Source organism: Haloarchaeobius amylolyticus, from assembly GCF_042678045.1.
In the GTDB taxonomy this organism is placed as follows: domain Archaea; phylum Halobacteriota; class Halobacteria; order Halobacteriales; family Natrialbaceae; genus Natrinema; species Natrinema amylolyticus_A.
The window spans coordinates 395,418-450,231 of the sequence record NZ_JBHUDI010000011.1; the positions used below are offsets into that span (position 1 = coordinate 395,418).

At 64.4% G+C, this 54,814-nt stretch carries 60 protein-coding genes, 2 tRNA genes and 1 pseudogene (2 of these 63 only partly in view); 28 read left to right on the top strand and 35 right to left on the bottom strand.

Features of this window, described 5'->3' with window-relative positions:
- Positions 1–281: the beginning of a rubrerythrin family protein gene (locus tag ACFR99_RS18035; RefSeq protein WP_390290400.1), read on the bottom strand. The gene continues 355 nt to the left of window position 1, outside the view; the window shows 281 of its 636 coding nt (coding positions 1–281); its start codon is at positions 279–281; its stop codon lies beyond the left edge, outside the window.
- Between the two features lie 226 nt (positions 282–507).
- A complete protein-coding gene (locus tag ACFR99_RS18040) occupies positions 508–1,362 on the bottom strand; it encodes a sulfurtransferase (protein ID WP_390290403.1) in 855 nt (284 codons plus the stop codon).
- 269 nt (positions 1,363–1,631) lie between these two features.
- Here ACFR99_RS18040 and ACFR99_RS18045 point away from each other — a divergent pair, with 269 nt between their 5' ends.
- A complete protein-coding gene (locus tag ACFR99_RS18045; RefSeq protein ID WP_390290406.1) occupies positions 1,632–2,435 on the top strand; it encodes a sulfurtransferase in 804 nt (267 codons plus the stop codon).
- Positions 2,436–2,479: 44 nt separating this feature from the next.
- Here ACFR99_RS18045 and ACFR99_RS18050 read toward each other — a convergent pair whose 3' ends face one another.
- From ACFR99_RS18050 to ACFR99_RS18065, 4 genes are all read right to left on the bottom strand, one after another.
- Positions 2,480–2,818, bottom strand: a complete 339-nt coding sequence (locus ACFR99_RS18050) for a HalOD1 output domain-containing protein (protein ID WP_390290409.1) — start codon at positions 2,816–2,818, stop codon at positions 2,480–2,482.
- A 64-nt stretch (positions 2,819–2,882) separates the two neighbouring features.
- Positions 2,883–3,548, bottom strand: a complete 666-nt coding sequence (locus ACFR99_RS18055) for a helix-turn-helix domain-containing protein (RefSeq protein ID WP_390290412.1) — start codon at positions 3,546–3,548, stop codon at positions 2,883–2,885.
- A gap of 58 nt (positions 3,549–3,606) precedes the next feature.
- Positions 3,607–5,046: a dihydrolipoyl dehydrogenase gene (locus ACFR99_RS18060; protein WP_390290415.1), complete on the bottom strand. Its 1,440-nt coding sequence runs from the start codon at positions 5,044–5,046 to the stop codon at positions 3,607–3,609.
- Positions 5,047–5,127: 81 nt separating this feature from the next.
- A complete protein-coding gene (locus ACFR99_RS18065; protein WP_390290418.1) occupies positions 5,128–5,349 on the bottom strand; it encodes a type II toxin-antitoxin system HicB family antitoxin in 222 nt (73 codons plus the stop codon).
- Between the two features lie 122 nt (positions 5,350–5,471).
- Between ACFR99_RS18065 and ACFR99_RS18070 the strand changes: the two genes are divergently transcribed.
- Both ACFR99_RS18070 and ACFR99_RS18075 read left to right on the top strand, forming a co-directional pair.
- A complete protein-coding gene (locus tag ACFR99_RS18070) occupies positions 5,472–6,863 on the top strand; it encodes a signal recognition particle protein Srp54 (protein ID WP_390290420.1) in 1,392 nt (463 codons plus the stop codon).
- A 112-nt stretch (positions 6,864–6,975) separates the two neighbouring features.
- Positions 6,976–7,968: a hypothetical protein gene (locus tag ACFR99_RS18075; RefSeq protein ID WP_390290423.1), complete on the top strand. Its 993-nt coding sequence runs from the start codon at positions 6,976–6,978 to the stop codon at positions 7,966–7,968.
- A gap of 201 nt (positions 7,969–8,169) precedes the next feature.
- On the opposite strand, the gene ACFR99_RS18080 is transcribed toward ACFR99_RS18075, so the two are convergent.
- Both ACFR99_RS18080 and ACFR99_RS18085 read right to left on the bottom strand, forming a co-directional pair.
- Complete coding sequence (locus tag ACFR99_RS18080; RefSeq protein ID WP_390290426.1) at positions 8,170–8,583, bottom strand: RNA-binding domain-containing protein; 414 nt, start codon at positions 8,581–8,583, stop codon at positions 8,170–8,172.
- Positions 8,580–9,161: an AAA family ATPase gene (locus ACFR99_RS18085; protein WP_390290428.1), complete on the bottom strand. Its 582-nt coding sequence runs from the start codon at positions 9,159–9,161 to the stop codon at positions 8,580–8,582. Before ACFR99_RS18085 ends, ACFR99_RS18080 begins: the two co-directional genes overlap by 4 nt.
- Positions 9,162–9,513: 352 nt before the next feature.
- Between ACFR99_RS18085 and ACFR99_RS18090 the strand changes: the two genes are divergently transcribed.
- From ACFR99_RS18090 to ACFR99_RS18100, 3 genes are all read left to right on the top strand, one after another.
- Positions 9,514–9,870: a hypothetical protein gene (locus tag ACFR99_RS18090; RefSeq protein ID WP_390290431.1), complete on the top strand. Its 357-nt coding sequence runs from the start codon at positions 9,514–9,516 to the stop codon at positions 9,868–9,870.
- 129 nt (positions 9,871–9,999) lie between these two features.
- A tRNA-Arg gene (locus ACFR99_RS18095) sits at positions 10,000–10,074 on the top strand.
- Positions 10,075–10,231: 157 nt separating this feature from the next.
- On the top strand, positions 10,232–10,897 hold the full coding sequence (locus ACFR99_RS18100) for a YIP1 family protein (RefSeq protein ID WP_390290433.1): 666 nt from the start codon (positions 10,232–10,234) through the stop codon (positions 10,895–10,897).
- On the opposite strand, the gene ACFR99_RS18105 is transcribed toward ACFR99_RS18100, so the two are convergent.
- Positions 10,894–12,006 carry a glutamate-cysteine ligase family protein gene (locus tag ACFR99_RS18105; protein WP_390290436.1) on the bottom strand — a complete coding sequence of 371 codons (1,113 nt, stop codon included), beginning with the start codon at positions 12,004–12,006 and terminating at the stop codon, positions 10,894–10,896. The genes ACFR99_RS18100 and ACFR99_RS18105 overlap by 4 nt on opposite strands.
- 309 nt (positions 12,007–12,315) lie before the next feature.
- Between ACFR99_RS18105 and ACFR99_RS18110 the strand changes: the two genes are divergently transcribed.
- From ACFR99_RS18110 to ACFR99_RS18120, 3 genes are read left to right on the top strand one after another with little or no spacing between them, the layout of a single operon-like run.
- Positions 12,316–13,023 carry an NAD(P)/FAD-dependent oxidoreductase gene (locus ACFR99_RS18110; RefSeq protein ID WP_390290439.1) on the top strand — a complete coding sequence of 236 codons (708 nt, stop codon included), beginning with the start codon at positions 12,316–12,318 and terminating at the stop codon, positions 13,021–13,023.
- A gap of 55 nt (positions 13,024–13,078) precedes the next feature.
- Positions 13,079–13,699, top strand: a complete 621-nt coding sequence (locus tag ACFR99_RS18115) for a VOC family protein (protein ID WP_390290442.1) — start codon at positions 13,079–13,081, stop codon at positions 13,697–13,699.
- On the top strand, positions 13,696–14,352 hold the full coding sequence (locus tag ACFR99_RS18120) for an alpha/beta hydrolase (protein WP_390290445.1): 657 nt from the start codon (positions 13,696–13,698) through the stop codon (positions 14,350–14,352). Before ACFR99_RS18115 ends, ACFR99_RS18120 begins: the two co-directional genes overlap by 4 nt.
- 110 nt (positions 14,353–14,462) lie before the next feature.
- Here ACFR99_RS18120 and ACFR99_RS18125 read toward each other — a convergent pair whose 3' ends face one another.
- From ACFR99_RS18125 to ACFR99_RS18140, 4 genes are all read right to left on the bottom strand, one after another.
- Positions 14,463–14,879 (bottom strand): universal stress protein, encoded by a 417-nt coding sequence (locus tag ACFR99_RS18125; protein WP_390290448.1) that lies wholly within the window; start codon positions 14,877–14,879, stop codon positions 14,463–14,465.
- A gap of 121 nt (positions 14,880–15,000) precedes the next feature.
- Positions 15,001–16,095 (bottom strand): aminopeptidase, encoded by a 1,095-nt coding sequence (locus ACFR99_RS18130; protein ID WP_390290451.1) that lies wholly within the window; start codon positions 16,093–16,095, stop codon positions 15,001–15,003.
- 140 nt (positions 16,096–16,235) lie between these two features.
- Positions 16,236–16,382, bottom strand: a complete 147-nt coding sequence (locus ACFR99_RS18135; protein WP_171052285.1) for a DUF7859 family protein — start codon at positions 16,380–16,382, stop codon at positions 16,236–16,238.
- A 355-nt stretch (positions 16,383–16,737) separates the two neighbouring features.
- Positions 16,738–17,253 carry a metallophosphoesterase gene (locus tag ACFR99_RS18140; protein WP_390290454.1) on the bottom strand — a complete coding sequence of 172 codons (516 nt, stop codon included), beginning with the start codon at positions 17,251–17,253 and terminating at the stop codon, positions 16,738–16,740.
- A gap of 155 nt (positions 17,254–17,408) precedes the next feature.
- Between ACFR99_RS18140 and ACFR99_RS18145 the strand changes: the two genes are divergently transcribed.
- Positions 17,409–18,353 carry a cation diffusion facilitator family transporter gene (locus ACFR99_RS18145; protein ID WP_390290457.1) on the top strand — a complete coding sequence of 315 codons (945 nt, stop codon included), beginning with the start codon at positions 17,409–17,411 and terminating at the stop codon, positions 18,351–18,353.
- A gap of 12 nt (positions 18,354–18,365) precedes the next feature.
- Here ACFR99_RS18145 and ACFR99_RS18150 read toward each other — a convergent pair whose 3' ends face one another.
- Complete coding sequence (locus tag ACFR99_RS18150; protein ID WP_390290459.1) at positions 18,366–18,776, bottom strand: hypothetical protein; 411 nt, start codon at positions 18,774–18,776, stop codon at positions 18,366–18,368.
- A gap of 125 nt (positions 18,777–18,901) precedes the next feature.
- Here ACFR99_RS18150 and ACFR99_RS18155 point away from each other — a divergent pair, with 125 nt between their 5' ends.
- Positions 18,902–21,070: an ATP-dependent DNA helicase gene (locus tag ACFR99_RS18155; protein WP_390290461.1), complete on the top strand. Its 2,169-nt coding sequence runs from the start codon at positions 18,902–18,904 to the stop codon at positions 21,068–21,070.
- 8 nt (positions 21,071–21,078) lie between these two features.
- Here the strand turns inward: ACFR99_RS18155 and ACFR99_RS18160 are convergent, their stop codons facing one another.
- The 5 genes from ACFR99_RS18160 to ACFR99_RS18180 form a co-directional block, all read right to left on the bottom strand.
- Positions 21,079–21,396 (bottom strand): rhodanese-like domain-containing protein, encoded by a 318-nt coding sequence (locus ACFR99_RS18160; RefSeq protein ID WP_390290464.1) that lies wholly within the window; start codon positions 21,394–21,396, stop codon positions 21,079–21,081.
- On the bottom strand, positions 21,393–21,689 hold the full coding sequence (locus tag ACFR99_RS18165; protein ID WP_390290466.1) for a sulfurtransferase TusA family protein: 297 nt from the start codon (positions 21,687–21,689) through the stop codon (positions 21,393–21,395). The genes ACFR99_RS18160 and ACFR99_RS18165 overlap by 4 nt, the downstream gene beginning before the upstream one ends.
- Before the next feature lie 37 nt (positions 21,690–21,726).
- On the bottom strand, positions 21,727–22,899 hold the full coding sequence (locus tag ACFR99_RS18170; protein ID WP_390290468.1) for a YeeE/YedE family protein: 1,173 nt from the start codon (positions 22,897–22,899) through the stop codon (positions 21,727–21,729).
- 219 nt (positions 22,900–23,118) lie between these two features.
- Positions 23,119–23,619 (bottom strand): 2'-5' RNA ligase family protein, encoded by a 501-nt coding sequence (locus tag ACFR99_RS18175; protein ID WP_390290470.1) that lies wholly within the window; start codon positions 23,617–23,619, stop codon positions 23,119–23,121.
- A 44-nt stretch (positions 23,620–23,663) separates the two neighbouring features.
- On the bottom strand, positions 23,664–23,858 hold the full coding sequence (locus tag ACFR99_RS18180; RefSeq protein ID WP_390290472.1) for a DUF7554 family protein: 195 nt from the start codon (positions 23,856–23,858) through the stop codon (positions 23,664–23,666).
- 87 nt (positions 23,859–23,945) lie between these two features.
- Here ACFR99_RS18180 and ACFR99_RS18185 point away from each other — a divergent pair, with 87 nt between their 5' ends.
- The 10 genes from ACFR99_RS18185 to argF all read left to right on the top strand — a co-directional run bounded on the left by ACFR99_RS18185 (position 23,946) and on the right by argF (position 34,661).
- Positions 23,946–25,076, top strand: a complete 1,131-nt coding sequence (locus tag ACFR99_RS18185; RefSeq protein WP_390290475.1) for a helix-turn-helix transcriptional regulator — start codon at positions 23,946–23,948, stop codon at positions 25,074–25,076.
- A gap of 385 nt (positions 25,077–25,461) precedes the next feature.
- Positions 25,462–26,664: an argininosuccinate synthase gene (locus ACFR99_RS18190; RefSeq protein WP_390291298.1), complete on the top strand. Its 1,203-nt coding sequence runs from the start codon at positions 25,462–25,464 to the stop codon at positions 26,662–26,664.
- A 2-nt stretch (positions 26,665–26,666) separates the two neighbouring features.
- Entirely contained in the window at positions 26,667–28,214 is a 1,548-nt protein-coding gene (gene argH, locus ACFR99_RS18195) for an argininosuccinate lyase (protein WP_390290478.1), read from the top strand.
- 228 nt (positions 28,215–28,442) lie between these two features.
- The gene (lysW, locus tag ACFR99_RS18200; RefSeq protein ID WP_008013846.1) at positions 28,443–28,607 is read left to right on the top strand and encodes a lysine biosynthesis protein LysW; all 165 of its coding nucleotides are present in this window, start codon (positions 28,443–28,445) and stop codon (positions 28,605–28,607) included.
- A gap of 91 nt (positions 28,608–28,698) precedes the next feature.
- Complete coding sequence (gene lysX, locus ACFR99_RS18205; RefSeq protein WP_390290482.1) at positions 28,699–29,574, top strand: lysine biosynthesis protein LysX; 876 nt, start codon at positions 28,699–28,701, stop codon at positions 29,572–29,574.
- On the top strand, positions 29,574–30,620 hold the full coding sequence (argC, locus tag ACFR99_RS18210) for an N-acetyl-gamma-glutamyl-phosphate reductase (RefSeq protein WP_390290485.1): 1,047 nt from the start codon (positions 29,574–29,576) through the stop codon (positions 30,618–30,620). Before lysX ends, argC begins: the two co-directional genes overlap by 1 nt.
- Positions 30,621–31,487, top strand: coding sequence for an acetylglutamate/acetylaminoadipate kinase (locus tag ACFR99_RS18215; protein WP_390290488.1), 867 nt, complete (start codon positions 30,621–30,623; stop codon positions 31,485–31,487). It begins immediately after the preceding gene.
- A complete protein-coding gene (locus ACFR99_RS18220) occupies positions 31,484–32,632 on the top strand; it encodes an aspartate aminotransferase family protein (RefSeq protein ID WP_390290491.1) in 1,149 nt (382 codons plus the stop codon). Before ACFR99_RS18215 ends, ACFR99_RS18220 begins: the two co-directional genes overlap by 4 nt.
- Positions 32,629–33,699, top strand: coding sequence for a [LysW]-lysine hydrolase (locus ACFR99_RS18225; protein ID WP_390290494.1), 1,071 nt, complete (start codon positions 32,629–32,631; stop codon positions 33,697–33,699). Before ACFR99_RS18220 ends, ACFR99_RS18225 begins: the two co-directional genes overlap by 4 nt.
- Positions 33,700–33,731: 32 nt before the next feature.
- Positions 33,732–34,661, top strand: a complete 930-nt coding sequence (gene argF / locus ACFR99_RS18230) for an ornithine carbamoyltransferase (RefSeq protein WP_390290497.1) — start codon at positions 33,732–33,734, stop codon at positions 34,659–34,661.
- Between the two features lie 166 nt (positions 34,662–34,827).
- Here the strand turns inward: argF and ACFR99_RS18235 are convergent, their stop codons facing one another.
- A complete protein-coding gene (locus ACFR99_RS18235) occupies positions 34,828–35,295 on the bottom strand; it encodes a histidine kinase (protein ID WP_390290499.1) in 468 nt (155 codons plus the stop codon).
- Between the two features lie 182 nt (positions 35,296–35,477).
- Between ACFR99_RS18235 and ACFR99_RS18240 the strand changes: the two genes are divergently transcribed.
- The 5 genes from ACFR99_RS18240 (at position 35,478) to ACFR99_RS18260 (ending at position 38,928) form a co-directional block, all read left to right on the top strand.
- Positions 35,478–35,726, top strand: coding sequence for a hypothetical protein (locus ACFR99_RS18240; protein ID WP_390290502.1), 249 nt, complete (start codon positions 35,478–35,480; stop codon positions 35,724–35,726).
- A gap of 67 nt (positions 35,727–35,793) precedes the next feature.
- A complete protein-coding gene (locus ACFR99_RS18245; protein WP_390290505.1) occupies positions 35,794–36,177 on the top strand; it encodes a helix-turn-helix domain-containing protein in 384 nt (127 codons plus the stop codon).
- Positions 36,178–36,234: 57 nt separating this feature from the next.
- Entirely contained in the window at positions 36,235–37,488 is a 1,254-nt protein-coding gene (gene thrC / locus ACFR99_RS18250; RefSeq protein WP_390290508.1) for a threonine synthase, read from the top strand.
- Between the two features lie 94 nt (positions 37,489–37,582).
- Positions 37,583–37,936 carry a hypothetical protein gene (locus tag ACFR99_RS18255; protein ID WP_390290511.1) on the top strand — a complete coding sequence of 118 codons (354 nt, stop codon included), beginning with the start codon at positions 37,583–37,585 and terminating at the stop codon, positions 37,934–37,936.
- A 98-nt stretch (positions 37,937–38,034) separates the two neighbouring features.
- A complete protein-coding gene (locus tag ACFR99_RS18260) occupies positions 38,035–38,928 on the top strand; it encodes a transcription initiation factor IIB (RefSeq protein ID WP_390290514.1) in 894 nt (297 codons plus the stop codon).
- 45 nt (positions 38,929–38,973) lie between these two features.
- Here the strand turns inward: ACFR99_RS18260 and ACFR99_RS18265 are convergent, their stop codons facing one another.
- Together ACFR99_RS18265 and ACFR99_RS18270 are read right to left on the bottom strand one after the other, a co-directional pair.
- Positions 38,974–41,076: a minichromosome maintenance protein MCM gene (locus tag ACFR99_RS18265; RefSeq protein ID WP_390290517.1), complete on the bottom strand. Its 2,103-nt coding sequence runs from the start codon at positions 41,074–41,076 to the stop codon at positions 38,974–38,976.
- Positions 41,077–41,674: 598 nt separating this feature from the next.
- Positions 41,675–41,747 (bottom strand) — tRNA-Pro (locus ACFR99_RS18270).
- Positions 41,748–41,902: 155 nt separating this feature from the next.
- On the opposite strand from ACFR99_RS18270, the gene ACFR99_RS18275 reads away from it, so the two are divergent.
- Positions 41,903–42,157, top strand: coding sequence for a pro-sigmaK processing inhibitor BofA family protein (locus ACFR99_RS18275; protein WP_390290520.1), 255 nt, complete (start codon positions 41,903–41,905; stop codon positions 42,155–42,157).
- 91 nt (positions 42,158–42,248) lie between these two features.
- Here the strand turns inward: ACFR99_RS18275 and ACFR99_RS18280 are convergent, their stop codons facing one another.
- Entirely contained in the window at positions 42,249–43,007 is a 759-nt protein-coding gene (locus ACFR99_RS18280) for a DUF7504 family protein (RefSeq protein ID WP_390290523.1), read from the bottom strand.
- 132 nt (positions 43,008–43,139) lie between these two features.
- The gene (locus tag ACFR99_RS18285) at positions 43,140–45,206 is read right to left on the bottom strand and encodes a DEAD/DEAH box helicase (RefSeq protein ID WP_390291301.1); all 2,067 of its coding nucleotides are present in this window, start codon (positions 45,204–45,206) and stop codon (positions 43,140–43,142) included.
- 338 nt (positions 45,207–45,544) lie between these two features.
- Between ACFR99_RS18285 and ACFR99_RS18290 the strand changes: the two are divergent.
- Positions 45,545–46,231, top strand: a pseudogene (locus ACFR99_RS18290) (methyl-accepting chemotaxis protein); the annotation flags it as partial.
- 77 nt (positions 46,232–46,308) lie between these two features.
- Here the strand turns inward: ACFR99_RS18290 and ACFR99_RS18295 are convergent.
- The 11 genes from ACFR99_RS18295 to ACFR99_RS18345 form a co-directional block, all read right to left on the bottom strand.
- Positions 46,309–47,418, bottom strand: coding sequence for an ABC transporter substrate-binding protein (locus tag ACFR99_RS18295; protein ID WP_390290525.1), 1,110 nt, complete (start codon positions 47,416–47,418; stop codon positions 46,309–46,311).
- A gap of 137 nt (positions 47,419–47,555) precedes the next feature.
- Positions 47,556–48,419: an ABC transporter ATP-binding protein gene (locus ACFR99_RS18300; protein WP_390290528.1), complete on the bottom strand. Its 864-nt coding sequence runs from the start codon at positions 48,417–48,419 to the stop codon at positions 47,556–47,558.
- Positions 48,419–49,537: a FecCD family ABC transporter permease gene (locus ACFR99_RS18305; RefSeq protein ID WP_390290531.1), complete on the bottom strand. Its 1,119-nt coding sequence runs from the start codon at positions 49,535–49,537 to the stop codon at positions 48,419–48,421. The genes ACFR99_RS18300 and ACFR99_RS18305 overlap by 1 nt, the downstream gene beginning before the upstream one ends.
- An 81-nt stretch (positions 49,538–49,618) precedes the next feature.
- On the bottom strand, positions 49,619–50,029 hold the full coding sequence (locus ACFR99_RS18310) for a cupin domain-containing protein (RefSeq protein ID WP_390290534.1): 411 nt from the start codon (positions 50,027–50,029) through the stop codon (positions 49,619–49,621).
- Positions 50,030–50,080: 51 nt separating this feature from the next.
- Positions 50,081–50,203 (bottom strand): hypothetical protein, encoded by a 123-nt coding sequence (locus tag ACFR99_RS18315; protein WP_390290536.1) that lies wholly within the window; start codon positions 50,201–50,203, stop codon positions 50,081–50,083.
- A gap of 144 nt (positions 50,204–50,347) precedes the next feature.
- Positions 50,348–50,542 (bottom strand): cold-shock protein, encoded by a 195-nt coding sequence (locus tag ACFR99_RS18320; protein ID WP_005554588.1) that lies wholly within the window; start codon positions 50,540–50,542, stop codon positions 50,348–50,350.
- A gap of 112 nt (positions 50,543–50,654) precedes the next feature.
- Positions 50,655–50,873 (bottom strand): hypothetical protein, encoded by a 219-nt coding sequence (locus tag ACFR99_RS18325; protein ID WP_390290541.1) that lies wholly within the window; start codon positions 50,871–50,873, stop codon positions 50,655–50,657.
- 90 nt (positions 50,874–50,963) lie between these two features.
- Entirely contained in the window at positions 50,964–51,665 is a 702-nt protein-coding gene (locus ACFR99_RS18330; protein ID WP_390290542.1) for a carbonic anhydrase, read from the bottom strand.
- A 191-nt stretch (positions 51,666–51,856) separates the two neighbouring features.
- The gene (locus ACFR99_RS18335; protein ID WP_390290545.1) at positions 51,857–52,651 is read right to left on the bottom strand and encodes an ABC transporter permease; all 795 of its coding nucleotides are present in this window, start codon (positions 52,649–52,651) and stop codon (positions 51,857–51,859) included.
- The gene (locus ACFR99_RS18340; RefSeq protein WP_390290548.1) at positions 52,651–53,670 is read right to left on the bottom strand and encodes an ABC transporter ATP-binding protein; all 1,020 of its coding nucleotides are present in this window, start codon (positions 53,668–53,670) and stop codon (positions 52,651–52,653) included. The genes ACFR99_RS18335 and ACFR99_RS18340 overlap by 1 nt, the downstream gene beginning before the upstream one ends.
- Positions 53,671–54,024: 354 nt before the next feature.
- Positions 54,025–54,814, bottom strand: partial view of a CBS domain-containing protein gene (locus tag ACFR99_RS18345; protein ID WP_390290550.1) — the 3' portion only. 386 nt of this gene lie beyond the right edge of the window; the window shows 790 of its 1,176 coding nt (coding positions 387–1,176); the start codon falls outside the window, past its right edge — the gene reads right to left on this strand; it ends in the stop codon at positions 54,025–54,027.

Consider the following 54,814-nt stretch of genomic DNA (forward strand, 5'->3'; position numbering starts at 1 on the left):
TCGTCGGCAGCGAGTTTCTCCTCGACGGTCTCGTAGTGGTTCTGTTCTTCCTCGGCTGTCGTCTCGAAGGCTGTCTGTGCCTCGTCGGTGGGCTCGTCGTCGGCCCACCCCTGGAACGTCTGCCAGGCGGCGTACTCGGCGTCGGCGGTCGCCTCGAGGACCGGCTCGGTGTCGATGTCGCCGCCGGTGTCGGCGTACAGCGACTTCGAGGAGCCGAGTCGCGAGAGCGCGGTCTGGTTGTCCTCGCTGACGGTCTCGACGAACGCGTCCGGATCGGTCATGGGAACGCCTTCGACCGGCCGCGAGTTATGTCTATCGTGACCGTATTCTGCTCGACGACTGTGACAGTCGGCCGTGGGGCTGTCGATGTCGCAAACGGCGGGTGGCACAAGTGCCGACGCAACCACGTGGACACTGCCCGTGGCCGGGCAGGCACGAACAAGAGCGGTTGCGTCGATTCGGTTCGGTCAGTGTCGCGGGACAGCGGCTGCCGGCTGCTGTCGTCGGTTATTCGCCCTTCTCGATCGGCGCGCTGACGAGGTTGCCCCACTCGGTCCAGGAGCCGTCGTAGTTGACGGCGTCGTATCCGAGCAGTTCGTGCAGCGCGAACCACGCGACCGACGAGCGCTCGCCGATGCGGCAGTAGGCGACGGTCGTCTCGTCGCCGCTGATGTCCTCCTCGGCGTAGAGTTCTTCGAGCTCCTCACGGGTCTTGAAGGTGCCGTCGTCGTTGGTGACGGCGGCCCACGAGATGTTCTTCGCGCCGGGGATGTGGCCGCCACGCTGGGCGGTCTCCTGGAGTCCTGGCGGGGCCAGCACTTCGCCGGAGTACTCCTCGGGCGAGCGGACGTCGACGAGGGGGACGCCGCGCTCGATCGCCTTCTCGACATCGTCGCGGTAGGCGCGAATGGTCTCGCGCGGGCCGGCGGCGTCGTACTCGGTTTCGGAGAAGTCGGGTTCTTCGTCGGTGGTCGGGTAGTCGTTCTCGAGCCAGTATTCACGGCCGCCGTCGAGCAGATAGACGTCGTCGTGGCCGTAGTACTTGAACTGCCAGTAGGCGTAGGCGGCGAACCAGTTGGAGTTGTCGCCGTAGAGGACGACCGTGTCGTCCTCGCTGATGCCGTGGCTGCCAAGCAGTTCCTCGAAGTCTGCCTTCTCGAGGATGTCTCGCTGCGTCTGATCCTGGAGCTGGGTTTCCCAGTTGAACCCGATCGCGCCGGGGGCGTGTTCTTCCTCGTAGGCTTCCGTGTCGACGTCGACTTCGACCAGTCGGTGGTCGGAGTCGTCGTCCTGGAAGTCGTCGAGGCGCTCCTCGACCCAGTCAGCCGTGACGAGTACGTCGTTGGCGTAGTCGTTTGCCATACACGGGACTACAACAGCGATACACAAAGGAACTGCCTAACCGGTCAATTCGGACACCGGTCGACCGTGGCGGAAATACTTGCCGTAGCGATCGTCGGGGCCGGTCGGGCCGTGGCTGTATTCGGCGGATTCGAGGCGCACTCGAGCATCCGCGAGCGGTGTCGATCGACCGGCCCGCAGAAAAGGGGAGAATGTTGCCTCTGTCTCGGTACCAGCGAATCGCCGTCATACCGGTGCGTACACGGATCTGCGTCACGTATGGGCGGCTAATGGACGACTCCGTTATCGTGTCCCCCGACTGGCTCGCAGCGCACCTGGACGATCCGACCGTTCGCATCGTCGACGTCAGAGACGCCTGGGAGTACGACGGGATCGGACACCTGCCCGGCGCAGTGAACATCCCGTTCGATAGCTATCGCGACGAAAGCGACGTGGACCGGGGTACCTTACCCGGTGCCGAAGCCTTCGCCGCCCTGCTCGGCGACGCGGGCATCGACCCCGACGACACGATCGTCGCCTACGACGACACCCACGGCGTCTTCGCCGCCCGCTTCGTGCTCACTGCCATCGAATACGGCCACGACGACGTGCGCCTGCTCGACGGCGACTACAGCGCCTGGAACCGCGAGTACGAGACGACCAGCGAGACGCCCGAAATCGAGCCGACCGACTACGAGCCCGACCCACTTGAACCGGAGGAAAGCCCGCTGGTCGGCTACGACGCCGTCGCGGACGCCCTCGAGCATGATGCCCTCTTCGTCGATACGCGCGAGCGCGACGAGTTCGAGGAGGCGCGCCTCCCGGGTGCCGTTCGCTTCGACTGGCGCGAAGTCGTCGACGAGGAGTCCCGGCGGCTGAAGCCCGAGGCCAACCTCGAGGAACTGCTCGCCGACCGCGGGATCACGCCCGACCGCGAGATCGTCCTCTACTGTAACACCGCGCGGCGGATCAGCCACACCTACGTCGTCTTGCAGGCGTTGGGCTACGAGGACGTTCACTTCTACGAGGGGAGTCTCACGGAGTGGCTCGACAACGACGGTGAGGTCGAAAGCGGGCCGGTCTCGGCCGAGTAACCGATCGGCTCGATCGCCGTCCGCCCGCGTCAGTCGTTCGTCTGCTACTCGGCGACGTCGCCGGCCGGCCGCTCGAGTCGCTCGAGACAGACCTGTCGGCTCTCGGTGACCGTGACCTCGTACCCGTGGTAAAAGAACGTCACCCGTTTGGGTCCGGCCGTTCCGGAGCCGTCGGCCGCGAAGAGCGCGTCGAGCGCGTCGGGATCGACGACGGTATACAGCGGCTCGAGAACCGGCGTCCCCTCGGTGGCGTCGGCGGTCGGTACCGGCTCGGCGTCCGACGCGGCAGCGATCGCCATCACGACGCCCGTGCTGATCGGTTCGCCGCTCGAGAGTTCGTACCGCCCGGCCGTGTCGGTGCTTCGCTGCTCGCTCGTTTCCATTGGCAGGACGTACTCGGGGCGGACTGGTGAGTCACTGTCTTACCTATGTAATTCACTTATATGCTCACTCGCCAGTCTGTGAGTTCCGGGCGATGGTTCCCTCGATGAGGTTCCGATACCCGCGTCTGAGCCGGGACGAGAACGCCTGCCGGGTGATTCCGAGTTGTTCGGCGAGGGCTTTCAGATCTGTCTCGCGCGTGTCGCTGTAGTACCCCTGGTCGTAGGCTAGCAACAGCGCCTCGCGCTGTTCAGCCGTGAGACCGTACTCGGCCCCAGTCGTCATTTCGGAGAGCCGGTTGAGCCGACTGAGCGTCACCTCGATGCCGTGGTCCTCACAGTACCGTTTGAACGCCGAGAAGCGATCGACACTGCCAGCGCGGAGTTCGAACAGCCAGCCCGTTCTGGTGCCGGTCGCGGAGACGACCGTGACGCCGGTCTCCGCGATCGCCCGCATGATCCCCATGTACTCCGGCTTCCACTCGGCTCGAAACAGCCCCCGATCGCCCAGATCCTCCATGAGCACCGCCGAGCGCAGCTCCGGCAGTCCCTCGAAGACCTGCAGGATCGATTCCAGCTCCCGATCCGGGTCCTGTACCCAGAAGTACGGCATGACCGTGTCGCCGCTCGGGACGACGCGGTCGAGGTCCAGCGTCACGTCGGGCCTGTCCTCGAAGACCCGACCGAGGGGGAAGTCAGTCGGCGCGAGGGTAAACTCGGCGATCGAGGTCATAGCGGCACTTGACTCTCTCGGCTGTTAAGCCTCACCCGCCCGCGTCCGTAAGGGGCTGCTACCCGTCGCTCACGTCCCGCCAGTCCGGAGCCGTCGAGTACTCCGCGTCCGAGAGTTCGTCGAACGCCGCGTACACGACTTCGTTCAGCGCGGGATGGACGTGGATCGGCTCCGCGACGTCGTCGACGGTGCCGCCGCCGTCCATCGCGACGACCACCTCGTGAAGCAGCGTCGACGCCTGCGGGCCGACGATGTGACAGCCCAGGATCTCGTCGTTCGGTCCCGCGATCGCCTTCACGAAGCCGTCGTCGGCCTCGAGGATCATCCCCAGCGGTGCGGCCCCGTACGGGACGGTGACGGCCTCGTACTCGCGACCCTCGGCCGCGAGATCGGCTTCCGTCCGGCCCACGCTGGCGACCCGCGGATCGGTAAAGACCGCGTGGGGCATCGCCTCGTAGTCGACGGCTCGCTGGCTCTCCTCGAGGACGTTTTCCGTGACGACACGGGTTTCGTAATCGGCAGCGTGCTTGAACGGCGGCGCGCCGACCGCGTCGCCCAGCGCCCAGATCCCGTCCGCGGTCGTCTTCAGGAACTCGTCGGTCTCGACAGCGCCCGTCTCGTCGGTCTCGACTCCCGTCGTCTCGAGGTCGAGCGTGTCGGTGTTCGGTCGGCGGCCGGTCGCGAGCAGGAGGTCGTCGCCCCTGAGTTCGACGGGATCAGCGTCGCGCTCGTCGTCCGTCGGTTCGGCGGTCACGGTGACGCCGCCGTCGCCCTCGGCGACTGCGGCCGCTTCGTAGCCCGTATACACGTCGCAGTGGGTTGCGAGCGAGTCGGTCACGACGGTACTGACGGCGTCGTCTTCGCGGGGGACGAGTCGATCGCTCCGGCCGACGATCGACACGTCGGTCCCGAGCGCGCCGAAGACGTAGCCCAGTTCGGCCCCGATGTAGCCGCCGCCGACGATCACCAGCTCGTCGGGCTGTTCGTCGAGGAAGAGCACGTCGTCGCTCGTACGGTAGTCGACGTTCTCGAGGCCGTCGATCGGCGGCTCCATTGGTCGGCCGCCGACGGCAATAATGACGGTTTCGCCGTGGATGCGCTCCGGTTCCCTCGTCTCGTCGCTCGGATCGATCTCGATCGTGCGATCGTCGACGAACCGACCCTCGCCGCGGTAGAGGGTGACGTGGTCGTCGGCTCGCAGGCCTGCAGCCTTCTTTTCTGCCTTCTCGTAGACCGTGTCGTGGATCGCGGCCGTGATCTCGCCGTAGTCGATATCCGTTACCTGCGCGCCGATGCCGAACGCCTCGGCAGTTCGGACGGCCTCGATCACGTCTGCCCGGTGGATGAGCGCCTTCGAGGGGACACAGCCGCGTGTGATACACGCGCCCCCGAGCGGGCCGGGTTCGACGACGGCCGACTCGAGGCCCTGATCGGCCGCTGCGGTGGCGACCTGGCTGCCCGAGCCGCCGCCGAGGACGACGATGTCGTATGTCTCCATACCGGCCCTGACCACGGACGGCTGCCTAAAACGGGCGCCTGCTATTCACATGCCGCTACTGGCTCCACCGATTGGAGCGGCTTACAGCCAGTCGTCGCCCGGATCGTCCGCGGTCGCTTCCGTGTACGACTCGACCGCCGCCGCGAGGTTGGCGATGGCTTCCTCGGGCGTCTGTCCCTGGCTCGAGACGCCGGTCACCTCGTCGTCGGCGATGTGGAGGCCGTGCTCGTTTTGGCGCATGGTCACGTCCGCGTCCGCGAGCGCCTCGTACTCGGAGGGGTCTACGTCTGCGTCGGAACTCATATGCGAACGTTGTCGCGGTCGCATGAAATACTCACCGACGCCGTCCGAACCGCCGTCGTGGCCGATCCGTCCGATCGGCTGTAGAAAAAGCCTTTAACGCCATCGCCCCGTAGACGGAGCAAATGGTACTCGACGATCTCGGGAGTTCTCTGCGGGGCACCTTGGACAAGCTCCGCGGGAAGTCGCGACTCAGCGAGGAAGACATCGAGGAGATCGTCAAGGAGATCCAGCGATCGCTGCTCTCCGCCGACGTCGACGTCTCGCTCGTGATGGAGCTGTCGGACAACATCAAAGAACGCGCACTCGAGGAAGAACCCCCCGCCGGCACCCCCGCGCGGGACTTCGTCCTCCGCATCGTCTACGAGGAGCTGGTCGATCTCATCGGCGAATCGACCGAGTTGCCCCTCGAGGAACAGACGATCCTGCTGGCGGGGCTACAGGGCTCTGGTAAAACGACCTCCGCCGCGAAGATGGCTTGGTGGTTCTCGACGAAGGGACTCCGTCCCGCCGTCATCCAGACCGACACCTTCCGGCCCGGTGCCTACCAGCAGGCCAAGGAGATGACCGAGCGCGCGGAGGTCGACTTCTACGGCAACCCCGACGCCGACGATCCGGTCGAAATTGCCCGGAAAGGCCTGGAAGAGACCAGCGAGGCCGACGTCCACATCGTGGACACGGCGGGTCGCCACGCCCTCGAGGACGATCTGATCGACGAGATCGAGGACATCGAGGACGTCGTCGAGCCAGACACCTCTTTGCTCGTCTTGGACGCCGCGATCGGGCAGGGTGCGAAGGATCAGTCCCAGCAGTTCGACGAGTCGATCGGCATCGACGGCGTCGTCATCACGAAACTCGACGGGACGGCGAAAGGTGGCGGTGCGCTGACGGCTGTCGACCAGACCGACTCCTCGATCGCCTTCCTCGGGACTGGCGAGGAGGTTCAGGACATCGAGCGCTTCGAGCCCGACGGCTTCATCTCGCGGCTGCTTGGGATGGGCGATCTCAGCCAGCTCGCCGAGCGCGTCGAGCGCGCGATGGAGCAGACCGAGATCGAGGAAGACGACTGGGACCCCGAGGACATGTTGCAGGGGCAGTTCACCCTGAACGACATGCAAAAGCAGATGGAGGCGATGAACAACATGGGTCCCCTCGATCAGGTGCTGGATATGATCCCCGGCTTCGGTGGCGGGATCAAAGACCAGTTGCCCGACGACGCGATGGACGTCACCCAGGAGCGCATGCGCACCTTCAGCGTGATCATGGACTCGATGACCGAGGCCGAAAAGGAATACCCCAAGGCCATCGGCGCGAGCCAGATCGAACGCATCGCCCGCGGCTCGGGCACCAGCGAGGAGCAGGTCCGGGAACTGCTCCAGCAGTACAAGATGATGGAGAAGACCATCAAGCAGTTCCAGGGCATGGGCTCCGACAAGGAGATGCAGCGCATGATGCAACAGATGCAACAGCAAGGCGGCGGTGGCGGTGGTGGCATGGGTGGCATGGGCCCGTTCTGATCGTTTTCCGTTCTCTGCGGCCACTACCGACGGCTGTCTCGAGACCGATATCGTAACGTACCAGTTCTGTTGCACTACGTTAATATCACTCTAGACGAACCGTCCTGTAGAAATGAACCGTCGGCAGTATCTCGCCCGCACCGGCGCAGCCGGTGTGAGCACAGGACTCATCGCGTCGCTTGCAGGCTGTCTCGATGGTCTTCCCGGGTCGTCGGAGGGAAGCGACGTCGAGGTCAGCGATCGCACGGGCCAGCGCGCGCTCGACCGCGCTGCGGGCAGACTGAACAAGGCCGCACAGTCACTGAACGACCTCGAGGGCCTCGAGAACCCCGAGGAGGTCGAGTTCGATCCGACCGAGCCGCGAGCCCACCTCGACGCGGCTCGCGAGCACCTCGAGACGGCCGAGACCGAACTGGGCGACGACCGGGCCGCCGACGTGGAGACGCTTCGCTCGTATGCGGACGCGCTCGACGGCCTCCTGTCGGTGACCGTCACCGTCACCGACGAGACGATCGCCGACGACATCGACGCCGTCAACGCGGCACTCGAGGAGGAAGGCGACCTCGAGAAGGCAAACGGGATCGTCGATGCCCGCTACACGAAAATCAGTGACGCGAGCCACCGTCACACGCAGGTGGACGCGACGATTACGGAAATCGACGATGAGCGACTCGCCGATCTCGCCGGGATCGAGCTCGCCGACCTCGAGGACGGCGCGGCCACCCTCGGTGATGTGGTAACGTCGCTGGAGACACTCGCTGGGGCCTACGACATGACGATCGACGACGACGAGGGCTACGGCGCGCTCGAGCACGGGCAGTCACACGTCGACGACGGCGAGTACGAGGCCGCACAGGACGAGTTCGAAACCGCCGAAACGACGTTTGCGACATCGCTGAGCCAACTCGAAGACGGGCGCGCGGAGGCTCCGGAGGGGCTCGCCGACTACTTCGAGACGGCAATCTGTCAGAATCGCCATCTCACCGAGGCGGCCGCGGCGTTCGCGGACGGGGCAGCAGCCGCAGCCGACGGCGATCCAGCTGCCAGAACCTACCAGTCTAAGGGTGAAACCGAACTCGAGGCGGTTCGGAACTGTACCGACTAGTCGGACGAGCCGGTCGTCGCCGAATCGATCGCGTCCGGGAGGGCGGTGACGACGTCCTCGATCGCGATCTCTGTGACGAGTGGCGCTTCATTCGTTTGCTGACACTGTGGGGTCGACGCCTCTGGTACGGTCCCCAGTCAGTCCTCGTGCATCCACGACCCGCCACGCGGGTGCGCCGGTAACCAGTTGCAGGGGACCGTATTACGCATCGACCGGCCGGCCGTCCTCGGTCGGCGGGGCGATGTGGTCGATGTACTCCTCGAGGCTCGGCTCGTCGACCCGGACCCGAACGGCGATCTCGCCGAGTTCGTCGGGCTCGCCGACCGAGAAATTGACGCGGTCCTCGAAGGCAGCCTGCTTTTTCAGCGCGAAGCTGAAGGTATCGCCGTCGCGATTCGAAAAGAACTCGCCGCGGGCGGTGTCGAGGATCTCCTGGCGGTGGAGCAGCTCAGAGAAGTGATCCATCGCGTGGGCCTCGGCTCTGACCTCGCCGAACTCCTCCTCGATGTCGGCGTTCGGGAAGATGTTTGCCACGGCATCGATCACGCGACTCGTCACCTCGGTGTCGTAGACCGGTGCCGTCACCTCGACGTCGACGCGGTAGATCTCGCTCATGGGTCGGCTTCGGCCTCCGCACGTTTCTCGTCGTCGGTCCCGCGGATGAGCGACCGAATTCGGTCGTGGAACGCCTCGAGCGAGTCGGTGTTCTCGACGACGACGTCGGCCCGCTCCATCGCGTCGTCCATCCCGAAGCCGCGCTCGCGCTCGTCGCGGGCAGCCAGATCCTCGCCGCCCTCGGCGGCGCTTGCGTCCCGTCCGCGGTCGTCGATCCGCTCGGCCCGCACCTCGAAGGGGGCTTCGATGCTGACCAGCGTGAACGCATCGCCGAACTCGTCTTCGAAGACGTCGACCTCGACATCCGAGCGGATGCCGTCGACCAGCACCGTCTCGTGGGTCTCGAGGCGGTCTTCGATCATCGGCAGCGACCGCTCGGCGATCGCTGCCGGGCCGTTTTCCTCGCGCAGCGCCTGTGCGACCGTCCCGTGGTCTTTCGCGGGATCGAGCCCGCGGTCAGCCGTCTCCTGGCGGACGACGTCGCCCATCGTCACCACCGGGATTCCGTCTTCGCGTGCGACGGTGGCGGCCTCGCCCTTGCCGCTGCCGGGCAGTCCCACCGTTCCGATGACGTGCATCGAGGGAACGTACCGGCGAGACGTGCATAAACGCTGTGTTCGCCGCTCGCATCGATCGCGGCCCTTGACTGCCGTCCACCGGGTCGCTGCAACGGTTTTATTCCCGATTTTACTGCCTTGCAACTCGGGTCGATGTGGCTCTCGAGCGGCGTCTGGTCGGATCCAGTTCCGCTCGAGTCGAGGTGACTTATGCGTCCGTTATCGATCGATTTCTCACGTGGAAACGACTCGTTCGACTGTCGCATTTCGCTCAATCGTCCGAATTCTGCATAATTCGAGCAAACCCCGATTGATCGCTGAAACGGAGATACGCCGTTATGTGGCTGTCCGGAACAGAGACAGGTGCCGTATCATGACAGACAAGCTCATCGACAGGCGTCGATTCACAGCTGGCGTCGGCACTGGACTGGCCGCTGCAGTGGCGGGTTGTATGGACAGCGGTGAATCCAGTGACGAAACGTCGGGCGACGAGTCGAGCGGAACGAGCGATGGATCCGACGAGTCCAGTGGCTTCGGTGCCGACGAACCCGAGGACAACGAGTCCGACGGCGGTGGACTCGGGAACGAATCCGACGACGGACTGGACAACGAGTCCGACGACGAGCTGGGCACCGAGTCCGATGACGGGGATGCCGACTCGAGCAACGAGTCAGACGCTGACTCTGCCACCGAAAACGAGAGCGACGACGAGTCCGAGGTCGAGTTCTGACGCCGGGCAGTGACATCGGCGATGCGCTCGTAACCTGCTTCTCTTTTCGGACGATTCGCCGGCTCGCGTCGGGTACTGGCCGCCGGAATCCCAATTGCTTATACTGTTCCATCGTGGATGCTGACTCGAGGGCACGTAGCTCAGTCCGGAAAGAGCGTCGGACTTCTAATCCGACGGTCGTGGGTTCAAATCCCATCGTGCCCGCTTGCTGTCGCGAACACTTCGTGAGCGACAGCAGAACATTGAGATGGGATTTGAATTAGACGGCGGCGAGCGTAGCGAGCCGACGGCGTCGTTCAAATCCCATCGTGCCCGGCCCTCGAGCACAAACCCTCAAGAGTCGAGCAACCAATACGACCGTATGGGTGGCCGCCTGCGGAAACTCCTCGTCGATCCGGCGGCGTTTTTCGACGCCGAAGCGCCCGCGCTTTCACAGTCGGTCGGCGTGCTCATCGCGACCGGCGCGGCGTGTCTGGGAGTGATTCCGCCGGTGCTCTCCTTGCTCGAGTCGCCGGTGATCCCCGACGAGGTCGTCTTCGATGCGTTTCCACCGATCCAGTATGTCACAGCCGACTGGGCGGTGTCCATCCCCGGGATCGTCGGCGTGCTGCTCGCGGCGGTGCTTGCGGTACCCTTGGTCGCCTGGATCGCGTTCGCGGCGCTGTTTTACCTGCTCTCGTGGCCGATCGCGACCGAATCTGGGTTTGACCGCACGACCAGTCTCGTCGCCTGGGGGTTCGTTCCCCAACTTCTCGCGAGCGGCGTCACACTCGTCGCGCTGTTCGTCGCCTTTCCGTCGACCCCGACCGAAATCTGGCGAATCGGGGTCACGATCCCGGCGCGGATCTACGCGTCGCCGCCCGGATTTGATCCGCCGTTCGCGGCGACGACCGTCGTCGGTGTGGGCTGTACGCTCTGGTCGGGGTATCTGTGGGCCCACGCCGTCGCTGCGGCTCGCGGGCTGACGCTTCGCCAGGGACTCGCCGTCGTTGCCGTGCCGACGCTCCTCGTTCTCGGCCCGGTTTAGGAAACGCGAACGCGGCGGCGCTCGAGGTCGGCCTCGAGCCGATCGGCGGCTCGGAGCCGCAGGTTCCGTGCCTGCCCCTCGGTGAGCCGCGAGTCGGGCATGCGGTCGGCGAGGGGGTTGTACGCCGACGGCGTGAACCCGAGTCCGCGCAGATAGCGTCGGACCCCCGTGCCGTCGAGTCCATCGTAGATCGCCGCGTCGGTGACCGACTCGACGCGGTCGAACGCGGGAAGGGCAAGCGGGTCGCCGGCCCCTCTCGAGTCGACGGCTGTGTCCGAATCGGTGGTCGCCGCTGAGCCGGCGACGACCGTCCCGTTGGCGTCTGCTTGCGAGACGATCGATCGGACTGCTTCTGCGAGTTGTAGCACCTGACTCGGCAGGGCTGTGTCGGGCGAGCGCCACTCGACCGTGGGCATCGCGGATCGCAGTCGAACCGGGTTCCAGACCGCGTCGTACGGGCTGAATTCGGCTTCGAAGGTGGTTCGATCGACGCCGCGCTCGAGCGCGCGTTCCCGGAACGAGTCGTAGGCGTCCGCGAGTCGCTGCTCCCACTCGGCGACGCTGTCGACGTAGGGCCAGAGCTGGCCCTGTTCGGGGCAGGTCTCGTAGCACGAACGACGGTAGAGGAACGGTCGGGCACACTCGAGGATGCGTTCGCCGCGATAGTGTGCAGCGCTGTTGACGAGCGCGAAGGCCGGGTCGATCGCGGTCAGGGTATTGAGCTGGTCGACGACGTTCGACTGTTCGAAGTGGACGTGTGTCCCGGCACAGAAACGGGCATCGTCGAACGTCGGCCCGACGATCCGCCGCTGGAGGTCGGTACTGTCCTTCTCGCGGTAGGGGATGTCGGCGGGTGAGGCGGACAGCGGTGTCGCCAGCGGGACGAGCCGCTTGTGCTGGTCGTGTGCCGCGTCGACGACGCGTCCGATCCGGCCGAGTAGCTCCTCGCGGAGCTCGGCTATCGACTCACACGGGGTTGTCTTGATCTCGAGCATCGGCTCGACGAACTCGGGATCGACCTGCTCCGAGACGTCGAGCAGTGTGTCGGGTGGGACGAGTTCGCCGTCATCGTCAACGACCCAGTACTCCACTTCGAGGCTGGTTTTCATAGATGTCTCCGTTGGTGTATCGTGAATGGCCCTCGAGCAAGCTGTCACCGGGCCATCACTGGCGAACGGCCGTCGGTGATCGACGGTCCGCGCCGAAGGCACGGCAGCTGAGCCGTCCGCCGGTCGTTCTCCTGTGGGATGTGACGGTATGCACGAGCTACGCGAAGGGGTTGAGCCTGCATGGGCAAGCTATGTATTTTGTTACCAGCACTCATGTAGCAATTCTCTAGGGCTACTAACACCGGTGTCACGTGGTTGCTCCAGGGTTGCTGCTGGGTTGATATCCCTGCGGTAACATTGTGTAACTACATGAGCGACGAAACGACTGCGGACGATGTCTCGGTGATTGTTGTCGGCGGCGGCCCTGCCGGACTGAGTGCGGCGCTGTTCACCGCGAAAAACGGCCTCGAGACGACGGTGTTCGACACCGACGAGACGTGGATGCACAAGGCCCACCTCTTCAACTACCTCGGGATCGGCTCGGTCGGCGGCAGCGAGTTCATGGCGACGGCCCGCCAGCAGGTGGACGACTTTGGCGTCGACCGCCGACAGGACGAGGAAGTGACTGCCGTCACCGAGTCCGGTGACGGCTTCCTCGTCGAGACCAGCGTTGCGTCGGAGACGCAACGAGCAGACGGCGATCGCGCGGAGCTTCGCTCCGCGGACCATTCGAGCGGGCAGCGCCCGCGAAAAGAAGCCGTCGACGCCGCTGGCGAGTACGACGCCGACTTCGTCGTGCTCGCGACCGGCGCGAACCGAGAGCTCGCCGACGACCTCGGCTGTACGTTTGCCGACGATGACACCGTCGACGTTGGCGTCGAGATGGAGACGAGCGTCGAGGGCGTCTACGCGACCGGCGCGATGGTCCGCCCCGAGGAGTGGCAGGCCGCCATCGCCGTCGGTGACGGCGCCGCCGCAGCACTCAACATCCTTTCGACTGTAAAAGGCGAACACTACCACGACTTCGACGTGCCCGACGACGCCACGCGCGTCTTCGGCGAGCACGTCGCGGAGTAATCGCGCCGACAACCGACTCGAACGGCCCAATCCCACTCACACGACCCGATCCCATATGTCCCACGACGCACCCACTCCAGTCACGCACGAACTGCCCGACAGCCCCGTCCACACGACGGGAACCGACCACATCACCATCTGGGGATCCAACGAGGAGGACACGATCGAGTTCTACCAGGACTTGCTTGGCATGCCGCTGGTACTCCGCCAGCCGAACCTCGACGATCCCTCCCAGACCCACCTGTTCTTCGATACGGGTGATGGCCGCATCCTGACCTTCTTCGTCAACGACGACCGCCCGTCCGCCCGCGGCCAGCGTGCCGGCGTCGGCGCCGTCCACCACCTCTGTTTCAGCATCGACCCCGACGAGTACGAGGACACAATGGACGCACTCGAGGACGCCGGCCACAGCTACAACGTCTTCGACCGGGGCATCTTCCACTCGATCTACACCCGCGACAACAACGGCCTCGTGATCGAACTCTCGACGGACAAGTACGAGATCCCCGACGATCGCCGGGGAGAAGTGCTAGCGAAAGCCCAGGAACTCCGCGAGGAAGATGGGGCCGAGTACGCCAAAGACGAGCACCTCCGTGGTGCGATCGAGGCTGTCGGGCTCGAGGTCGTCGAACACGACCTGCCCGACGCCAGCGCCGGCGTCGGTGGCCTCGAATGAGCGGCGACGGGCGCGTCGACGGCCCCCATCAGGGCCAGCAACTCGCTACCAGTGGGACCGATCTCGAGGACGCCGAGGCGGCACTCGTACTCACCCACGGCCGCGGTGCGACCGCTCGTGGAATGCTCCAGTTGGCTGACGAGGTCTATCAGGACGGCGTCGCCGCCCTCGCCCCACAGGCGGCCCGTCGGACCTGGTACCCGAACTCGTTTCTCGCGCCCGTCGAGCGAAACGAGCCGGGCCGCAGTTCGGGCCTGCAGGCGATCAGCGACGCGATCGACGCGGCGAACGACGCCGGTATCCCGACCGAGCGAGTCATGCTGATCGGCTTCTCGCAGGGGGCCTGTCTTGCCAGCGAATACCTCGCGCGCAACCCCCGCCGATACGGCGGATTGGCCGCGCTCAGTGGAGGACTCATCGGCGAACAGCTGGACGACGAGTATCCCGGCGATCTCGAGGGAACGCCGGTCTTTTTGGGCTGTAGCGACGTCGACCCCCACATCCCCGAAGAGCGCGTCCACGAGACGGCGGCCGTCCTCGAGTCGATGAACGCCGACGTGACGAAACGCCTCTACGAGGGGATGGGCCACGGCATCAACGAGGACGAACTGGGCGTCGTCTCGGGGATGGTTGCGGCCCTCACCGACGATTGATACGGTTTGCTGTCACGATTTACCGGTGCAACTGCAGGGCAGTCGCGGTTGCACCGGCACTGACTGACAGTAGACCGTATGATTGGGGCTGCCTCGAGACCTGCGTCAGATCACCGGAAGACGGTCACCGGGACGGGCGCACGACGGACGATCTTCTCCGCGACGCTGCCGAGCAGGACCCGCGAGAGCCCGGACCGGCCGTGGCTACCGATGATGATGTGGTCGACGTCGTTTTCTTCCGCGAAGCGGACGACCTCGCGTGCGGGCTTGCCAACGGCGGTTTCGGTCCGAAAGTCGATGTCGGGATCGCTGACGATCTCTTTGATCTCCTCGGGGAGTTCCTTGGAGACTTCCTCTTCGCGGTCTCGAAGCATTTCCTGTGCGGCCATGATTCCGGCACCCGTCGAGCCGTCGGCCGCTTCGACGACGCGTAGCAGGACGATCTCCTCGTCGGGATACGTGGTGAACGCGTGTTCGACTGCCTTCTGTGCGGGTGCGGAGCCGTCGTACGCGACGAGTATTGCCATACCTGTGATCGGCGTTTCAGAGGTATAAAGCCGCCCGATGGCGACCGATCGGCTTCGCGGCACGATTCTCTCGTGAAACCGCTTCGATGAAACTCCCTCGAGAACGGAATGTGTCGCGTTGTTACTCTTCGAAGCCGTCCTCAAACCGGAACGTCCCGTCGCGCTGGACGACTTCGCCGTCGACCTCGATGAACGAATCGTCGCTCATGTCGACGATCATGTCGACGTGGACCGCCGAATCGTTTTGCTCGTTGTCCTCGCCGACGGTGTCGTCGTAGGCCCGGCCGACGGCCATGTGGACGGTGTCGCCCATCTTCTCGTCGAAGAGCATGTTGTACGTGAACTGGTCGATGTCGCGGTTCATCCCAATGCCGAGCTCGCCCAGCCGGCGTGCACCGTCGTCGGTATTGAGGACCTCCGTCAGGACGTCCTCGTTTTTCGCCGCCGAGTGGGAGACGACCTCGCCACCCTCGAACTCGAGGTAGACGTCCGTGATCTCGCGGCCCTGATGGTACAGCGGCATGTCGAACAGGACCTCGCCCTCGACGCTGTCGGGCTGTGGTGCAGTAAAGACCTCGCCGCCGGGGAGGTTGTGTTCGCCGTGATCGTTCAGCGTCGGATTGCCGTCGACGGACATCGTCACGTCGGTCGTGTCGCCGCTGACGATGCGAACCTCGTCGGCGGGGTCCATGATCTCGACCATGTGCTCCTGGTGTTCGCGCTGGGCCTCCCAGTCTTTGTTGACGGCATCCCAGACGAAGTTCTCGTAGCCTTCGGTGCTCATCTCCGCGAGCTGGGCGTTGGCGGGCGCGGGGAACTGCGTGAGACACCAGCGTTTCGAGAGGCGTTCGTTCAGGATGGGGCGGTGGGCCTGCTGATAGGCCGCGCTGATCTCGGGGTCGACGTCGCTGGTCTGGGTGACGTTGTCGCTGGCCCGGATCGCGATGTAGACGTCGCTGTGCTCGACGAGCGCGCGTTCGTGCTCGGGCGTCTCGAACTCGCCGTCGGACGCCCGCAGGAAGGCCCGCTGGCTGCGCTTGCCCGTTCGCTGACTCGTGGTCACGGGGTTTGCCCCCTGATCGCCGATCACTTCGTGGAGTGCGACGACTAGGTCCTCGGCGACCGGGTGGGCGTCGATGATGACGTTGTCGCCCTCCTCCAGATCGACCGAGTGGTTGGCGATGATCTCGGCGTGTTCCCGAATGCGTGGATCCATGCTCCGGTATTGGGAGGGGAAGGAAAAAACGGTTCGTGATGCGGAGAGTCGCCTCGTTTCATACGGGCACCTCTCAGTCAGTGCCGGCGCACCTGCGACCTGTCCCAGGGTGTGCCGGGAACCAGTGACAGCAGCCCATCTCAGCGTTCGCCGCGCATCCCATCGCGGAACTCGAGGACGGTCCGGCGCAAGAGGAGATACGCGAAAAAGACCAGCGACAGCAAAATGGCGACGACCGCGATGATCACGGGATCGTCGGGGAGGAGACCGATGATGGAATCGAGCATACGCGGCCGCTACACTGTCACTGTGGTTAACCGTTTCGACCTCGACCGGTTGTATCCGTGTCGCCACAACAGTAACTAAAATCGGAATTTCAGCTTGCGCCGACTATAACGTGACGCGGCCCGTTCGGTCAGGTAGGCCTCGAGTCAGGTGACACGCCCGCCGTGGCGACCGCGAGCTCGAGGCCTGTCGCCTGCGCTGCGACACACCGGCCGTGCGACGCCTCCGTCTGACTCGTTCGTCGTGACGGCCGGCACCCTCTGACATCGCCCTCGAGTCGCTCCCCGCTGGCGTTGCCCACCAGTCCGAATCGCTTGCTGTCGCATCCGCGTTCGGAGTCCGTCTTGTCCCTTCGTGTTATACCGGTCGAATCTCGAACGACTCGATCGGTGTCCCGTCCGGCTGTCGGATCGTCCCTTCGAGAGCGCCATCGTCGCGTTCCTCGAGGACGGCAAACCCCGGCCGGTTCCCACGCGGATCGGCGTGGCTGCCGGGATTGAGCAGCGTGACATCTGCGGTCTCGACGACCGTCGGGCGGTGGCTGTGACCGAAGACGACGAGGTCCGCACCGCGCGAGCGGCCGAACATCGCGAGCCCGGTTTCGCCGCCGTCCTGCCGATGGGTGACGGCGATGCGAATGCCGCCCGCCTCGACGACGCGAGCCGTCGGCAGTCGCTCCCGTACTGCGGCGCTGTCTGCGTTCCCGTGGACCGCGAAGAAGCGGTCACACTCTCCCTGGAACGCCTCGAGTGCGGCCTCGCTCGTGAAATCGCCCGCGTGGACGACGACGTCGGCTTCGCGGGCCGCGGTCAGGGCCGCCCCCTCGAGTTCGTGGTCCTGTCGACTGTGCGTGTCCGAGAAGATCGCGATCATGGTCGTCTTTCGTCCGTCAGTGACAGGTTCCTTTCGGATGGGATCGCTGCCATTCGCGGTTCGGGCGACGCGATGCTGTTTCCGCCACCTGGGACTGGTGTGGCCGGCTCTAGAACGGCTTACACTTTTGGGAGTCCCCTCCGTAGTCGTCGGCGATGGCCAGTAGCACCTCCGTCGTGCTTGCCGCGCTGTTCGCAAACGGTGCGATCGCGGTACTGAAGTTCGGCGGCTTTCTGTTGACCGGCAGCCCCGCGATGTTATCGGAGACGTATCACTCGATTTCGGATACGGGCAATCAGATCTTCCTGTTGGTCGGGATCAAGTACGGCGCACAGGAAGCCACCCGGAGCCACCCCTTCGGCCACGGTAAGGCCCAATTCTTCTATAGTCTGCTCGTGAGCGTCATGCTCTTTGGCATCGCTGGGTGGGAGAGCGCCCGCCACGGCTACAGTGCGCTGCAAGAGGGTGGCGTCCACCGCGCCAGCGAGGATGTCACGCTGCTGGGCCAGACGTTCGATCCGGTTTACATCAACTACGCCGTGTTGCTCGGGGCGATCGCCTTCGAATCCTACGCGCTCTGGAAGGCCTATCAGGGGATCAGCCGGCAGATGGACGAGTACGGCTGGACGAGCCTCCGCGAGGCCTTCCGGAAGACCAGCGACGTGACGACTCTGACGGCACTTACCGAAGACACCATCGCACTCGCGGGCGCGGGCATCGCGCTGTTCGGGATCTACCTCACGCGAACTACCGGCAATCCGGCCTACGACGCCGGCTCTGCCCTCGTCATCGGACTCATGCTGATGGGCTTTGCCCTCGCGCTCGCCTGGGAGAACAAACGGCTCATCCTCGGCGAGAGCCTCCCGAAAGCCGACGAGGACGAACTACGGGCGATCGTCAGGGAGTGGGACGGCGTCACCGAACTCATCGACTTCCGAACCGTCTACTTCGGGGCAGAAGAACTGCTCGTCACTGCCGACGTGGCGTTCGAGTCCACTCTCGACGCTGAGACGGTCGACGATCGCATCACCGAACTCGAGCGCGCCCTGAAAGCCCACGACGACCAGATCCAGCGCATCTACATCGAGCCCGAAACGTAGCCGATCGGCCCGCTACTCGCCGGTTTCTTCGCCACGATCGTCGTAGACGGCGACAACCGTCGATCCCGGCGGCTGCTCGTTGAGCACTGCAGTGACCGTCGTGTCCTCGAGATCCACCGCCGAGTGGAGTCGCTGCCACTCGTCCCCGGTCTCGACGGCGACCGCGACGTCGGTCGGACTCGCACCCGGCGGCAGGGCCGTCGGATCGTAGTCGAGCACGAGCCGGAGCGCTTCGACCGCTCGAAGCTCGTCGCACGCCACGAGGTCGACCGGCTCGCCCAGCGCAGTCGACGGCGGTTCGCTGTCGCTCTGGGCGAGGCCAAACGCCTCCGGAACCACGTTCGCTACGAGATCGACGCGGGCACCCGCGTGCTCGAGAGTATATTCTGCGACGGTACTGGCATCGTATCCAGGGATTGCCATACCGGAGTCAGTGCCTCGAGATATATGGCCCTGTACCGCGCGGTTGCTGGCCGGCGGTCGATAGGCCGTGCCGGCTGCCGAATCGAGACGAACGTTTTTATCGCAGCGCGAACCACTCATGGACTGTGTCCGAGACCGGGTACCTGCGCTTTTTCCCGTACGACCGGCCGTACGAGAATCAGCGCGAGGCGATGGATCGCATCCACAACGCCCTCACACGGGGCCAGAACGTCCTCTTCGAGGGTGCCTGTGGGACCGGCAAGACCCTCTCGTCGCTCGTGCCGGCTCTCGAGGTGGCTCGTGAGCAGGACAAGACGGTCGTCATCACGACGAACGTCCACCAGCAGATGCGCCAGTTCGTCGCCGAGGCGCGCGCGATCACGCGCGAAGAGCCGATCCGTGCGGTCGTCTTCAAGGGCAAGTCCTCGATGTGTCACATCGACGTCGGCTACGAGGAGTGTCAGGCCCTGCGGGACAACACCCGCGCCGTCGTCGACGCCGAACGCGACCGCGCCCAACTCGAGCGCCGCCAGCGCGAACTGCTGGCCGAAAGCCAGGATGGCGACGGCGCGGCGGCCGACGCCCGGTCGGCGGTGATGGACGAACTCGAGAACATCGAGGAGCGCCTCGCCGATCTCGAGGAGCAGAACGTCTGTGACTACTACCGGAACAACCTGACCCAGGATACGGACGACTTCTTCGGGTGGCTCTTCGAGGACGTCCGCACGCCCGACGAGATCTACGAGTACGCCGATCGACAGCAGTTGTGCGGGTACGAACTCCTGAAGGAAGGCATCGAGGGCGTCGATCTGGTCGTCTGCAACTACCACCATTTGCTCGATTCGACGATTCGCGAGCAGTTCTTCCGGTGGCTGGGTCGCGACCCCGAGGACGTCATCGCCGTCTTCGACGAGGCTCACAACGTCGAGGACGCCGCCCGCGAGCACGCCACCCGGACCTGTTCCGAACGGACGTTCGACTCGGCGCTGGACGAACTCGCCGACACCGACGATCCACGCGCGGACGACGCCACGAACGTCCTCTCGGCCTTTCACCGTGCACTGGTCGAGACCTACGAGGACTCTTTTGGCTTCGGCGAACGCGAGCAGATCGGCGACAACTGGACCGACGTTCCCATCGCCAACGACGACCGCAAGGACGACCTCACTCTCGAGTTCCTCCAGCGATACTCCGGACGGGGGATCAGCGAGGACCTCGAGACCGCGATGAAGCTGGGACAGGAGTTAGATAAGGAGTACGAGGAAGCGTATCGGGAGGGCGAGACCGCGACGCGGACGGAATGTCAGACGCTGCAGGCCGCGGCCTTCGTCAGCGCGTGGATGAACGAGGGCTCGAAGGAGGGACTCTACCCGGTCGTCTCCGTTACGCGCGACGCCGGTACCGACGAGGTCTACGGCCGCGCGGAACTCTACACCTGTCTCCCGCGGCAGGTGACCGGCCGGCTGTTCGAGGAGGTCCACGCGACGGTCCTGATGAGCGCGACCATTCAGCCGTTCGAGGTCACCGAGAACGTGCTGGGGCTCGAGGACGCCGTGACGATGGCCTACGGGCTCGGCTTCCCCGAGGCAAACCGCCGCACGTACGCCGTCGAGACACCGCCGCTGTTCTCGTCGGATCGCGACGATCCCGCGGTTCAGGAGGCGGTGACCGAGACGATCCACGACGCCGTCCGAATGACCCCCGGCAACACGCTCGCTTTCTTCCCCAACTACGGCGAGGCGAGCCGATACGCCGATCGGATCGCGGGCCGGAGCGACCGGTCGGTGTACGTCGACGAGCCCGGCCAGTCCGTCGAAGACCTTCGCCAGCAGTTCACCGCGGACGACGGCGCCGTGTTGTGTACGTCGCTGTGGGGAACCCTCGCGGAGGGGGTGAGCTTCGACGGTGACGACGCGCACACGGTGCTGGTCGTCGGCGTCCCGTATCCACATCTGGACGACCGAGCCGAGGCCGTCCAGGAGGCCTACGACGCCGCCTTCGACGGCACCGACACCGGCTGGCGCTACGCCGTCGAGATTCCGACGGTTCGCAAGACCAGACAGGCGCTGGGGCGGGTCCTTCGCTCACCCGAGGAGGTCGGCGTCCGTGCGCTGCTCGATCGACGCTACTCGCGGCGGGCGAAACCGGAGCTCGGCAAGTACAGCGTCAACGGCATCTTCCCTCACGAGGAACGCGAGGAACTGATCGACATCGAACCGGACAAACTCAAGTTCGCGATGCGCAACTTCTACGGCGACCACGACGCGTACGACGGCGAGCCGCCAGCACCGTAATAGCCAGATTAGTCGGCAGCCACTGCCTCGAGTGGCTCCCAGTCCTGATAGCCACCGGCCATACTCACGACGCGTTCGGCGTTGCCGTATTCCGCGATGAGCCGGGCGGCCTGGATCGACGAGTTGCCCCTGTAACAGTAGACGACGACCTCGTCGGCCCAGTCGCGGTCGACGACGGTCTCCTCGAGTTCCTCGATGGTGACGTGATCGGCCTCGGGGAGGTGGCCGTCGGCGTAGTCCTCGTCCTCACGGATGTCGATCAAGTCGAACTCCTCGTCACGCTCGAGGCGTCGGCGAACCGTCTCGGTGGATTCCTCCTCGATCATGCTTGCTTTCGAAGGTAGATACGATAGGTCGCGTCGCCGCTGCGCCAGACCTGTGCCTCGGCGTCGTCGCCGACGGCGCGGGGCACGTTCTCGGTACAGGGGACGTGATCGGTCTCCTGGACGAGCAACTCGCCCGCCTCGAGGTCCTGCAGCCCCTTCTTGGCCTCGACCTGCGGGTAGGGACAGACCTCGCCGGTCATATCCTGGACGAGGTCGGCGTCCTCGAGCAGCGCTTCGGCTTCGTCGTCGGTCAGTTCGTCTGGCGTGTTCGTGACGTCGTCGATGGATGGCATTGTATGTCGTAATATCGAAGTTCAGTTAGCGAACGGTTCAGATCGCACAGCCGACTTCGCGGTAGATCCAGTGGGTCATCACGTAGACGCCGGCGACGATGCCGACGGCCGCGATGAACGAGTGGACCGACAGCTCCGCGATGCCGGAGTAGATGTTCCCGATGTTGCAGCCGGGGGCGAGCCGCGAGCCCGCGCCCATCATGAGGCCGCCGACGACGGCGTTGGGGAGCCGTCGGCGCTTCGGGACGCGCAGGGCGAAGTCACCGCTCCAGACGGCGGCGAGGAACGCGCCGACAATGACGAACGCGATCATCACCATGTCGACGGTCACGCCGACGCCCTGGCCCTGAAAGAGGATCGAGCCCCAGTACTCGAACGAGCCGGCGTCGACGCCGACTTGCGAGAGGAGGTAGCCCGTCCAGCGCGCCTCGGGGCCGGTGACGCCGACGACCGAGACCTGGGTAAACCAGAGCACCGCGGCGGCGGTGATCCCGAGTGCGGCAGTGCGGGGGTCCCACGGCTGCTTGCTCGCGGCGATCGGGTGTCGCCACGCGCGGACGAGCCCGCGGAAATACGTTTCCGTTCCGCGTGCGAACCGGCGAAGGCCCACGACCGGCGCGAGGAATGCAGTCGGTGTGAGCTGGGCCACGTCGGCGCGTTCGCCGAAGTCGGTGGCGGTCGACGCGCGGCCGGTCAGCGTCGCGTAGACCAGCAGTCCCACGGCCGCGACTAAAAGCGCCAGCAGACCAGCCGGCACGGACGTCAGCTCGAACAACGACGTACCCGTTCCGAACGTCAGCGGCCCGAAGTACGTGCGCTCGAGCGTCGGGAAGGCGACGGTAAAGCCGGCGTAGCCGACGCCCATGAACAGCAGCGTGAGCCAGAACTGCAGATAGCCCTCGCCGGCGCGGTAGAGTGTGCCGCTGGCACAGCCGCCGGCGTAGGTCATTCCGACCCCGAAGATGAAGCCGCCGACGAGTCCCGTCAGCCCCCAGTCGGGCGTCCAGAACCCCTGATAGTAGCCCAGTTGGTAGGCGATACCCCAGAAAATCATCGTCAGAAACGTCGCTGCGAGGACGCCTTTCGTGACCCGGGAGTCCTTGTACGCGAAGAAGTCCCGGAATGCGTTCACGAAGCAGAACCGCCCCTTCTGGAGGAAGGCTCCGAGGGCGATTCCGACGACCGCTGCGACGAGTAGCGTTGCGACCACATCGGAACCAGTAGCCAGATGGACTTAATCCACAGCGAGCCGGCTGACGCTACCCGGACTCTTGACGCCTCTCAGGGCCGAATTCGGGTGTTTTGTCCGTCTAGAACGCCACTCGCAGTGACGGGTCGCTGCAGTCGCCGACGGCGATAGCCGCGATATTTGCGGGTACCTCGGATGCGCTGTGTCATGCGTTTCGGCCGACAGCGCGTGTGACGATCCCTACGACGGCAAGGAGACGCGACTGACCGGTAACTTGTACGTCCCGTCCCAGAACTCGAGTTCGCTGACCGTCCACCGGACGGGTTCGATCTCGCGGTCGGCCAGCCGCCGTGCGGTCTCGATGTCGCCGCCGCGGGCCAGCGTCACGTGGGGGATGTAGTCCGCGCCCTCGAGGCCCTCGACGACCTCGAAGGCCTCGGTGAGATCGGCGTGGATCCCCTCGAGGCCGGGGCTCTCGACGGCCAGGTAGACGACCGGTGCCGAGCCAAGCGGCGGGTCCGCGAAGTAGTCGATCCCCGTAATTTCGGCTTCGACAGCGGGGGCGCCCTCGAGCGCGCGGTGGGCGCGGTGTTGCAGCTGTGCGACGTGGTCGGCCTCGCCGAGTCGCTTGAGTAGACACGAGTGGTCCTCGCGGACGGTCTCGAAGCCGACCAGTTCGGGATAGAGACGATCCGCGAGCTGGCGGACGCGACCGGGGACCGGGACGTTGACGCTGTACACTTCGGCCGATATTGGGCCGACGTAGCTATCAGTCTGGTGGTCTCTCAGAGACGGTCGAGCAACCAGAGCACGATCAGGACAGCGATCGCGAGCTGGATGACGACGAAGAAGGGGCCGAGTAGCCAGGCGAGCCCGCTGATCACTGTCTCTGCGATCTCGAGAACGAGCAAGACGGCGACCAGTCCGAGGACGAGTTTCAGCAGCGTTTCGACCTCGAGTTCGCCGCGAGTATCTGACATGGACGTTCATATTTAGACGACTGTGTGAAAAATATACTGCTACGCTGTCGGAAAGACCTATTTGGGCGGCCACAGCATATGACCGTAATGGAGGTGAAGGGGCTGCGAGCCCTTGTCTGCCTGCTCGTGGTGGTTGCGTGTTCGGGTGTGCTCGCCCCGGTGGCGCCTGCGACAGCGGATGCTGGGACACAGCCAGTGCTGCGACAGGTTCAGGCGGACGACGGTGGAACGGACACCAACGGAACCGTGCAACTCGAGGACGCCGATCGGATCCATATCGACGTCGCCATCGCCGAGAACGGCTCTGCGCAGGTGACGACGGACTACCAGTTCTATCCCGACGATAACGGATCGATGGCGGAGTGGGAGTCCCTGGACGCGAACATCACGAACAACACGGCGTGGTACATCGCCGAGGAGCGACGCGGGTGGAACGAGACGCTCACGGAGGGTGAAAACGCGACCGACCGGGAGATGAACATCTCGAACGTCTCGATCGAGACGGAGATGGATTCCCAGCCCGAAGAGATCGGGCACGCGAAAGTCACCTTCCAGTGGTCTGAATTCGCCCACGTCGAAGTGAATCAGATCGAGGCGGGTGCTGCACTGTCCGGGTTCACACTCAGCAACGAGACGACGTTGCAGTTTCGCTGGCCGGAACCGTACACGGTCTACGAGACCGAGGACGGGCCGCAGGTGACCCCTTCCCCGGACGAACGGTCCAATCGATCGGTAACGTGGGAGGGCGAGACGAACTTTCCCGACGATCAGCCACGGCTCGTGCTGATGAAAAACGGTGACTCGGCCACGACACAGCCGTCAGCCGACGGCGGTCCGGCAATGCCCTGGGTCGTCGTGGTCCTGGCGCTGGCGCTGCTGGCAACCGTCGCCGTTGCCGGCTGGCTGCGCAGTCGCAACCGAGCCCGAACCGGCGGCACGGACGGCGGAACCGACACGGCGTGGCGAACCGACGGCGCGGCCGAACCCGACTCGAGCGCGGCTCAGACCCCACCGCCGGAACTGCTGAGCAACGAAGAGCGGGTACTGCGGCTGCTCGAGCAACGCGGCGGACGGATCAAACAGCAGGAAGTCGTCTCGGAACTGGACTGGACCGAGGCCAAAACGAGTCAGGTCGTCGGCGAGCTGCGCGAGAACGACGAGATCGAGGTGTTCCGGATCGGTCGAGAGAACGTCCTGTCGCTGCCCGACGACGAGTAAGACGGGTTGCTGTCGCGATGTCCCGGCACATCCCACTGCGGGTCACGGGTGTGCCGACCATGACTGACGACAACGCGTATACATCCGTCGCCCGTCGGGAGCGCGATGTAGCAGGGTTTAAGACCGTGGATCAGCAGTGTTCAGACAATGAGTCAGTCCGTCGGCACCACGCTCGCCGTTTCCGGTACCGACGGGACCGTCGCTCGGCGACGACCGCGACGATTCCGACCGGGCCTTTGAGCCCGTCCTATACTACTCCCCTGTCCCGGTTCGTTTCAACGTTCCCAAAACTACAGTATTTTCGCTTAGCAGCCGCTCTCTCGTTATTTTGCGAAATTGAAACCAATGAGCTTAAGTCCGTCCTGTGAGTTCACTCGAGTACGATATGACCCGCGTGGCACTTGCGTTTTCGGGCGGCCTGGACACGACTGTCTGTGTCCCGCTGCTCGAGGAAGAATACGGATACGACGACGTGATCGGTGTTACCGTCGACGTCGGCCAGCCGGCCGCCGAGTTCGACGAGGCCGAGGAAACCGCCGAAGCGCTCGGCTTAGAACACTACGTCGTCGACGCGCGAGAGGAATTCGCCGATCTCTGTCTCGAGAGCGTTCGCGCGAACGCGACCTACCAGGGCTACCCGCTGGGCACGGCGCTGGCTCGCCCGGTAATCGCGGAGGCGATCCTCGACATCGCGAAGGAACAGGACTGTGACGCCGTCGCGCACGGCTGTACGGGCAAGGGCAACGATCAACTCCGGTTCGAGGCGATCTGGCGTGACTCCGATCTCGAGGTGTACGCCCCTGTTCGCGAACTCGGGCTGACCCGCGAGTGGGAACAGGAGTATGCCGCCGAGAAGGACCTGCCAGTCGAGGGTGGCAGTGGCGGCGACTGGTCGATCGACACCAACATCTGGAGTCGCTCGGTCGAGGGCGACGACCTCGAGGATCCCGGCTACGTTCCACCGCGTGACATCTACGCGTGGACCGACGAGCCCGGCAGCGAGACCGAAGAGATCGAGATCACCTTCGAGGAGGGCTACCCCGTCGCCGTCGACGGCGAGGCATACGAGCCGGTCGAACTCATCGAGTACCTCAACGAACTCGCCGGCAGCTACGGCGTCGGCCGTACCGACATGATGGAAGACCGCATGCTCGGGCTGAAGGTCCGCGAGAACTACGAACACCCCGGCGCGACGACGCTGTTGAACGCTCACGAGGCCCTCGAGGGTCTCGTCCTCACCCAGGAGGAGCGCCAGTTCAAGACCCAGATCGACCAGCAGTGGTCCCAGAAGGCCTACGAGGGCCTGATCGACGCACCGCTCGTGAGCGCGCTCGAGGGCTTCATCGACGAGACGCAGAAGCGTGTCACCGGCACGGTGACGATCCGCTTCGAGGGTGGCCAGGCCCGTCCGGTCGCACGCGAGAGCAAGTTCGCGGCTTACTCGGCCGAACACGCGTCCTTCGACACCGAGACGGTCGGCAAGATCAAACAGGAAGACGCCACCGGCGTCGCGAAGTACCACGGCTTCCAGCGCCGCCTCGCCAACGAGGCGATCGCCGCGAACGCCGACGACGAGGACGACGAGTAACGATGTTCGAGGAGAGTGCTCACGGCGGTGAGCGGTCCAGTGGACCGCGATCCTCGTCGGATCGCCGAGCCGGCAGTAGCGCGTCCCGCCCCGTCCTCACTGACGGGGGCACCGACGAGGGGGTCGTCCGCCGGGACCGCTTTAGCGGCGGCCCCGCCCGGAGCTTCCTCTCCTCGCTCGCAGCAGACGAACGCATTTTCCAGGCCGACCTCGCGGTCGACCGCGCGCACACGGTCATGCTCGCCGAGCAGGGGATCGTCGACGACGACGTCGCCAGTGAGATCCTGACTGCCCTCGATGCGATCGAAGTCGACGGCCATGGCTCGCTGCCCGACGGCGAGGACGTCCACGAGGCCATCGAGACGGCCGTCATCGAGCGCGTCGGTCCCGACGGCGGGAAGATGCACACCGCACGCTCGCGCAACGACGAGGTCGCGGCCTGTATCCGCTACCGGCTGCGCGAGGACGTCCTCGCGGCGATCGAGACGACCCTCGCGCTGCGCGAGTCGCTTGTCGACGTGGCCGAAGACGGCCGGGAGACGATCATGCCCGGCTACACGCACCTCCAGCCCGCTCAGCCCACTACGGTAGCTCACTGGGCGCTGGCCTACGAAGGTGCCGTTCGCCGTGATACCGAACGGTTGCTCGAGGCCTACGCGCGGATCAACCAGTCGCCGCTGGGCGGCGCAGCCTTCGCAGGCACGACGTTCGACATCGACCGCGAGCGCACTGCCGACCTGCTCGGATTCGATAGCGTCGTCGAGAACTCGATGGACGCCTCCTCGAGCAGGGATTTCCTGCTCGAGACGGTGCAAGCGCTGTCGACGCACGCGACGACGCTGTCGGGACTGGCCGAGGACGTGATCATCTTCGCGAACCGCGGCTTCGTCGAGCTGTCGGACGACTACTCCTCGACGTCGTCGATCATGCCCCAGAAGAAGAATCCGGACACGCTGGAACTCGTTCGCGCGGTTGCGGGTGACGCGGCCGGCGGGGTTCAGGGGCTGACGACGACGCTCAAGGGACTGCCCCGCGCGTACAACCGCGACCTGCAGCGGGCGACGACTCACGCCTGGGAGACCGTCGACGCGGTCACCGAGGCGAGCGAGGTCGCGGCGGGTGCGGTCGCGACGGCCGACTGGAACGAAGGGACCCTGGCCGCGGAAGCCGGCGCGGGCTTCTCGACGGCGACCGGCGTCGCGGACCTGCTGGCTGCGAACGGGCTCCCGTTCCGTACTGCACACGAACTGGTGGCCATCGCAGCCGAAAACGGTGCGGACGAAGACGCCCTCGAGGCTGCATCCCAAGAAGTTCTCGGCGAATCGCTCGAGGCCTACGTCGATCCCGACGCCGTCGCGGATGCACTCGACCCGGCCGAAAGCGTCGCGAGCCGCGACTCGCAGGGCGGTCCTGCCCCCGAGGCGGTTGACGATCAACTCGAGCCGGCCCGCGAGGCGCTCGCGGCCGACGACGACGCACATGCCGAGTTGACCGCAGCGCTCGAGGCGGCCCACGAGGCGCTCCGGTCGGAGGTGAACGGGTATGTCTGACCGCGTCACTCGAGCGATTGGAACGGGACGGACGGCGACGCCCTGGAGTGCCGACCGCCCGCTCCGACGACGATCCCCGTGAGGGGATGAATTACTCGCTCTATGATATGTCAAAGTAGAATTGCGGTGAAATGGCGTCTACGGTCCGTTAGAGGGCAGTGCAGTTAGTATAATTTTGCTGTTAGGTTCGAAGGCTTTAAGGGATCGCGGCTCCCACGTGCGAGTACAATGACCGAATGCGTCGAGTGTGGGGCTGAACTGTCCCTGCACGACGATCTGGAAGTCGGAGAGATCGTTGACTGTACGACCTGTGGTGCCGAGCTGGAAGTCGTCGACACCGAGCCGCCAGTCCTCGAGCGAGCCCCCGAGCTCGAAGAGGACTGGGGTGAGTGACCTTGCAGACGGGCGCGACACCGGCCCGCGCTGCGCATACGACTCGAGGGGCTCGTAGCGAGTTCCTCACATCCATTCAGAGGTGGCTCGCGTGAACGTAGGCATACTCTATTCACGGATTCGCAAAGACGAGAAGCTCCTGTTGAACGAGCTTCGCGAGCGTGATCACGAGGTCACGAAGATCGACGTCCGCAAGCAGACCTTCGACATTTCGGAGGCGCCAGCGGCGTTCGCAGATCTCGACATCGTCGTCGACCGCTGTCTCGCCACGAGCCGGAGCCTGTACGCCACGCAGTTCTTCGAGGCCTACGGCATCCCTGTGGTAAACAGCCACGAGACCGCCGATATCTGCGCTGACAAAGTGAAAAACAGCCTCGCGCTCGAGCAGGCGGGCGTGCCCACGCCCGCGACGAAAGTCGCCTTCACCAAGGAGACCGCGATGGAGGCCATCGAGGACTTCGGCTATCCGTGCGTCCTCAAACCCGTCGTTGGGTCCTGGGGCCGCCTGATGGCCAAGATCGACTCCAAATCGGCTGCCGAGGCCATCCTGGAGCACAAGGCGACGCTCGGCCACTACGAGCACAAGGTGTTCTACGTCCAGGAGTTCGTCGAGAAACCCGGCCGCGACATTCGCGTGCTCGCGGTCGACGGCGAGCCCATCGCCGCGATGGTCCGCTCGTCGGACCACTGGATCACGAACGCTGCCAAGGGTGCGGAGACGGACGTCTTCGAACTCGACGACGACGCGCTGGACCTCGTCCAGAAGGCCAGTGATGCCGTCGGTGGCGGCCTGTTAGGTGTCGACCTCATGGAAACCGGTGATTCCTACACCGTCCACGAGGTCAACCACACCGTCGAGTTCAAGGCTCTCGACGAGGCCGTCGAGACCGACGTCGCTGGCACCGTCGTCGACTGGCTCGAGCAGAAAGCCGCGGCCGCCGAGCAGGAACTCGAGGTGAGCGCCTGATGGCAGCCGAGACAGTCACCGCGACCGTCATCGGCGGCTCCGGCTTTACCGGTGGCGAACTCCTGCGCCTGCTCGCGGGCCATCCGAACGTCGAGCTCGCGGAGGTCACGAGCCGATCGAAAGCCGGCAAGAGCGTCGGCTCCGTTCACCCGCCGCTTCGCGGGACGGACCTGCGCTTTACCGAACCCGACGATCTCGAGAGCGTCGACGTCCTCTTTGCGGCGACGCCACACGGCGTCTCGATGGGCCAGATCGACGAGTTCTTCGAGATCGCCGACACGGTCGTGGACCTTTCGGCTGACTTCCGTCTCGAGACGGAAGCACAGTACGACGAGTGGTACGACGGCCACGAGGCCCCGGAGTACCTCGAGAAGGCCGAGTACGCGCTTCCGGAGATCAACCGCGACAACCTCGCGGGGGCTGAATTGATCGCCGGCGGCGGCTGTAACGCCACCGCGACGATCCTCGGGCTCTACCCGCTGTTCGAACACGACATCTTGGAGGGCGGTGAGCAGATCGTCGTCGACGTGAAAGTCGGCTCCTCCGAAGGGGGTGCCGGCGGCGGCGAGGCCTCGAGCCACCCCGAGCGCTCGGGCGTCGTCCGCCCCTACGCGCCGACGGGACATCGCCACGAGGCCGAGATCGAGCAGTTCCTCGGCACCTCGGTGTCCTTTACCTGCCACGCCGTCGACATGATCCGCGGCGCGAGCGCGACGAGCCACGTCTTCCCGTCGGGCCCCGTCTCGAAGGGCGACCTCTGGCAGGCCTATCGCGGCTGCTACGAGGACGAACCGTTCGTCCGCATGGCTGCCGGCGGCTCCGGCGTCTACCGCTACCCAGAACCGAAGTCCGTCGCCGGGACCAACCTCGCTGAGGTCGGCTTCGAACTCGACCCGTCGAACAAGCGCATCGTCGTCTTCTCGGCCATCGACAACATGATGAAAGGCTCCGCGGGCCAGGCGGTCCACGCCGCCAACATCGCGCTGGGCTTCGAGGAGACGGCCGGACTCGAGTTTACGGGGCTCCACCCCGTGGGGGCACCGTAGATGACAGTCGTCGTCAAAATCGGCGGCGCACGCGCCGTCGATCCCGAGGGCGCGCTCGCTGACGTCGCGAGTCTCGTCGAGGACGGCGAAGACGTCGTCCTCACCCACGGTGGCTCGACTGCCGTCGACGAGACCTTAGAGGAACTCGGCGAGGAGCCGACCTACGTCGAGACCCCCGGCGGCGTCGTCGGACGCTTCACTGACGAACGCACCATGGACGTCTTCAAGATGGTGATGCCCGGCAAGCTCAACACCGATCTGGTCGAGAGCCTGCACAACGAGGGCGTCGACGCGGTCGGCCTCTCGGGCACCGACGGCAAACTGCTGGAAGGCAAGCGCAAGTCCGCCGTCCGCGTCAAAGAGGACGGCAAGAAGAAGATCAAGCGCGGCGACCACTCGGGGAAGATCGAGTCGGTCAACGCCGACTTGCTCGAGACGACGCTCGCAGGCGGCTACACGCCTGTCGTCTCGGTCCCGATCCTCGGCAAGGAGAAGTCGGGCGGCTACACCGCAGTCAACGCCGATGCCGACCGCGCCGCCGCCGCGATCGCCGGCGCGCTCGAGGCCGACCTCGTCTTGCTGACCGACGTTTCGGGCGTCTACGAGGACCCCGACGACGAGTCGACCAAGATCGAGTCGGCTGCCACGCCGGAGGAATTCGAGGGTGTCAAGGACGCCGCCGAGGGGTTCATGACCAAGAAGGTCATGGCCGCCGAGGAGGCACTCGAGGGCGGCGCGTCTTCGGTCGTCGTCGCGGACGCGAACGCAGCCAAGCCGATTACGAGCGCGCTTGCGGGCGAGGGGACGACCCTCGCGCCCGGTGTGCTTGCGGATGAAGACGACGCTGAAACGGAGGCCGCAGAATGAGTGACCTCGATTTCGTCTCCGGCAGCAAGCCGATCGGCATCGAACGCGGCGAGGGGCCGTTCCTCTACACGTCCGACGGGACGGAGTACATCGACGCCGGCGCGAGCTACGCCTGTACGCCGCTGGGCCACTCTCACCCGGCGGTCGTCGACGCGGTCACCGAGCAGGTCGCTGACCTGACGTTCGTCGACTCATCCTATCCCGTCCAGTCGCGCGAGGATGCCTACGCCGCGCTCGTCGCGTCGACGCCCGACGGACTCGATCAGGCCTGGTTCTGTAACTCCGGAACCGAGGCCAACGAGGCCGCGCTGAAGTTCGCCCGGTCGGCGACCGGGAACTCGAAGATCGTCGCCGCGACCCGCTCGTTCCACGGGCGGACGATGGGGTCGCTCGCAGCGACCTGGAAGGACAAGTACAAGAAGCCGTTCGAGCCCCTGGCTGGCGGCGTGGAGTTCGTCCCCTACGGCGACGGCGAGGAGCTCGCGGCCGCCGTGGACGACGAGACCGCGGCCGTCATCCTCGAGCCGATCCAGGGCGAAGGCGGGATCAACGTCCCGCCCGCGGGCTACCTCGAGACCGCCCGCGAATGCACCGACGAGGCCGGCGCAGCGCTGGTCTTCGACGAGGTCCAGACCGGCATGGGACGGACGGGGTCGATGTGGGCCTGCCAGAACGCAGGTGTCTCCCCCGATATCCTCACGACCGCAAAAGGCCTCGGCAACGGCCTCCCAATCGGCGGCGTCGCGGTTCGAGACTGGATCGCCGACGGCGCGGCCTCGCACAATTCGACCTTCAGCGGCGGCCCCGTCGTTACCGCGGCGGTCCACGCGACGATCTCGACGCTGGTCGAGGAGGAGTGGCCCGCCCACGCCGCTTCGATGGGCGACTATCTCACGACGGAACTCGAGGCCACGCTCGGCGACGAGGTTCGCGAGATCCGCGGTGAGGGACTGCTCGTCGGCATCGAGCTGAAACGCGGGGCCAACCGCGTCGCCCGTGACCTGGCGATGAACCACCAGGTGCTGGCGCTGCCGGCGGGACGAACCGTCCTGCGCCTGCTGCCGCCGCTGGTGATCGACGACGACGCGGCGGACCAGCTCGTGGACGCGCTGGGCGCGGTCATCGCACCCGACTCCGAATCATGAACGCGAGCACGGACGACCCGACGGACGTCTCGCTCGAGGAGGCTCGAGAGTTGCTGGTCGACCTCGTCTCGATCCCCTCTCCAACCCGTGAGGAACGCGAGGCGGCCAAACGACTCGTGGACTTCTTCGAGGCCCACGACCGGGAGGTCTGGATCGATGCAGTCGGGAACGTCCGCGCGCCAGCGGACGATTCCGTCCTCCTGACCTCGCACATCGACACCGTGCCGGGAGACATTCCCGTCGAGGTCGAGGAAACCGGCGACGACGAGATCCTTTGGGGGCGTGGCAGCGTCGACGCGACGGGGCCACTCGCCGCGATGGCGGCCGCTGCCGTCCGCACCGGCGTTTCCTTCGTCGGTGTCGTCGGCGAGGAAGTCGACTCGAAGGGGTCGCGCTATCTGGTCGACGACCGGGAGAGCCCGCCGGACGCCGTCGTCAACGGTGAGCCCTCCGGGGCCGACGGGATCACGCTCGGCTACCGCGGACTGATCGCTGGCACGTACGTCGCGACCAGCGAGTCCGGGCATACCTCTCGGCCGGACCCGAACGCGATCCAACACGCCGTTCGCTGGTGGTCCGCCGTCGAGGAGCGCTTCGAAGGCGACGAGTACGAGCCGATCTTCGAGCAGGTAACGACCAAGCCGGTCGACATCGAAGGCGGCGTCAGCGAGGACGGCCTCTCCGTCGAGACGACGATGGACGTCCAGTTGCGCGTGCCGCCGGCACTCGACGTCGATACCGTCCGCGAAGCAGCGGAAGCCGAACTCGAGGTCGGGACCGTCACCTGGAAAGACAAGGTGCCGCCAGTGATGATGAGTCCGCGAACGGAGGTCGCCCGGGCGTTCCGCGTTGCCATCCGCAAGGAGGGCGACGACCCGCGTCTGGTGCGAAAGACCGGCACCAGCGACATGAACATCTACGCCGGGGCCTGGGACTGTCCGATGGTCACCTACGGGCCCGGCAACTCCGACCTCGATCACGCACCAGACGAACGGCTCCCGCTGTCGGAGTTCGATCAGTCAGTCTCGATCTTGGAGCGCGTCGCGCGGACGCTCAGTAAGGATTGACCAATAAGTATTCGTAGACGAGTTATTATACCATGACGACAGATACGGACGAGACACAGCCGAGACATTTCCTCGACGTCGACGACCTTTCCGAGGAGGAACTGTTCGCGGTTCTCGACAGGGCCGGGGAGTACAAACGCGCCGTCGAGAACGGCGAGGACCACGCCGACCTGTCTGGACAGACCTTAGGGATGCTCTTCCAGAAGGCAAGCACCCGGACCCGGGTCTCCTTCGAGACGGGGATGACCCAGCTGGGTGGCCACGCGATCTTCCTCGGCGAAGACGACATCCAGCTCGGGCGGGGCGAACCGCTGAAAGACACCTCACGTGCGCTCTCGCGGTACGTCGATGCGGTGATGGCCCGCGTGTTCAAACACGAGAACGTCGAGGTGCTCGCGGAGTACTCGTCGGTGCCGATCGTCAACGGGCTCACCGACGACGCCCACCCCTGCCAGACACTCGCGGACCTGCTAACGATCCGCGAACACGAGGGCGGCCTCGAGGACGTCTCGGCGGCCTGGATCGGCGACGGCAACAACGTCGCCCAGTCGTTCGCGCTCGGCTGTGCCCTGACCGGCGTCGACCTGACGATTGCAACGCCCGAGGGGTACGAAGTCGACGAGGCCGTCTTAGAGCGCGCCCGCGAACTCGGCGGCGATCCGACGACCACGACCGACCCCATCGAGGCCGCCACCGACGCCGACGTCATCTACACGGACGTCTGGATCTCGATGGGCCAGGAGGACGAACGCGACGTCCGGATGAACGACTTCGAGGGGTTCCAGGTCTCTTCCGACCTGCTCGAGCACGCCCCCGACGCATCCGTGATGCACTGCCTGCCGGCCCACCGCGGCGAGGAGATCACCGACGATGTCATCGAGGGCGACCACTCGATCGTCTTCGATCAGGCCGAAAACAGGCTTCACGCCCAGAAGGCGTTGTTGAGCTGGTTGCTCGAGTAGTCAGTCGATCACGAACGAAGTGAGTGATCGGTTTTTGGTCCAGATTTTTTCGTGAGTGGTGAGTGGAACGAACCCGAGCGAAAAAAGGTGGGCTGTAAAACAGACTTCACGCCCAGAAGGCGCTGTTGAGCTGGCTACTCGAGTAGCTGTTCGATCCGGCTTTTCCTCACTCGAGGACTGCGTACACGACGCCGAGAACGAGTCCGTACGCGGCGTGGCCGACGAGGCTCTCGATAGCGACGTTCGGGACGGCAGGTGCCAGTTCGAACCCGACCGCCGAGAGCCAGATCGGCATCACGACGACGGCGAGGATAAGCCAGACCCCGATGCCGTAGCCGAGTCCGAGGAGCCCGGCCGTCGTCGGACTCGCGTCGGCACGCCCCGTTGTGACGAGCAGCGCCGCGAAGACGACGCCGAGGACCGCGCCGTGTGAGAGGTGTACGATCGTTCCTGCGAGTCCACCCTCGAGCCCGTACAGCGCCGGGATCGCCATCTCGAGGACGCCAGGTGTCTGGACAACCATCATCGCACCGAACACGATCGCACCGATGATACCGCCGACGGTCCCCGCCTGCCAGGGCTCGAGTGCCGTTTCAGTTCGTTCTGGCTGTCGTGTTACTGTCTCTGATGCCATGTGATATTACACACCCTGGGTCAGTGTAGCGGTATCCCGGTTCGGTAATCGTCATGCACACCCGGTTCCCGGCGCTCGGTTTGGCCCGCCAGGTGGCCTTGAATCGTCCGAACGAGGTGGATTTCGGTAGCGGGGTGTGATGACACGAAGTTTCTTTGGACCAGCGCGCCCAGTCTCACTCGATGTCGAATCCGCTCCGGATCTCGGCTGGCGACCTCGAGGCGGATGCGATCATGGATGCGATCGAGGACGGACGACGAGTCGTAATTACGACGACAACAGCGCAGCAAGAGTACGAGGTGACGCTGCGGTACGACGGCTCCGTGTATTACTGTGATACACCGACGCGACTCCACCGCCACGAAACCGAACACGAAATGCGGGCCTGTATCCGGAAGATGGGCTACGGAGCAACGGCCGAAGACGCATGACGCCAGCACCTAGACGTTCTGGCCGACTGTGGCGAGTATTTTGACGCCTGCGTCCGTACGAGACTGTATGTCCGACACCCCCCAGCACCGCCTCGGGGAACTAATGGAGGAATCGAATCCGCCGTTCGAAAACGTCATGAGTTGCGTGTTTGGCATCGAGGATCACGAGACCCGCACCTACCTGACACTGTGTTCCCAGCCCGGCAGTACGATCGAGGAGTTGGCCGCGACACTCGAGCGAGATCGGAGTACGGTGAACCGCTCCCTGTCGACGCTACACGAACGGGGCCTCGTTCGCCGGGACCGACGGTTGCTGGACGGTGGTGGCTACATCTACCAGTATACCGCGATCGCGTTGCCAGAAGCCAAGGAGATGCTTCACGAAGCACTGGACGCCTGGACGGCGACGGTCCACGACGTGATCGACGAGTTCGACGAGACGGCCGATTGAACCGGACCACCGCCGAATCCACTCACTTTTTCCCTGTCGCATCCTTCCCACTCGATAATGAGTCTCAGCCTCTCGGCCGAGCAGCCGGACGAACCCGCCGACGCCGCCGACGGCGTCTGGCTAGAATGTATCGAGTGTGGCGACACGTTCGCCCCCTTCGACGACATCCGCTACACCTGCGACGAGTGCGACGGGCTGCTCGAGGTCCGCTACGCCGACTTGCCGACCTTCGACGACTTCGACGGCCACGGCGTCTGGCGCTACGCCGACGCGCTGCCCTTCGAGGAAGGCGTCTCGATTCAGGAAGGTGCCACGCCGCTATACGAAGTGCCCCGTCTCGAGGAGTCGGTCGGCGTCGAAGCGCTACGGATCAAACACGAAGGGATGAACCCGACCGGCTCGTTCAAGGATCGCGGGATGACCGTCGGCGTCCGCGTCGCGAAGGAACTCGGCGTCGGTCGGCTGGCCTGTGCCTCGACCGGGAACACGAGCGCCGCGCTGGCCGCCTACGGCTCCCGTGGCGGCATGCAGACGCTTGTATTGCTGCCCGCCGGGAAGGTCGCCGCCGGGAAGATCGCCCAGGCGAGTCTTCACGGGGCGCGGATCCTCGAGGTCGACGGCAACTTCGACGCATGCCTTGACATCGTTCAGGAGCTCGCAGCCCAGGGCGAGGCCTACCTGCTGAACTCGCTGAACCCCTTCCGGCTCGAGGGCCAGAAGACGATCGGCCTCGAGATCCTCGAGGGCTTCCTCGCCGATTACGACGCCGTTCCGGACCGGATCGTGCTCCCGGTCGGCAACGCAGGGAACACCTCGGCGCTGTACAAGGCCTTCCGTGAACTCGTCCAGGCGGGTGAACTCGACGAGGACGACGTTCCCAAGCTGACGGGCGTCCAGGCCGAAGGCGCTGCGCCGATGGTCGAAGCGATCGAAAACGATGCCGACGAGGTCCGGCGCTGGGACGACGTGGAGACGCGTGCCACTGCGATTCGGATCGGCAACCCGGTCAACGCGCCGAAGGCCCTGCCCGGCATCCGCGAGACCGGTGGTACCGCGGTCGCGGTCTCCGACGAGGAGATCACCGAGGCCCAACGTGACATCGCTGGCGAGGGAATCGGCGTCGAACCTGCCTCTGCCGCCTCCGTCGCCGGGCTGCGAAAGCTCCGCACCGAGGGCGTCGTCGACGACGACGAGCGCGTCGCCTGCCTGACGACGGGCCACCTGCTCAAAGACCCCGACGCGGCGGCCGCCGCCGGCAGCGAACCCGAGCCCGTGCCGGCAGAGACGCAGGGAGTGCTCGAGCATCTCTGAGTAACGTCCGTCGGACGCACGACCCGTGTCAGACGCGTCTGACACCTGACTGACTGACCTTTTTCTCGGCCCGTGTGGACGTCGAAGGTGAGCCATGTCCGTCGAGCAACGAGGCCCAGATCCCATTCACCCCGCTGACGAACGACGCCGACTTACTCGCCCGACTCCGGTCGCCGGATCCAGCTACCGACAGCGCAGCTCCTCCCACCAGTCCTCTGCCGTCTCGGACCGACAGGAACTGCCGCTTTCCTACCGGATCGAACGGACGCAACACCAGGTTCGGATCGCCACCCTCGAGCGGGCGCTCGAGGCAAGCGAGCGACGCCGGCAGGCGATCGTCGACCAGTACGAACGACTGCTGGCCGAGCGGACGGATACGACGGACTCGTCTCCCTGCGAATCCCCATCGCAGTCACGGTCCGTGCTGACGTGGCTCTTCGATCGATAGGATCTCTGCCGACTGTCGTTTCACGTGCTCAGTTCGTTCATCTTCTCCAACATTTTAAATACTAGAGAGTACCAACTGGATATAAGGGGAAATAACCAATGGCAGATGCCGATACAGCACCGGACTGCCCCGAATGCGACGGCAGATTACGGAAAGAGGGTACGGAAATCGTCTGTGAGAAGTGTGGACTCGTCTCCGCGGAAAACGAGATCGATCGTGGCCCGGAGTGGCGGTCGTTCGAGGACGACGACTCCGATCCGAGACGAACCGGCGCGCCGCTGACCCGGTCGCGACACGATCGTGGACTCTCGACGGAGATCGGATACGGCTCGAACGCGGGCACCAGTTCTCGTCTGACCGGCCGGAAACGGCGACAGATCGCGCGCCTGCGCCGCGAGCACAACCGCGCACGGATCTCGTCGAAAGCGGAACGAAATCAGGTGTATGGCTTCGCCGAAATCAGACGACTCACTGCTTTGCTCTCGCTGCCGGATTCCGTCAGAGAGCAATCCTGTGCGCTGTTCGAGTCCGCCCAGTCCGAGGGGCTCTTTCAGGGGCGTTCGCTCGAGGGATTTGCTGCCGCTGTGGTCTATGCGACCTGTCGGACGCGCTCGATCGCGCGAACGACCGACGAAATCGCTGCCGTCGCACGTGCCGACGATGCCGAACTCTCGGCCGCCTACGATGCGATGAACCGTGAACTGGGGCTGCGGACGGGACCGATCGATCCCGCGCAGTATCTGCCACGCTTCGCCTCGGAACTCGAGCTCGGAACGGCCGTCGAATGTCGCGCTCGAGAACACGTCGAAGCCCTGCTCGAGGCGGGCCTGATCGGCGGTCGAAATCCCGGTGGCGTCGCTGCGGCCTGTCTCTACAAAGCGGCCGGGGAGCGTGCGGAGTGGCCGTCGATCACGCAGGCTGCCGCTGCCGAGGTCGCCGACGTCGCAGCAGTGACGATCCGGGCGACCGTCACGAACATCGACGAACTTTAAGCTCGATTCGTCGGGTCGACGGCTCGAGCGAGCGTTATCCTGGCGTTACGTCGTCCGGAGCGTGTCCGTACTCGGCTCGTAGACCTCGCCTTTCTGTTTGAGTTTGTCGATCTCGTGTTCGGCCTTGGACTGGTCCATGCCGACCTCTTGGGCCCGTTCTAAGACGATGTCGACCGGCGCGCCGTCGTCGTACTCCTCTTCGATGTCGCTGATGAGTCCCTTGAGGTTCTTGATTCGATCGCGCTGGGACTTCGAGGTGCCGGCCTCGACGATGTCCGCGTCGAACTCGCCGGTCTCGGGATCGACGCCGATGTCCTGCAGACAGGAGCGAACGATTTCGACGGACTGTTCGGCATCGCTCTGCTCGACCGTGTCCGAGAGCCGAACACGGGCGCTTGCCTCTGCAAGTCGAACCAGCGCCTCGAGTTTCCGCGCCGTGACGGGGACGGCAGCGTCCTCGTCAGTTCCTTTCGAGCGCAGGTCGACGTAGAAGTCCCGAATCGTTTCTTGGGCCTCGTCGGTCATCCGCGGATGACAGTTCTGTTTGGCGTACGCGATGTACTTGCGCAGGAGTTCGGCGTCGATCTCGGGATCGACCTGCTCGGTCATCTCCTCGATCTCGTCGTCGCTGACCTCGAGGGAGGTCATCTCCGCTTGCTGGGTGGTCAACTCCCCCGCGTAGTTGGTCGTGAGGATGTGTTCTGCGAGATTCCGGTCTTTCTCCTCGTCTGGCTGGTCGGTGACCGTGAAAATGAGGTCGAACCGCGAGATGAGCGCCGGCTCGAGGTCGATCTGCTCGCCGATCGGTTCGTACTGATCGAAGCGGCCGTACTTGGGGTTCGCGGCACCCAGCAGCGAACAGCGCGATTTGAGCGTCGCGTTGATACCGGCCTTCGAGACGGAGATCTTCTGTTGCTCTAAGGCCTCGTGCATGGCACTCCTGTCTTCCGATCGCATCTTATCGAGCTCGTCGACTGCCGCGATTCCCTGGTCGGCGAGGACGAGCGCGCCGGCCTCGAGTGTCCACTGCTGGCCGTCCCCGAAGTCGTCGCGGACGGCGGCGGCTGTGAGGCCAGCCGAGGACGAGCCCTTGCCAGAGGTATAAACCGACCGAGGTGCAATATTTTGAATATACCCTAGCATCTGACTCTTCCCGGTACCCGGATCACCGATCAGCAGCATGTGCAAGTCGCCCCGAATCCGCGACCCGTCGGGTAACTGCTTGGTCACGCCCGAGAACAACTGCAGGATCATCGCGAGTTTCTCCTGCTCGTAGCCGTAGATGGAGGGCGCAATGGAGGCGATCATCTTCTCGTAGACATCGTCACGGTTGGAGATCTCGTAGATCTGCTTCTTGTCCTCGTCGGTGATGTCCATGTCCTCGAACTGTTCTTCGTCGATGTCGACGGACATTCCCTCCATGTAAAAGTCGAAGACTGGCGATTTGTCCTGGTTGTCGCCCTGTTGCTCGAGACGAAGGACACCCGTCGCCGAGACGTGGTCGCCGGGGGTGACCTCGCCGGTGATGTCGTCTTCGACGTGGACGTCGAGCGACTGGGGGGTTTCGCCGCCGCGTAGTCCTTCGGGACTTTCCTGGATGCGCAGCTTCTGGGAGTCGACGAATTCGGATTGGTCGAAGTTGATGCGGAAGGGGCCCTGTCGTTCACAGCCCTGACACTCGTGGGGTTCCTGGAAGTCGCCGCTGGATTGGGGGACGCGCGTGAGGGTGCCACAGAGCTGGCACTCGAAGGCAGCCTCCTCGATTTTGGGGCGGACGTCGGTGGCTTTGCGGACGATCCCGTGGACCTGCACGAGGGAATTCATGTCCCGCGCGCGGATTTCCCGGATCTCGGGTGACTCCGTCTCGGGAAGGTTTCGGATCCGGACGTGTGCCTGCCCGAGGCTGACGTCGATCGGGAGGTCGTACAGCCGTATCGCCTCCTCGGCATAGCGCTGGAGCTGTTCGGGCTGGGCGATGAAGTCGTCCGCGAGGTCGGGATCGAATCGATAGAGATCCTGCCAGTCGACGTGCAGCGACCGCTGCTCGTTGGGATACCGCTGCGCAAGCTGCTTGATCTCGTTGTCGTAGTAGTTGCGGAAGAACTGCTCGAAGGAGTCGACGAGTTCTGAGTTGCCCGCTTGCGCCATTGCACCGTTCTAGGGCTGCCATCGGGTATAAATGGTTGTAAACCGGGACGGAAGTGAACCGCTCGCAGCGTCGATCACTGCGAGCAGTCAGCGAGCCGCCATCGAACGCGAGCGGATTCAGGGTGGCAACCGACGATGCATTCGTGGCTTGTGCAACCGCGACTGGGTGCATTGACGATAACACGAGTTTATTGCCGCCAGTGGTCTCCGCTGTTCGACAGGGCAGTACTATTGCTTCCACGGAAGGCTTCATTGTTCGCACCCCACTACGTAGAATCGAGGTGATCCCAACGAATATCAAGATGATCGGTCCATCATCCGGTCCTCACTGTGGTCAGTCTGATCGTACTCCGTGTGGGTACTCACCATGGTTGTACGATCGTACTCCGTGTGGATCCTGATGATTGCTTCCCTCAGAACACCTCACACCCCGAACTCATAGTTCAGTTCTCTTCCTTCGGTTCTGATGCCGCTGGTTGATCAGTACTGTCGCTCGTCAGCATCGTCTCAGTAGCTGTCGGTCACGGATTCGCGCCGCGAAAGAAGATCGGGTGAGTATAGAGCCGCCACTTGCGGTGTCGTTCGTGACGAAAGCGAATGGGATCGCCCGGATTTGAACCGGGGTCACGGGCACCCAAGGCCCGAAGTATACCAAGCTAACCCACGATCCCGTACATCTCGATATCGCCCCCACACCATAAAGCGTTTCGTTATCCTGCTGGCCGTCGCCGTGTGAGCCGCCACGCTCGAGGCGTCCGCTCTTTCCCTCGAGACAGTCATCGGGAACCGACAGAACGGTTTTGCCCGATGGCGTGATAGCGCCTCTATGACCGGGCTCGAGTTGCTGCTTTTGATCCTCGTCTTGCTCCTCGTTCTTGCGGCGGCACAGCTCGTTGCGGTTGCCAGGCCGTTCATTATCAACACGGTCGGTGGGCTCGTGGTGTTGTATCTCGCTCAGGTCGTCTTCGGCGTCACGGTGGCAGTGTCGCCGCTGACGATCGTGATCGTCGCAATCGGCGGCGTTCCAGGCTCGGTGCTCGTGCTTGCGCTGTCGCTGTTCGGGATCGCGTTCGTTCCGTGACCGGCGAGACATACGGTCTGCTGTTCCGAGTTCCCGGTGCACCCGCGACCCGTCCTGCGGGCCCACCGGAACTGACTAACAGCAGACCGTATCAGTCACCGAGCAGTCGCTCGATCTCCTCGTCGGTCGCTTCGGAGATCGCATCCTGCTCGCTATCGATCAGCGCTGTGTCCGTCCACTCGGCCAGCATCGAGGCGACATCCTCGTCGGTCGCTTCCGGGAGTGGCTCGTCGCAGTCGGCGGCGACGACGGCGTCGAAGAGCACACTGAACGCCGAAACGACACGGTCCTCGTGGTGTGTCGGATCGAAGTGAACGTGGGCGTGGGCATCGACGCTCGCGAATCGGTTCGCGAGGACGTGTGTGAACTGGAAGACGTCCGCCGGTGGCGTGTGCCGGAGCAGGGCGTCGAGCGAATCGAAACAGACTGTCAGGCCCTCGTCTGTGTCGCCCCAGTGTTTGCAAAAGCGGCTCACTGCGATGCCGATCGCGGTGAGATCGGTCGGATCAGGCACCGTCTCGGTGACGACTGACTGAGTGAAATCCGGCGCCGAGTCGTCGGCGAGGACGTTCCCGATCGTGAGCTGGCCGAATCGGCCGCTGATCTCCTCTTCCGTGGGGCAGGACGGCTCCTCGTCGGCAAAGGTAACCGAGAGATGTGCCGTCTCACCGCCGCACAACTCCTCGCATGCGTCGGGCACTGTGTCGCTTGCGTGAACGAGCAGGACGAGTGCCGGAGGGTCGACTGCGGCTGGCGTCGTCGGCACGGCCTGCTGTACCGATTTCCCGGTGCAATCGCGACCGTCCGGCGGTTGCACCGGAACTGACTGACAGTTGTCCGTAGAGTCCATAGTGACAGCGTCGGGGCAGCCCCGTGCTGGCTGTCGATTGCGCGCTCGTCTCCTTTATGCTTCTGGCCGCTGAAACGCGGGCGTAAAACGATTGTGGCCGGGCTCCGCGCGTACCGACCGCGGCTGGTCCGATCAGCGATCCTCGTCGCGCAGTTCGATGTCCGCGACGAGCTCGTAGGGGTGGGCGTCCTTCCGGATGCCATCGAGGAGGGTAAACGCCTGTCCGGGCTCGAGGAAGTGTTCCGTGACCACGCGACCGAGCGGCGTGGGTTCGAAGCCGTCGATGAACTCGTACTGTAGCAGTTTGCCGATGGCGTGTTTCGTGGGGACGTCGCCGATCATGCGGTCGTTGAGCGCCTTTGCGGCCTTGCCGCCAACGGTGACGTTCGCCAGCGTCTCCTCGACTGCGGCGGCCTCGTCGTAGTGGGTCATCACCGACTCCATCTCGCCTTTGAGGAGTTTGAAGGCGACTTCGTCCTCGGACATCTCCATGGAGTTGTGGTAGGCGCAGTCGGGTTCGACGAGGACGTACACCGTCCCCTTGTCGTGGTAGTCGGGTCGACCCGCGCGGCCGAGCATCTGGTGGAACTCCTGGACGGAGAGCCACTCGATACCCATCGCCAGCGAGTCGAAGATTACCTGTGAGGCTGGGAAGTCGACCCCCGCTGCGAGTGCAGCAGTCGTGACGACTGCCGAGAGTTCCTGCTCGCCGAACTTGCGTTCGACCTCCTTGCGGCGTTTGTAATCGAGGCCGGCGTGGTAGGGTGCGGCAGAGTACTCGAGTTTCCGTGAGATCTCGTGACACCGTCGCCGGGAGTTGGTGAAGATGATCGTCTGCCCGCGATAGCCTTTGGAGGACTCGGTATCGAACGCGCGTTTGACGAGCTTGTTCTCGATGCGGACTTTCTCCTGGCCGTCTGCGAAGGTGACGTGGCGTTCGATCGGGACCGGGCGCTCCTCGAACTCGATGAGTGTCGACTCGAGCGCACCCGCGAGCTGGTCTGGGTTGCCGACGGTCGCCGAGAGATAGATCCACTGCGCACCCCCATAGTCGTCGCGACGCTTCGCGCGTTGCTCGCAGGTGTACTTGAGCCGCGAGATGAGCCCGTCCAGCCGGTGGCCCCGCTCTTCTTCTTTGAGGGTGTGAACCTCGTCGATGACGACGGTTCCGATGTCGCCCATGTCCTTGCCCGTCCGCAGGGCGTGGTCGATCCCCTCGTAGGTGCCGACGATGACGTCGGCGTTGGGATCGAACTGGTTGCCGTTGTCGGCGATCCGGCTCGCGCCCACGCGAATGGAGACGTCGACGAGGTGGCCGTACTCGTCCTGGAAGTCCTCGTACTTCTGGTTTGCCAGGGCCACCAGCGGCACGAGAAAGAGCATCGTGCCCTTGCCGTTGAGCACGCGGTTGATGCCGGCCATCTCCCCGACGAGGGTCTTCCCGGTCGCCGTCGCCGAGACGACCATCTGGTCGTCGCCGTCGAAGAGGCCGTTCTCGACCGCGAGACTCTGGACTGGCAACAGGGTCTCGAACCGGTCCTCGAGCAGGCCCTGCAAGCCGGGATGGAGGTTCAGCGAATCGACTCGAACGGGGTCGACCTCGTCGGTCGTCGCCGAAATCGTATCGAACTTCGTCAGATCCGGATCGAGCTGGCCCTTGAGCAGGTTGACGATCCGCTCTAAGTCCTGGACCTCGAGCATGAGTTCCTCGAGGCGCTCTTTGGCTGCGCCGGTGACCGCACCGCTGCCCGAAAAGGAGAGCTGGCGCTCGAGTTCCTGGCGAGCACAGTCCCGACAGATCCAGTCGTTGTCGTCTTTGACTGCAGTGTCGGTGGTGATCGGCGAGTACCGGCCCGCGGAGGCACAGTACCGACAGGTCCGGACGGCCTTGGCCTTGTCCTCGAGCTGGTAGCCCGAAAGCATCTCGGTGAGCTCGCGCCGGCCGTCGGGTGAGGTCTGCTCGGAGATGCGGATCCGTGCCGCTCGCCGGGCGAGTTCGATGAACTCGTCGGGCTGGCGAGGCTCTTCGCTCGAGCCCTGTTTGAGCCGGAACTTCGCGGGGCGGGGGCCGGCGGAGGTTTCTGAGAGTCCGAGTTTCGCTCTGAACAGCCGTTTGCCGTCACGTTCGACGACGATCAGGTAGTCGTCGCCGGTTTCGTGACAGAAGATCGTATCGACCTGCTGGACCTGCTTCGACACGGACGCGAGTAGGGCGTGGCGGTATTTCAGCGGTTCGGACTGGCTCGAGTGGGCCGGACCCACGCTGTCGACCTCGCTCTCGTCTCGTTTGCCCACCGGCGGAAATCTCGACCCCGCTGTGGCTATTGTATCTGATCGACGAGTGATCTATAGTATTACATATGATTCTTAGCGAGTTACATACCAGGTGCGTCGAGTCCCAGTTCCATATGGGCTTGAATCCGTGGGAGTACATCCCGGTCGTTCGCCGCCGCTATGCGCTTCGGTTTCTCGCCGCACTCGCTGTCATCCCCCTCATCGTGGGAGCGTTCGGCGGCACGATCTATGCACAGACCGGTGACGAACTCGAGTTCATCGCTGACGTCACGAAGGAGACGAACATGCTCGCGCTCAACGCCAGCATCGAGGCCGCCCGCTCGAGTTCGGACGATGCTCAGTTTACCGCGGTCGCCGAGCAAGTCAAGTCTCTCGCCGAGGACACGCAGGAGGCGGCGATCGACATCGAGGACCGTCTCGAGCGTGTCAGCGAGCAGACCGACCAGGTCGCAGCCGTCGTCCGGGAAACCGACGAGTGCATCGCCGACCACCGCAGCGCAGTGGAGACGACGGTCGCGTCGCTCGAGGAGATCTCCTCGTTCGCCGCGGAGACGAACGACGGCGTTCAGGAAATCTCGGCGGCGACCCAACAGCAGGCGGGCGCGACACAGGAGATCGTGACGATGACCGACGACGTCGCGGCGATCAGCGAGGAGACCAGCGCCGAAGCGGAGACGGTTGCTGCGGCCGCCGAAGAACAGACCTCCTCACTCGTCGAGGTCTCACACACCGCCACGTCGCTGTCCGAGCGAGCACGGGACCTCTCGGAGGCGCTGTCGTCGTTCCAGGTCTCGGCCGAGCCGGCTGAAGCCGTGGCGGTCGATGACGCGGGCCGGACCGGGCGCGAACTGCCCGCGGCCGACGACTACGAGGTCGACCCGAACGGATCGACCCGCGGATCGGCGTTCGACTGGTCGGAGCCGCAGTAGCTGCGTGACGGTCGCCAGATCGGCGTGACTCCGGGTGGCCACTCGAGGTGTCGGAAACCACTGGCTCCGGCCGACGACTACAGGTTGCCGTTGACGATATCACCGACTTCCTGCGGGTCGTATAGCTGTTCGTCGACGTCGTAGAGCTGTTCGGCCGCCCGCTGGGTGACGACGAGGTTCGTGATCGGCCCCTGATAGAGCGGGCCGCCGCGGTAGACGTCGCCGTTCTGGACGGCAGTCAGCTTCTGGGCAGTGTCATCCGCTTCCAGTTTAGAGACGATATCGCTCTGGAACTCCTGTGCGGTCTTGTTTTCCAGCCCGCGGAACAGGAGTACCTCGGGGTCGATATCGAGGAGCGTTTCGTAGTCGACCGCGCCGCGGTCGCTGTGGAAGTCTCGCACGTCCGTGTTGGCGAACGCGTCGGTAACCTCGAGGTCGCGCCACTGCTTGAAACTCGTCGACTCGTCGATCAGGTACGGTGAAAACGAATCCAGTTCTTCGGTCGCCCACATGATCGCAACGTCCGGTCGCTCCGCTTCCGGCGGCACGATATCCGCGACGTTCGACTGGAACCGCTCGTGGAGATCGACGAAGGCCTCGTAGCGGTCCTCTTCCTGGAAGACCTGCGAGAGCTTCTCGAACGCTTCCAGCAGCGTGAGATACTCGTAGTCGTGCCAGCCGTAGCCCCGCGAGAAGATGCTGTTTCCGAAGAAGGGAGTCCCGGTCGACTCGACCCGGTCGATGTCCTCCTGGTCCCAGCCGTCGGCTCTCCCGACGATGAAGTTCGGATCCATGACGAATAGGTCGACGTCCTCGCTCAGCGACATGAACTCCTCCGGGCTCAGGTTTCCGTCCCCCCAGAGCGCGTCCATGTCGCTTTTGTCGACGCTCACGTCCGGAATCTCGTCGTAGTACTGCGTGTGGTACCGGCTGGTGAGATACACCGCCTCGGGTGGCTCCTGACCCAGCGCGATCCCCATATCGGCCCAGCTCCCGTTGTTGGCGGCCCACGTCTCCGGCACACTCGGGAATCCGACCTCGCCGACCGGCGGCATCGACACCGTGTATTCGATCTCGCTCTCGGATCCGCCGAGGGAATCGAGACAGCCGGCGAGCGAACTCACGCCGGCGATCGCTCCACCCGTTCGAAGCACGTTCCGTCTCGTCCACGTCCGTTCGTCACTCATCAATTTTTAGGCTGACCTAAAATAGTAAAAGCCTTCCGAAGCTACCCTTTCGCCATCGGATATCGCGGTCGTCTAGAGCCTGGCAACCGCCCTCCGTTCCCGTTGGCCGCCGCCTCGTTACGTCTCGATGAACGGCGTCACGTCCGCCGGTCCGGCAGCGCCCGCTTCGGCAAGATCTGCAGTTCGGGCTCGTACTCGACGGCCGCCTCGACGCCGAACACGTCGGCGAGCAACTGCTCGGTCACGACCTCCTCGGGCGGCCCCCAGTCGTAGAGTTCGCCGTCTTGCATAGCGATCAGATAGTCCGCGAACCGGGCCGCCTGCGAGATGTCGTGGAGGATCACGGCGACGGTGACGCCTCGCTCTTCGTTCAACTGGCGGATCGTCTCGAGGACGCGGAACTGGTGGTGGACGTCGAGGTAGGTCGTCGGCTCGTCGAGCAACAGTACGTCCGTATCCTGTGCCAGCACCATCGCGATCCAGGCCAGTTGCTTCTGACCGCCGCTGAGCTGGCCGAGTTCGGTCTCGCGGAGGTCGTCGATCCCCGCCAGTTCGATCGCGCGCTCGACCGCGTCGTGGTCCTCGTCGCTGACGCTCTCGAAGAAACTTCGATGCGGATAGCGCCCGTGATAGACGAGATCTTCGACGGTAATCGAGCCCAGCGAGTCGTTTTCCTGCGAGAGTACGCCGAGTTCGCGGGCCAGTTCCTTCTGGCTGAACGACTCGAGGGGCTCTCCGTGGATTTCGACCGTTCCCGTTGCTGGCTCGAGATGGTTCGAGAGCGCCTTCAGGAGCGTACTCTTCCCGCTGCCGTTCGGCCCCACGAGCGCGGTCACTGCTTCTTCAGGGATGTCGATGCGTGCACAGTCAACGATGGTCTCGTCGGTCGTTGGGTAACTGAGCTCGAGGTCGTCGCCGATCAGTGCGCTCTCGACGGCGACGCCGTCGCCGTCGGTGATCCGGTCCCGTTCGCGGGTCGTATCCTGCCGTGTGCGTGCCATTATAACTCACCCATCGACTGCTGTTTGCGCATCAGATAGAGGAAGTACGGACCGCCGAGCAGGCCGGTCACGACGCCGACGGGCAACTGTGTGCCGCTCAACGCGAGCCGTGCGCCGACGTCGGCGGTGACCAACAGTGCGGGGCCGGCGAAGAGACAGCCGACCATTAGCCGCCGGTAGTCGCCACCGACCGTGTTCCGAACGATGTGCGGGACGACGAGGCCGAAGAAGCTGACGATACCCGCGACGGCGATCGCGACGCTGGCGGCCAGAATCGCGACCGCCGAGAGAAAAAATCGGACGCGCTCGACGCGCATCCCGAGCGACTGTGCGGTGCGTTCGCCAAGCAGAAGCACGTTCAGCTGCCGTGCGCCGGCGACGGCGATCGCGATCGAAACGATCGCCGGGACGATCGCGATTCGGACTTCGTCCCAACCGGTGCCCGTCAGCGAACCGGTGAGCCAGGCGACCGCCGTCTGGACGACGCCCAGATCGTCCGCGAAGAAGAACAGTCCCTGCTGAAGCGACTGGAAGACCATATTGACGATCACGCCCGCGAGCACGAGCCGGACAGGGCTCGTCCCGCCCTTCCAGGCGATCGTATAGACGACCACGAACGCGACCGTCCCGCCCAGCGCGGCGATCAGCGGCAGAAACGGCGAGAGGCCGCTGAAGACGACCAGTGTCGCCAGGACGGCGAATCCCGCGCCGGAGCTGACACCGAGTACGAACGGACTCGCCAGTTCGTTGCGCGTTACGGCCTGGAAGATCGCTCCCGAGATCGCAAGCGTCGCACCGGCGATGACCCCGACGAACACCCGCGGCAGCCGGAGGTTCCAGACGACGATGCTCGCGGTACTCATCTCCGGCAGTTCCGTCCCGAACAGGAACGCCGACCAGGTGTAGAGGTTGAACAGCACGTCGGGATCGAACACCGTGCGCCAGGCCTCGCGGATCGTCATCGAGTACTCTCCGAAGCTCACCTGGACGAGCCCGGCGACGACCGTGACGGCCATGCTCGCGAGACAAAAGAGGACGAGCCGCCCCGTCACCCATCCGCCTCGCCCCTCACGCTCCTGGGCGGACGCCTGCCCGCTGATCGACTGCGCTTCTGCCATCTGGTTTAGGTAGTCCTAAAAGACGTTTAGACGTTGCGATTGTCAGACGTGCCGACAGTGGTCGCGAGACGCGAGAACGGGTTACTCGAGCAACTCGATCTCGTCGTCGCCGTGGGGCACCGCACAGATGAACGCGCCCGGCTCGTCGCCGTCGTTGCGGTACCAGTGGACCGTCCCGGCGGGAATGAAAAGCGAGTCACCAGCCTCGACCTCGTAGGTTTCGTCGCCGTCGACGGCTTCGCCGTCTGCTCGATGCGCCTCCGGCGCATCGCTGATGCCTACCGTGTACTCTCCCTCGAGGACGTACTGTTCGTGTTCGACCTCGTTGGTGTGTTTCGGCACTTCCCCGCCGGCCTCGAGGACGAACCGCCGGATCGCGAAGTTCGGCGCGCCGTGGTCGTCGTTGAGCAGAACGCCCTTCTCGAGGCCGTCGGCGGCGTCGACCGGCTCGTACTCGATCTCGTCGCTCCGTCGCAGGACTGGATCGGTCATACCTCGAATCGGTGCCGGAGCCACAAAATCGTCCGGGTCGCTGGCTGCAGGTTACGACAGCAGTCGTCGAAACCTCGAGAGGAGATACCACAGCCCGCTGATGGATCCACAGACGACGAGGTTGAACAGCAAGATGACGAACTCGATGGGTCCCATCGTTGCCAGGATCGTCATAGACGACCTGTTGCTGGCCTCTCCCACCATCGTGTCGATATGCTAACCGCTCGGCGATCTCGTGGCGTGTCGTCACCGACGACGGCGCTGTCGCTCAGCGGTGTAAAATACTGCAGTCAAGAGTCGATACCGTACGAATCCGCCTTACAGGCGCTCGACGTTCGTCGCGCGCGGGCCCTTAGGGGCCTGCTCGATGTCGAACTCGAGCTCCTGACCTTCTTCTAGGTCCGGGCCGCCGATGTCTTCCATGTGGAAGAAAACGTCGTCGTCCGCGTCCTCAGTCTCGATGAATCCGTAGCCGCCAGTGTCGTTGAAGAAATCAACGGTTCCTTTCGCCATTGCTTCTAAAGAGAACGGCCGGGGACTGATAAACCCTCCGACTCGACTCGCATCGAGAAGACGGGCGGGAGAGAGCTTCTCGATCGGCGATTCGGCGATTCTGCCGAGTGAGTCAGACGTTCTCACCGTCTTCGAGTCGCTGGATCGAAATCGAGACGAAATACACCAGCATGAACACGAAGAACCCGCCCGCGAGCCCGACGAGTTCGACGGTGCCGACGCCGTCGGGGTCGATGATGGCAACCGCCGCCATCCCGATTACAAATACTGCGATGATGAAGGCCCCGACGGCGTAGTAGAAGCCGAGATCCGACTCGAGGTACTCTCGCATATGCCGTCATTTCGACGCGACCAGCAAAACGGTACCGACGTTCGGTTCGGGAGAGACGCCGGCGTGTGGCGTCGTCGCCTGCTGTGCTGTCTATGCGAGCAGGCGACGAACCGCGTCCGCGTACTCGTCGGGAACCCGTTCAACGATCGCGTCCGGGTCCGTCTCGCCGTCGTAGTTGACGAGATAGGTGCGGCCGCCGTCGTCGCCGTAGATCCCCTGGAAATCGTAGACGAAGCCGTAGACGGCGACGTCGTCGGGGACGTCCGCGGCCTCGCGCAGGAACTGGACTTGCGTGTCGACGTTGTACTCGACGAGCTGATTGATGACCGTCTCGTCGTCCGCGTCGGTGTCGATCTGGCCACTCTCGATGGCCTCTTCGACGACCGGCACGAGCAAGTCGACCCACTTGTCGACCCCCTGTGGGCCGGGCATATCACCGCCGGTTGCGACCTGGTAGGCGGCGGTGACGGCACCACAGCCGGTGTGGCCGACGACGACCGCGACCTCGGTGTCGGTGTGTGCGATCGGATACAGCATCCCGCCGTTGACGATCAGGTCGCCGTCGACCTCGTCCCAGACCTGATTGCCGATGTTACTGGGTGTAAAGATCGTCCCGGGCTCGTCGGCGTCCCACATGCCGACCTGCGGAACGCGCGAGTCCGAACAGCAAACCGAGACGACGTCAGGCTGTTGACCGTCCTGTACGTCGGCGAAGTGGTCGTCTGCGAGGCCGGCAACGTGGCGCTGGTTCCCGGCGAGCAACTCCTCGAGGACGTCCTGTTCCGTGTCCATATGAGACACAGGCGCAATGGTAGCCAAAACGATTACGTTCCATTCCGAGGCCGCGCTTCATACGAACTACTGTCGGTCATGTCCGGCGCATCCGCGACCCGTCCTGCGGATTCGCCGGGACATCGGGACAGCAGGCCGTACCAGACACCGACGCAGGGCCATCGTGCGATCGAGTGTGCAGTGCTATTATATCAGTCGGTCAGCCCGTAGCCGGTCTTGAACAGGTAGACGTCGATTCCCACGACGACCACGGTAAGCACAGCCAGCACAGCGAGCGACACGAGCGGCATGATTCCCTCGTAGCTGGCCGGTGCGACCTGCACCAGATCCGAGTAGCCGAGGAAGCCGTATCGGACGCTGTCGACCATCAACACCATCGGGTTCAGCAACGAGACCTGCTGCCAGATTCCCGGCAGGGTCTCGAGGGAGTAGAACACCGCGCCGAAGAAGACCAGCGGCCGGATGATGAACTGGTTCATCACGGTCAGATCGTCGAAGTCCCGTGCGACTAGGCCGCCGATGATCCCGAAGCCGGCGAACAACGCCGTGATGACGACCAGCGTGACGAGCAGGTAGAGTGGGTGCTCGACCGAGATCGCGGTAAAGGCGCGGCCGACCGCGGCGATGATGAGGCCGACGATGATCCCCCGCACCGCGCTGGCACCGACGTAGGCGACGACCATCTCGCCGTAGGACAGCGGCGAGGTCAGCGTCTCGTGAATGTACTCGTTCCAGCGGCCGTGGAAGATCGAGAACGAGGCGTTCTCGAAGGCGTTCGAGATCGCACCCAGTACGATGAGGCCGGGCACGATGAAGAGGATGTAGGGAAAACCGGCGATCTCGTCGATCCGATTGCCCAGAATCACACCGAAAACGGAGAAGTAGAGCACGTTCGTGATCGCCGGCGGCATGAACGTGTTCTTGGGACGGCGGACGAACCGCAGCACCTCGCGCCGGAAGAGCGCACGGAAACCGACCGAGAGCATCAGGCGACCCCCTCCTGTTCTCGCTTCGATGGGCTGTCCGTCTCGCTCGTTTCGGGCTCATCACTGCCGCTCGCGCTCTCGGCCGTCGAGCGGGTTACGGATCGATCCTCTCGTTCGGTCAGATCGACGAAGATCTCCTCGAGCGAGGTCCGGGTGATCTCGAGGTCGGCAATCTCGTACCCTCTCGCTTCGAGGTCGTTGAGCAAGCGCGGGGCGATCGACCCGCCGTCGTCGACGCGGACCTCGAGCCGGTCTCCGGACACCGTCGTCTCGTGTGCGTAGGGACCGAGTTCGGGTGCGCTGGTCGGTGTGGACTCGAGGCCGACGGCGACCGTGTCCGTCCCGCGTCCTTTCAGTTCGTCCGGGGTCGCGACGGTTACTTTCCGACCCTCGTTCATGATCGCGACGCGATCACAGAGGCGTTCGGCCTCCTCGATGTAGTGGGTGGTCAGCAGGATCGTCGTCCCCTCCTCGTTGAGTTCGGTCACGAGCTCCCAGAGGTCGTGACGAAGCTGGACGTCGACGCCGGCGGTCGGTTCGTCCAGAATCAACAGATCGGGGTCGGTAACGAGGGCGCGAGCGAGCAACAGGCGGCGTTTCATCCCGCCGGAGAGCCAGTCGAACCGTTCGTTGCGCTTGTCGTAGATCCCGACGCGTTTGAGCACTTCGTCGGCCCGTTCGGCGGCCTCGTCCTCGGGAATCCCGTGGTAGCCGGCTTTGTGCATCAGCACTTCCTTGATCGGAAAGAAGCGATCGACGTTGAACTCCTGGGGAGCCACCCCGATCGCATCCCGGGCCTGCTGGTAGTCGTCCTCGACGTCGTAGCCGAAGACGCGTGCCTCGCCGCCGGTCTTGCGAACCAGTCCGACTAGCGTGTTGATAAAGGTCGTCTTCCCCGCCCCGTTGGGGCCGAGGAGGCCGAAGAACTCGCCTTCCTCGACCGTCAGCGACAGTTCCTGGAGGGCGCGTAACTCCCCATACTCTTTGACGAGATCGACGGTCTCGATGGCCGGTGGCATCGATACAGGGTCAGCCCCGGCTACGGTTAAACCGTTTGTTCGCAGTATTCCTCGCTGCAACACGTGTGTTGACTCGATTCACGCTACCGGTTGCGTGTCACCGTGGTGTTCACACCACGACGTTTCCTGCCGCCGGCGACTGTTCGCGTGCGATCGGCGAGTAACTCGAGTCCGGGTCCACAGACTGTCTCATACGGACGTCTCTCAGTCAGTGTCGGCGCACCCGCGACCCGTCATGCGGGTGCGCCGAGAACTATAGTAACAACTGAAACGATTCACACACTGATCGCACAGCCCTCGTGCGATCAGGTGTACAGTGACTTTCAGTAGCTACGATACTGATAGCAGCCCGTCTCAGTCGGCGGCTCCCGGTCGCCCGGAGAAGGCGACGGCACCGCTTTGCTGGACGATGTCGAGGGCAGTCATCACGTCGGTCCGCGAGATCAGCCCCACGAGATTGTCGTCCTCGACGACGAGCAGGCGGCCGATATCGTGTTTTTGCATCCGCTCGATGGCCGTCATCGCGTCCGAATCGGGCGTGATCGTCTCCAGGTCCGTCGTCATCACGTCCTCGACGGTGTACGCATCGCGCTCGACCGGCTCGACTGCGCGTGCATCGCTCAGGGTCACGAGACCGACGAGGCGCTCGCCGTCGAACGCGTCGTTCTCGACGACCGGATACCCCGTGTGGCGTTCGGTAAACATCCGCTGGATCAGCTCCGCGATCGTTGTGCCGGGTTTGACGGTGTGGAGATCGCTCACCGGCGTCATAATGTCGCTGACGGTGATGTCCTGGAAGGCGGCTTTCATCGTCACCTGCTGGGCCTCGCCCGAGGCAGCGATAAAGACGAAGAAGGCGACGCCGATGAGGATGATGTTGAACGAGAGGAGGCCGAACAGGCCCATGGCGATGGCAAACAGCTTGCCGATGCTGGCGGCTTGCTGGGTCGCCCGTGCGTATGGTTGGTTGCGAGCCAGTAGCGCTCGCAGTACCCGGCCGCCGTCCATCGGGAACGCTGGAATCATGTTGAAGAAGGCGAGCGCGACGTTGAGAACCGCCAGGTAGCCGAGGACGAACCGTGCGCCGCTGAGGGTCGTGGGGATCACCGAAAAGAGCGCGTAGGAGCCGACGCCGACCAGGATA

Bases quoted from the DNA above. Each gene is read 5' to 3' on its own strand.
- ACFR99_RS18040 (WP_390290403.1), bottom strand. From the start codon at position 1,362: ATGGCAAACGACTACGCCAACGACGTACTCGTCACGGCTGACTGGGTC.
- ACFR99_RS18045 (WP_390290406.1), top strand. From the start codon at position 1,632: ATGGACGACTCCGTTATCGTGTCCCCCGACTGGCTCGCAGCGCACCTG.
- ACFR99_RS18050 (WP_390290409.1), bottom strand. From the start codon at position 2,818: ATGGAAACGAGCGAGCAGCGAAGCACCGACACGGCCGGGCGGTACGAA.
- ACFR99_RS18055 (WP_390290412.1), bottom strand. From the start codon at position 3,548: ATGACCTCGATCGCCGAGTTTACCCTCGCGCCGACTGACTTCCCCCTC.
- ACFR99_RS18060 (WP_390290415.1), bottom strand. From the start codon at position 5,046: ATGGAGACATACGACATCGTCGTCCTCGGCGGCGGCTCGGGCAGCCAG.
- ACFR99_RS18065 (WP_390290418.1), bottom strand. From the start codon at position 5,349: ATGAGTTCCGACGCAGACGTAGACCCCTCCGAGTACGAGGCGCTCGCG.
- ACFR99_RS18070 (WP_390290420.1), top strand. From the start codon at position 5,472: ATGGTACTCGACGATCTCGGGAGTTCTCTGCGGGGCACCTTGGACAAG.
- ACFR99_RS18075 (WP_390290423.1), top strand. From the start codon at position 6,976: ATGAACCGTCGGCAGTATCTCGCCCGCACCGGCGCAGCCGGTGTGAGC.
- ACFR99_RS18080 (WP_390290426.1), bottom strand. From the start codon at position 8,583: ATGAGCGAGATCTACCGCGTCGACGTCGAGGTGACGGCACCGGTCTAC.
- ACFR99_RS18085 (WP_390290428.1), bottom strand. From the start codon at position 9,161: ATGCACGTCATCGGAACGGTGGGACTGCCCGGCAGCGGCAAGGGCGAG.
- ACFR99_RS18090 (WP_390290431.1), top strand. From the start codon at position 9,514: ATGACAGACAAGCTCATCGACAGGCGTCGATTCACAGCTGGCGTCGGC.
- ACFR99_RS18100 (WP_390290433.1), top strand. From the start codon at position 10,232: ATGGGTGGCCGCCTGCGGAAACTCCTCGTCGATCCGGCGGCGTTTTTC.
- ACFR99_RS18105 (WP_390290436.1), bottom strand. From the start codon at position 12,006: ATGAAAACCAGCCTCGAAGTGGAGTACTGGGTCGTTGACGATGACGGC.
- ACFR99_RS18110 (WP_390290439.1), top strand. From the start codon at position 12,316: ATGAGCGACGAAACGACTGCGGACGATGTCTCGGTGATTGTTGTCGGC.
- ACFR99_RS18115 (WP_390290442.1), top strand. From the start codon at position 13,079: ATGTCCCACGACGCACCCACTCCAGTCACGCACGAACTGCCCGACAGC.
- ACFR99_RS18120 (WP_390290445.1), top strand. From the start codon at position 13,696: ATGAGCGGCGACGGGCGCGTCGACGGCCCCCATCAGGGCCAGCAACTC.
- ACFR99_RS18125 (WP_390290448.1), bottom strand. From the start codon at position 14,879: ATGGCAATACTCGTCGCGTACGACGGCTCCGCACCCGCACAGAAGGCA.
- ACFR99_RS18130 (WP_390290451.1), bottom strand. From the start codon at position 16,095: ATGGATCCACGCATTCGGGAACACGCCGAGATCATCGCCAACCACTCG.
- ACFR99_RS18135 (WP_171052285.1), bottom strand. From the start codon at position 16,382: ATGCTCGATTCCATCATCGGTCTCCTCCCCGACGATCCCGTGATCATC.
- ACFR99_RS18140 (WP_390290454.1), bottom strand. From the start codon at position 17,253: ATGATCGCGATCTTCTCGGACACGCACAGTCGACAGGACCACGAACTC.
- ACFR99_RS18145 (WP_390290457.1), top strand. From the start codon at position 17,409: ATGGCCAGTAGCACCTCCGTCGTGCTTGCCGCGCTGTTCGCAAACGGT.
- ACFR99_RS18150 (WP_390290459.1), bottom strand. From the start codon at position 18,776: ATGGCAATCCCTGGATACGATGCCAGTACCGTCGCAGAATATACTCTC.
- ACFR99_RS18160 (WP_390290464.1), bottom strand. From the start codon at position 21,396: ATGATCGAGGAGGAATCCACCGAGACGGTTCGCCGACGCCTCGAGCGT.
- ACFR99_RS18165 (WP_390290466.1), bottom strand. From the start codon at position 21,689: ATGCCATCCATCGACGACGTCACGAACACGCCAGACGAACTGACCGAC.
- ACFR99_RS18180 (WP_390290472.1), bottom strand. From the start codon at position 23,858: ATGTCAGATACTCGCGGCGAACTCGAGGTCGAAACGCTGCTGAAACTC.
- ACFR99_RS18185 (WP_390290475.1), top strand. From the start codon at position 23,946: ATGGAGGTGAAGGGGCTGCGAGCCCTTGTCTGCCTGCTCGTGGTGGTT.
- ACFR99_RS18190 (WP_390291298.1), top strand. From the start codon at position 25,462: ATGACCCGCGTGGCACTTGCGTTTTCGGGCGGCCTGGACACGACTGTC.
- argH (WP_390290478.1), top strand. From the start codon at position 26,667: ATGTTCGAGGAGAGTGCTCACGGCGGTGAGCGGTCCAGTGGACCGCGA.
- lysW (WP_008013846.1), top strand. From the start codon at position 28,443: ATGACCGAATGCGTCGAGTGTGGGGCTGAACTGTCCCTGCACGACGAT.
- argC (WP_390290485.1), top strand. From the start codon at position 29,574: ATGGCAGCCGAGACAGTCACCGCGACCGTCATCGGCGGCTCCGGCTTT.
- ACFR99_RS18215 (WP_390290488.1), top strand. From the start codon at position 30,621: ATGACAGTCGTCGTCAAAATCGGCGGCGCACGCGCCGTCGATCCCGAG.
- ACFR99_RS18220 (WP_390290491.1), top strand. From the start codon at position 31,484: ATGAGTGACCTCGATTTCGTCTCCGGCAGCAAGCCGATCGGCATCGAA.
- ACFR99_RS18225 (WP_390290494.1), top strand. From the start codon at position 32,629: ATGAACGCGAGCACGGACGACCCGACGGACGTCTCGCTCGAGGAGGCT.
- argF (WP_390290497.1), top strand. From the start codon at position 33,732: ATGACGACAGATACGGACGAGACACAGCCGAGACATTTCCTCGACGTC.
- ACFR99_RS18235 (WP_390290499.1), bottom strand. From the start codon at position 35,295: ATGGCATCAGAGACAGTAACACGACAGCCAGAACGAACTGAAACGGCA.
- ACFR99_RS18240 (WP_390290502.1), top strand. From the start codon at position 35,478: ATGTCGAATCCGCTCCGGATCTCGGCTGGCGACCTCGAGGCGGATGCG.
- ACFR99_RS18245 (WP_390290505.1), top strand. From the start codon at position 35,794: ATGTCCGACACCCCCCAGCACCGCCTCGGGGAACTAATGGAGGAATCG.
- thrC (WP_390290508.1), top strand. From the start codon at position 36,235: ATGAGTCTCAGCCTCTCGGCCGAGCAGCCGGACGAACCCGCCGACGCC.
- ACFR99_RS18255 (WP_390290511.1), top strand. From the start codon at position 37,583: ATGTCCGTCGAGCAACGAGGCCCAGATCCCATTCACCCCGCTGACGAA.
- ACFR99_RS18260 (WP_390290514.1), top strand. From the start codon at position 38,035: ATGGCAGATGCCGATACAGCACCGGACTGCCCCGAATGCGACGGCAGA.
- ACFR99_RS18265 (WP_390290517.1), bottom strand. From the start codon at position 41,076: ATGGCGCAAGCGGGCAACTCAGAACTCGTCGACTCCTTCGAGCAGTTC.
- ACFR99_RS18275 (WP_390290520.1), top strand. From the start codon at position 41,903: ATGACCGGGCTCGAGTTGCTGCTTTTGATCCTCGTCTTGCTCCTCGTT.
- ACFR99_RS18280 (WP_390290523.1), bottom strand. From the start codon at position 43,007: ATGGACTCTACGGACAACTGTCAGTCAGTTCCGGTGCAACCGCCGGAC.
- ACFR99_RS18295 (WP_390290525.1), bottom strand. From the start codon at position 47,418: ATGAGTGACGAACGGACGTGGACGAGACGGAACGTGCTTCGAACGGGT.
- ACFR99_RS18300 (WP_390290528.1), bottom strand. From the start codon at position 48,419: ATGGCACGCACACGGCAGGATACGACCCGCGAACGGGACCGGATCACC.
- ACFR99_RS18305 (WP_390290531.1), bottom strand. From the start codon at position 49,537: ATGGCAGAAGCGCAGTCGATCAGCGGGCAGGCGTCCGCCCAGGAGCGT.
- ACFR99_RS18310 (WP_390290534.1), bottom strand. From the start codon at position 50,029: ATGACCGATCCAGTCCTGCGACGGAGCGACGAGATCGAGTACGAGCCG.
- ACFR99_RS18315 (WP_390290536.1), bottom strand. From the start codon at position 50,203: ATGACGATCCTGGCAACGATGGGACCCATCGAGTTCGTCATCTTGCTG.
- ACFR99_RS18320 (WP_005554588.1), bottom strand. From the start codon at position 50,542: ATGGCGAAAGGAACCGTTGATTTCTTCAACGACACTGGCGGCTACGGA.
- ACFR99_RS18325 (WP_390290541.1), bottom strand. From the start codon at position 50,873: ATGCGAGAGTACCTCGAGTCGGATCTCGGCTTCTACTACGCCGTCGGG.
- ACFR99_RS18330 (WP_390290542.1), bottom strand. From the start codon at position 51,665: ATGGACACGGAACAGGACGTCCTCGAGGAGTTGCTCGCCGGGAACCAG.
- ACFR99_RS18335 (WP_390290545.1), bottom strand. From the start codon at position 52,651: ATGCTCTCGGTCGGTTTCCGTGCGCTCTTCCGGCGCGAGGTGCTGCGG.
- ACFR99_RS18340 (WP_390290548.1), bottom strand. From the start codon at position 53,670: ATGCCACCGGCCATCGAGACCGTCGATCTCGTCAAAGAGTATGGGGAG.